Here is a 57,671-nt window from a genome sequence, read left to right on the forward strand (position 1 = left end):
GCCGAACTCAGAAGTGAAACGCCGTAGCGCCGATGGTAGTGTGGGGCTTCCCCATGTGAGAGTAGGGAACTGCCAGGCTTTTATATCAGTTATCAGACGACGTCTGATGATGAAAAATAGCGAAGGGGCTGTCCGAAAGGACAGCCCTTTTTGCTGTGCGTAATTTTTGTTGTATAGGTTTTTTATCGTAACGCGCCAATAATCCCACACCGTTTATATGCATTAATTTGCCTCTCTTCCTGTAGCTAAAGGCCTGAAAATGGCTGAATGAATTAGCTGTAATTATGTACAAACCTATCGTAATACCAGGTTGTGAGCTTGCTCATCCCGCCCCGTCACTATTTCGACTAAAACAGATAAGCCCTGATAAAAAATGTCAGGTGCATGTCGTGTCTCTGTACAACCTGCACGCATTGACGTGGGGTTAAAACCTGCAAACAAGCCAAAAAGCTGTCGGCTGCTCATAAAGGAGTGGATTATGTACAGGCGTTTACTGGTCGCAATGGCTGTCGCTACAGCATTATGTGGCGCAACACAGGCATCGGCGCTAACCGTGGGATTTTCTCAAATCGGTTCCGAGTCGGGATGGCGCTCTGCCGAAACCAAAGTGTCTAAACAGGAAGCAGAAAAACGGGGTATCACCTTAAAAATAGCGGATGCGCAACAGAAACAAGAGAACCAGATCAAAGCGGTAAGATCGTTTATTGCACAAGGCGTTGATGCGATATTTATCGCACCCGTGGTCGCAACGGGCTGGACGCCGGTACTCCAGGAGGCCAAGGAGGCAAAAATACCGGTATTCCTGCTGGACCGTATGATCGATGTTAACGATCCCTCCCTGTATACCGCCGCAGTTGCTTCTGACAGCGTCTACGAAGGTAAGGTGGCTGCCGAATGGCTGCTGAAGGACGTCGCGGGAAAACCCTGTAACGTTGTTGAGCTGCAAGGCACGGTGGGGTCGAGCGTCGCAATAAACCGTAAAAAAGGGTTTGTTGACGGCATCGCTGCGTCTTCAAATGTGAAGATCATCCGCTCGCAGTCAGGCGATTTTACCCGCAGTAAGGGTAAAGAGGTGATGGAAAGCTTCATCAAAGCGGAGCAGAACGGCAAGAATATCTGCGCGGTTTATGCCCATAACGATGATATGGCGATCGGTGCCATTCAGGCCATTAAAGAGGCCGGATTAAAGCCGGGCTCACAAATCAAAGTGGTTTCTATCGACGCGGTTCCCGATATTTTTAAAGCAATGATCGACGGTGAAGCAAATGCCACAGTAGAGCTGACGCCAAATATGGCTGGCCCGGCATTTGATGCATTAATTGCCTTGAAAAAAGAAGGAAAACAGCCGCAGAAATTTATTCAGACTGAATCAAGATTATTATTGCCGGATACGGCACAAGCAGAATACCAGTCCAAAAAAGACCTTGGTTATTAAGCCTGATAACGATGGCGTGCAATGCGCCATCGTTACCTGATGTTTTAAGTGGCATAGGTGAGTCTGATGGACACTGAATTGCTGTTGGACATCCAGGGAATGAGTGTCGAATTTCCTGGTATTAAAGCGTTGGATAGCGTCGATTTCACGCTGCGCAAAGGGGAAATTGTTGCCCTGCTGGGTGAAAACGGTGCCGGAAAATCGACGCTGATAAAAGCGTTGACCGGGGTTTATCGGCGTTCAGCAGGAGAAATTTTTCTCGAAGGTAACGCCATCGATCCGTTGAGCACAGCGCACGCGCAATCCTTAGGTATCGGTACCGTTTACCAGGAGGTCAATCTATTACCCAATCTGTCGGTGGCGGCGAATTTGTTTTTGGGCCGGGAACCCTTGCGCTTCGGCATGGTTGATCAGAAGGAAATGGCGCGGCTTGCCAGAGAAATCGTCGCCTACTACGGATTACGGATAGATGTTACCGATCCTTTGGGCAACTACTCGATCGCTATTCAGCAGATCATTGCTATCGCTCGCGCAGTCGATCTTTCCGCCAAAGTGTTGATCCTCGATGAACCCACTGCCAGCCTGGATGCAAATGAGGTCGACATGCTGTTCGGCATTTTGTCCCATTTGCGTGAGCACGGCGTGGGCATGATTTTTGTCACCCATTTTCTCGATCAGGTTTATCGCCTTAGCGATCGCATCACCGTGTTGCGCAACGGAAAACTGGTGGGCAGTGAAATGACGGCGGCGTTGCCGCGTCTCGATCTGGTGCAGATGATGCTGGGCCACAGTTTTGATGAGTCACTCTTGAAGCGCTCAGCCCATGCGACTGAAACCGGCGAGCCTTTGGTCGAATTCCGTGGGTATGGCCGTCGTAATATGGTCGATCCCTTTGAGTTGTCCGTTGCGCCGGGCGAAATCGTCGGGCTGGCTGGATTGCTGGGTTCGGGCCGTACGGAGACCGCACAGCTGGTCTTTGGCATTAAAACGCCAGACAGCGGTGAGGCCAAGGTTGATGGTCAGCCAGTCTCCATTCGTAGCCCACGCAAGGCGGGCAAGCTGGGGTTTGGTTATTGCCCTGAAGACCGCAAAACCGAAGGCATTGTTGGTTCGGCGACGGTTCGTGAGAACATTATTCTGGCGTTGCAGGCCCAGCGCGGGTGGTTACGTCCGCTGGGGTTGAAAGAGCAAACCCGCATTGCAGAAATGTTCATTGAGCGATTGGGGATACGAACGCCGAGCCCTGAACAGGAAATTCAGTATCTTTCCGGCGGCAATCAGCAAAAGGTGTTGCTCTCGCGCTGGTTGGCGACAGAACCTCGCTTTCTCATTCTTGATGAACCGACGCGCGGCATTGATGTTGGTGCCCATGCGGAAATCATTCGTTTGATAGAAAAACTGTGTGAGCGCGGTATGGCGCTGCTGGTTATCTCCTCTGAGCTGGAAGAGCTGACCGGTTATGCCGACCGCATCATTGTGTTGCGCGACAGAAAGCAGGTGGCACATCTGGCGCATCAGGAGATTTCCGTTGCTGCCGTGATGCAAGCCATTGCATTACAACCAGGAGGTGCGCATGACGGACAGCCATGTTAAACCCGTGCGCCGGGTGCGCTTCGGCGTCAGTAAAGGGCTACCACAGATTGCGGCGTTGGTGGTCATCTTGTTAATCGATAGCCTGGTTGCGCCCAACTTCTTTTCACTTCATGTGCAAGATGGCCGTTTGTTCGGCAGCCTGATCGATATCCTTAATCGCGGCGCACCGGTCGCATTGCTGGCATTGGGCATGACGCTGGTGATTGCCACCGGCGGTATTGACCTCTCGGTGGGGGCGGTGATGGCGATCGCTGGTGCTACGGCGGCGAGCCTTGCGGCGCAAGGGCATGCATTGCCAGTGATTCTACTGACGGCAGTGCTCACCGGCGCTGTGTGCGGGCTGTGGAATGGCTTTTTGGTTGCGGTGCTACAGATCCAGCCGATTGTGGCGACCTTGATGCTGATGGTGGCAGGCCGTGGTGTCGCACAACTGATTACCGAAGGGCAGATTATTACCTTTGCACATCCTGCGTTGGCACATCTGGGCAGCGGCTCGCTGTTCTACCTGCCGATGCCGGTGATTATCGCCTGCGCCATGCTGCTTCTACTTTGGATACTGACACGCAAAACCGCATTGGGCTTATTTATCGAAGCGGTGGGTATCAACATTCGTTCGGCCAGAAACGCTGGCATCAGCACGCGTCTGATCTTGATTTCCGTCTATGTCATCTGCGGCATCTGCGCGGCGGTCGCGGGGGTGATTATTACAGCGGATATCCGCGGTGCGGACGCGAACAATGCCGGTTTGTGGCTTGAACTGGATGCCATTTTGGCGGTGGTGATCGGCGGTGGGTCTTTGCTGGGCGGGCGGTTTAATCTGCTGCTTGCGGTGGTGGGGGCATTGATTATTCAAAGTATGAATACCGGTATTCTGTTAGCAGGATACCGTCCTGAACTCAATCTGGTGCTTAAGGCGTTGGTGGTGTTGGCGGTGCTGATTATGCAGTCTCCGCGTTTCTCGCTGCGCCGCCTGTTGCGGAGGCACGAATAATGCTGAAACGAAATATTCCGCTGTTGATTACGCTCGGCGTTTTTATCGTCGGCTATCTGTTTTGCCTGAGCCAGTTTCCGGGGTTTGCTTCTACGCGCGTATTTTTCAACCTGTTGACGGATAATGCGTTTATCGGGATTGTCGCGGTCGGCATGACCTTTGTGATCCTCTCCGGCGGGATCGATCTCTCCGTCGGCTCGGTGATCGCGTTTACTGGCGTACTGTTAGCCAAGCTGATTGGTACCTATGGCATGCATCCCGGCTATGCCATTGCGCTGGCGTTGGTGATGGGGGCAGCATTCGGTGCGCTGATGGGGTGGATCATCGATACCCTGAAACTGCCTGCGTTTATCATCACGCTGGCCGGTATGTTCTTTGTGCGCGGCATGAGCTTTATTGTCTCTCAGGAGTCGATCCCGATTGAACACCCTGTATACCAACAGCTTGCCGGATTAGCGTGGCGCATGCCCGGCGGTGGGCGCCTGACCTTTTTGGCGTTGATCATGCTGATGACGGTAATTGTCGGGATGGTCTTGGCGCACCGCACCTGTTTTGGTAATCGCGTTTACGCCATTGGCGGCAATATCACTTCAGCGGAGCTGATGGGGGTGCGGGTGAGAAAAACCACCATCCAGATCTACATGCTTTCCAGCACGCTGGCAGTGTTGTCCGGGATTGTGTTCTCACTCTATACCTCAGCGGGTTACGCGCTGGCAGCGAGCGGCGTAGAGCTGGATGCGATTGCGGCAGTGGTGATTGGCGGCACGCTCCTGACCGGCGGTGTGGGCACGGTGCTGGGCACCTTCTTTGGGGTGCTGATCCAAGGGCTGATTCAAACCTACATCACCTTTGATGGCACCCTCAGTTCCTGGTGGACCAAGATCGTTATTGGCATCCTGCTGTTTACCTTTATCGTCTTGCAGAAAGGACTTAGCGCATTTTGGGTCGCCAAACGCGCCTGACGGCGCTACGCGGCTCACAACATATCAGCAATAGGGGTTTTAAGCAGTTGACGGATTAACGCCTGCTGGTCGCTGTTTTGCAGCCAAACGGCATACAGCGGGCGGATCACCGGTGGCGTATGTTGCTGAACGTACAACAGTGGGTAAGTTTTTTCCCAATGGCGCGGCAGAAAGGCACAGCCGCCGGTGGTCAACAATAGCTGGCGCGTCAGGTGCGCTGAGGTAGTGGTCAAGATGGGAAGCTGCTCATTGCTCAATAACCGCCCTTCGTGCTGATGAAAATCCGCGCCCCATTCCAGTTTGATAAAAGGCCTTTCGGCCTGCTCCTCGTCTTGTGTGGCGAACAGCGCCAGAGAGAAGTTTCCTAACAGATGGCTGGTCAACTCTTCCATTTTGGGCTGCTCGGTAGTGATCAGCAGGTCCAACCGCCGTTCGTGTAACTGCTGCACCAGAGATTGACGTTGTGCAATGCGCGCTTCAAGTTGAAGCAGCGGGCGCTGCTGGTACAGCGTTTGCAGCCAGGGCGTCAGGTAGGCTTCCCACAGCGATGCAGTGGCACCAATCGACAGCAACTGGTGCTGCTGCGAGCGTGCGACCTCTTTTTTGGCCAGTTGCCAGGTGCCCATCAGGCTCTCTGCGTAGGGCAACAAGCGCTCGCCCGCCGGTGTCAGGCGAATATTATTGCGGTGGCGAGTGAACAAATTTGCACCAAGTTGATTTTCTAATTGGCGAATACGAAAGCTGACCGCTGACTGGGTCAGATAGAGCGATTCTGCGGCGCGTCCAAAATGCCGCGTTCTGCTGACTTCCAGGAAGGTTTTCAGTAATTCGGTATCCACGCTCATCTCCAAAAAAAATTTGTCGTGATGATTTAAATGTTTTGTTTTACAGAATGTCAAGCCTATCTAATACTCCGCGCCATAAACAGCACGACCATAAAAGAATTAGGAGCGTGTAAGATGGCGGAAAGCTTCTCTACAACGAATCGTTTTTTTGATAATAAATCCTACCCACGCGGCTTCTCTCGTCACGGTGACTTCACCATCAAAGAGGCCCAGATGCTGGAACGCTATGGCTATGCGTTGAATGAGCTTGACCTGGGTAAACGCCAGCCGGTGACCGAGGAAGAGACCCAATTCGTCGCCATGTGCCGCGGTGAGCGTGATGCGTCCACCGACATGGAAAAAACCTGGGCCAAATATGTCGCTCGTATTCGTCGCCCGAAGCGTTTTCACACGCTGTCCGGCGGTAAGCCGCAGATGGATGCGGTGGAAGAATACACCGATAGCGACGATTAAGTTATTCACTTGCGGGGCCAATGGCCCCGTTTTTTATCTCTGCGCTTTACCTTAAATGCTTTACCCTAAATCGCGGTGTAAGCGGCGCAGCAACCTGTCCATGCAGCGATAGCTGATCGCCTCCGCCAAATGGTCGCGCTGGATATCGGGCTGCTGTGCCAGATCGGCGATGGTCCTCGCCACCTTTAAAATGCGGTGCCAGGCACGCACAGACAGCTCCAGCTTGGTCATTAACGCCTCCAGCCAGACGGCATCCTCTTCGTGCAAGCGGCAGTGAATATCCATTTCCGGCGGTGTCAGGCGCGCATTGATTTTTCCCGCTCGTGCCAGTTGCCTCTCTCGTGCCATCAACACGCGCGCTCGAACGTCGGTGCTGCGTTCTCCCTGACGCCCTTGTTTGTGCAGCGTTCCAGGTGGCAGTAACGGGACTTCAATCGACAGATCGAACCGGTCGAGAAACGGCCCGGAGAGTTTACCCAAATAGCGCAGGATCTGCTGCACCGGCAGGCGGTTATGGATACCTTGATAGTGCCCCGATGGGCTGGGGTTCATAGCGGCGACCAACTGCACGCGGGCGGGGTAATTGACTTTGGCCCGCGTGCGGGAAATCACGATTTCACCGGCTTCCAACGGTTCTCGCAGAGCGTCCAGGACACGCCGCTCGAACTCGGGCAACTCATCGAGAAACAGTATACCGTTGTGCGCCAACGAGATCTCTCCCGGTTTTGGCAGTCCGCCCCCGCCCACCAGGGCTGTCATTGATGCACTGTGGTGAGGTGCCCGAAAGGGGCGGGTGTGCCACAAGCCCAGTGTGGTATCCGCAGCGCTGACCAGGCTATTAATGGCCGCCACCTCCAGCGCCTCTTCGTTGCTCAATGGGGGCAATAACCCGGCAAGACGGCTGGCCAGCATGGTTTTTCCGGTGCCGGGCGGCCCTATCAGCAGCAGGTTGTGGCCTCCGGCGGCGGTGACCTCGAGCGCCCGTTTTCCCTGCTCTTGCCCAATGATATCTGCCAGATCCGGGGCGTTGGTGAGGTCGGGCGCGTGAACCTCAACCGCCTGACTGCCGGTCAACGGTTCACCGCTGTGCAAAAAGGCGCATACCGCATTCAGGTGTTCTGCCAGCAGCACCTCACCGTGCCCGATAAGCGCCATTTCCTGCTGATGAGCCAGTGGCAAAATAAGCTGGCGACCCGCCTTGCCCGCGGCGATGGCCGCCGGGATTGCGCCGGTAATCGCGCGTAGCGCCCCGGATAATCCCAATTCACCCAGAAACTCATACTGCGCTAACGCCTTGCCGCAAATCTGCTCTGAGGCTGCCAGAATCGATAGTGCGATGGGCAGATCGTAGCGCCCGCCCTCCTTGGGCAAATCCGCCGGGGCGAGATTGACGGTGATCCGCTTGGCGGGAAAGGTGAACCCGGCATTGAGCAGTGCGCTGCGCACCCGATCCCGTGCTTCCTTAACCGTGGTTTCCGGCAGGCCAACCAGCGTCAGTGCGGGCAAGCCATTGCTGATATGGGCTTCAATCGTCACGCAAGGGGCCTGAATGCCAATCATTGCACGCGTATAGGTAACAGCCAGCGACATAACGCTCCCTCCTGTCAATTGCGGCAGCGTGCGCCATCCTGAGTCCAAGGGGCAGTATAAAAATAACGTTATCGGCGACGGCTCGCACAGAGGCGATTGCCATACAGGGCATTCCATCTGGGTTGGGCGCTGGCTTGCAAGTCTTGCATGACTCAATGGCGTGGTCGGTGAAAGTCTATAGAAAAAGCACAATGTGAATAATTGTTTATATCTATATGATTAAATTGCATTTAACGCCGGTTTCTTCATTGGCCTTCATGGCGCGTTTGAAAAAAAATATTGTCAGTGGCGCTAAGTCTGTGGTAACTCTGTAGGTATTCGTTCGACAATGATTACAGAACAAACCATTTATGAAAGCGTTCTCTCTCGTGATTAGCCTAGTCATTATTAGCGTGGTGGTGATTATAAACCCACCGTGCGGGGCGTCGCTGAGACGAAGAATGGCTTAAAAATCAAGCCGTAATTCAAAAAACCCCCGCACCGTAAGGTCGGGGGTTTTTTGTTGGGCGGTAAAAACTACAGAAGGGAGTGGAGTATGTCTTACAGCATAAAATCCTGTTTCTCCCCGGCAGCGTCGGGGAAATAAACTATGAATGGGGCTCAATGGGTGGTGCAAGCGTTGCGGGCGCAAGGTGTCGATACCGTATTTGGTTATCCGGGCGGCGCGATCATGCCGGTTTACGATGCACTCTACGACGGCGGCGTTGAGCACCTGTTGTGCCGTCATGAACAAGGCGCAGCCATGGCGGCGCTCGGTTATGCCCGCGCGACCGGCAAGGTCGGCGTGTGTATCGCCACCTCTGGCCCCGGTGCCACTAACCTGATCACCGGACTGGCGGATGCGCTGCTGGATTCGGTGCCGGTGGTGGCGATTACCGGTCAGGTGGCTTCACCGTTGATCGGTACCGATGCCTTTCAGGAAATCGATGTGCTGGGCTTGTCGCTGGCCTGTACCAAACACAGCTTCCTGGTGGATTCGCTGGAGTCGCTGCCGGGGATCATGGCGGAAGCCTTCGCCATCGCCAGCAGTGGCCGTCCTGGCCCGGTGCTGGTGGATATCCCCAAAGACATTCAGTTAGCCATCAGTGAGATCGTCCCGCAGTTTACGCCAGTCGATGACAGCCAGCCGGATTTCCCTGCGCAGGCCATCGAACAAGCGCGCGCCATGCTGGCCGCGGCGAAAAAGCCGATGTTGTACGTCGGCGGTGGCGTGGGCATGGCGCAGGCGGTGCCGGCACTGCGCGCGTTTATTGCCGAGACGGGTATTCCCTCCGTCGTTACGCTGAAAGGATTGGGTGCCGTTGATGCCGAGCATCCGCACTACCTCGGCATGCTGGGCATGCACGGTACCAAAGCAGCCAACCTGTCGGTGCAAGAGTGTGACCTGTTGATTGCCGTCGGTGCGCGGTTTGACGATCGCGTGACGGGCAAGCTGAATGCGTTTGCGCCGCATGCAGCGGTGATTCATCTGGATATCGATCCGGCTGAATTGAGTAAATTGCGCCTGGCCAACGTGGCACTGCCGGGGGATTTAAACACGCTGTTGCCCGCATTGGCCCAGCCGCTGGCAATTGATGCCTGGCGTCAAGAGGTGGCGGCGCTGAAAGCCGAATACCCGTGGCGTTACGATCATCCGGGCGAGGCCATCTATGCGCCGGCGCTGTTAAAAATCCTGTCTGAACGCAAACCGGCGGAAACGGTGATTACTACCGATGTCGGCCAGCACCAGATGTGGGCTGCGCAGCACATGCGTTTTTCCCGTCCGGAAAATTTCATCACCTCCAGCGGGTTAGGCACCATGGGCTTTGGTTTGCCCGCAGCGGTAGGCGCACAGGTCGCCCGTCCTGAAGATACCGTGGTGTGTATTTCCGGTGACGGCTCTTTCATGATGAACGTGCAAGAGCTGGGCACCATCAAACGAAAACAGTTGCCGGTAAAAATCGTGCTGCTGGATAACCAACGGTTAGGCATGGTTCGACAGTGGCAGCAGCTGTTCTTCAATGAGCGTTACAGCGAAACCAACCTCTCCGATAACCCCGATTTTCTGACCCTGGCAAGCGCTTTTGGTATCCCAGGGCAACGCATAACCCGAAAAGATCAGATCGATGCCGCGCTGGATGCCCTGTTGAGCAGTGATGGGCCGTATTTGCTGCATGTCTCTATCGATGAACTGGAAAACGTCTGGCCGCTGGTTCCACCGGGTGCCGGGAATGAAACCATGCTGGAACGTACCGAATAATGGCAGGAGAACAGAGAATGACGCATCATCAACTTTCCATACAGGCTCGCTTTCGTCCCGAAATGCTGGAGCGTGTGCTGCGCGTGGTTCGCCACCGCGGCTTCCGGGTGTGTGCCATGAACATGATGACGGCCGCCAACCCCGACCATATCAATATCGAATTGACCGTTGCCAGCCAACGGCCGGTGGATTTATTGTCAACACAGTTAAGCAAGCTGCTGGATATCGCTTGTGTTGAAATACAACCCCACACATCACAACAAATACGTGCCTGAAGGCATCAGAAAGGATAAACAGAATGACGAGCAAAGCTGATTACATTTGGTTCAATGGTGAGATGGTGCCGTGGGCGGAAGCCAAAGTACACGTGATGTCCCATGCGCTGCACTACGGTACGTCGGTGTTTGAAGGGGTGCGCTGTTACGATTCCCATAAAGGCCCGGTGGTATTCCGTCACCGTGAGCATATGCGCCGCCTGCACGACTCCGCTAAAATCTATCGTATGCCGGTGCAGTACAGCGTGGATGACCTGATGGAAGCCTGCCGTGCAACGCTACGTAAAAATGATCTGAAAAGCGCCTATATCCGTCCGCTGGTGTTCGTTGGCGACGTTGGCATGGGCGTGAATCCGCCGGAAGGTTACGTCACGGATGTCATCATTGCGGCATTTCCCTGGGGCGCATATCTCGGCGAAGACGCACTGGATCAGGGGATTGATGCCATGGTGTCCTCCTGGAACCGTGTGGCAGCCAACACCATTCCAACGGCCGCAAAAGCGGGCGGTAACTACCTCTCCTCTCTGCTGGTGGGCAGCGAAGCGCGCCGCCACGGCTATCAGGAAGGGATCGCGCTGGACGTCAACGGCTATGTGTCTGAAGGTGCAGGTGAAAACCTGTTTGAAGTGAAAGATGGCGTGTTGTTTACCCCGCCGTTCACCTCATCAGCGCTGCCGGGTATCACTCGCGACGCCATCATCAAACTGGCGCAGAGCCTGGGACTGGAAGTGCGTGAGCAGGTGCTGTCACGTGAATCGCTCTATCTGGCGGATGAAGTCTTTATGTCCGGCACTGCCGCGGAAATCACTCCGGTGCGCAGCGTGGACGGTATTCAGGTCGGCATTGGCCGTTGTGGCCCGGTCACCAAACAACTACAAAAAGCGTTCTTCGGCCTGTTTACCGGCGAAACCGAAGACAAATGGGGCTGGTTAGATCAGGTTAACCCGTAATCGTCACAAGAAAGATTAATACACCCCTTTCCCTTGCTTCACGAACCCAAGACGCCAGTCGCCGCCGAACGGGAGCAGGAAAGGGGAGGAAACACACACTGGAGTAACAGAGTATGCCTAAGTACCGTTCAGCCACAACCACGCATGGCCGTAACATGGCAGGTGCGCGCGCCCTGTGGCGTGCCACCGGAATGACCGATGCCGATTTCGGCAAGCCGATCATTGCCGTGGTCAACTCGTTCACACAATTCGTTCCGGGCCACGTGCATCTGCGCGACCTGGGCAAGCTGGTGGCGGAGCAAATCGAAGCCGCTGGCGGCGTGGCCAAAGAGTTCAACACCATTGCGGTGGATGATGGCATCGCGATGGGGCACGGTGGCATGCTCTACTCCCTGCCGTCACGTGAGCTGATTGCCGATTCGGTCGAATACATGGTCAATGCCCACTGCGCCGATGCGATGGTGTGTATCTCCAACTGCGACAAGATCACCCCCGGAATGCTGATGGCCTCGCTGCGCCTGAATATCCCGGTGATCTTTGTTTCCGGCGGCCCGATGGAAGCCGGGAAAACCAAACTCTCTAACCAACTGATCAAACTGGACCTGGTGGATGCCATGATCCAGGGCGCTAACCCGAACGTCAGCGATGCGGACAGCGACCAGATCGAACGTTCCGCTTGCCCGACCTGCGGCTCTTGTTCCGGCATGTTTACCGCTAACTCGATGAACTGCCTGACGGAAGCGCTGGGCCTGTCACAGCCGGGCAATGGCTCGCTGCTGGCGACCCACGCCGATCGTAAGCAACTGTTTTTGAATGCGGGTACGCGCATCGTTGAACTGACCAAACGCTACTACGAGCAGGATGATGCCAGTGCGCTGCCGCGTAATATCGCGACCAAGGCCGCGTTTGAAAACGCCATGACGCTGGATATCGCCATGGGCGGCTCCACCAACACCGTGCTGCACTTGCTGGCCTCCGCGCAGGAAGCGGAAGTGGATTTCACCATGGACGACATCGATCGTCTGTCGCGCCGGGTGCCGCAGCTGTGCAAAGTGGCACCGAGCACGCAGAAATACCATATGGAAGACGTACACCGTGCGGGTGGGGTGATCGGTATTCTGGGCGAACTGGATCGCGCCGGATTGCTGAACCGCGATGTGTGTAACGTGTTGGGTAAAAGCCTGACGGAAACGCTGAATGCCTATGACGTGATGCTGACCGATGATGAAGCGGTGAAAAGTATGTTCTCCGCAGGGCCAGCGGGCATTCGCACCACGCAGGCGTTCTCACAGGATTGTCGCTGGGAGTCGCTGGATACCGATCGTGAACAAGGTTGTATCCGTGCGCGGGAGCATGCCTACAGTCAGGAAGGTGGTCTGGCAGTACTGTACGGCAACATCGCGGAAAAAGGCTGTATCGTCAAAACCGCCGGTGTGGATGATGGCAGTCTGGTGTTCCGTGGCCCGGCGAAAGTGTATGAATCTCAGGATGATGCAGTAGAAGCCATTCTGGGCGGTAAGGTGGTAGCGGGAGATGTGGTGGTTATCCGTTACGAAGGGCCGAAAGGCGGGCCGGGCATGCAAGAGATGCTCTACCCGACCAGCTTCCTGAAATCGATGGGATTGGGTAAAGCCTGTGCGTTGATCACCGACGGTCGTTTCTCCGGCGGCACCTCCGGGCTTTCCATCGGCCATGCTTCGCCTGAAGCGGCCAGTGGCGGCACCATCGGGCTGGTGGAAGACGGCGATACCATTGCCATTGATATTCCTAGCCGTACCATTGCGCTGGTGGTGGCGGAAGATGAACTGGCACGCCGCCACGATGCGCAACTGGCGCGCGGCGATGCGGCCTTTACGCCGAAAAACCGTCAGCGTCAGGTGTCGTTCGCACTGCGTGCTTACGCCAGTCTGGCAACCAGCGCGGACCAAGGCGCGGTACGCGACAAGAGCAAGCTGGGAGGCTAAGTTCAATGGCGGTATCACTCCCTCTCCCCGACGCCCCGTGCGGCGCGGAGTATTTGCGTGCGGTGTTGCGCGCGCCGGTGTATGAAGTGGCACAGGTGACGCCGCTTCAGCCGATGGAAAAACTCTCGGCGCGTCTCGGCAACACCATTGTGGTGAAGCGAGAAGACCGTCAGCCAGTGCACAGTTTTAAACTGCGCGGTGCCTATGCCATGTTGGCGACCCTGACCGAGGCGCAAAAAGCGCACGGTGTGGTAACGGCTTCCGCCGGTAACCACGCACAGGGCGTAGCGCTGTCAGCCTGCAAGCTTGGCATCAAGGCGCTGATCGTCATGCCGGTCGCCACCGCGGATATCAAAGTTGATGCGGTGCGCGGTTTTGGCGGTGAAGTGTTGCTACACGGTGCCAATTTTGATGAGGCCAAGGCCCGAGCGATTGTGCTGTCGCAAGAGCAGCATATGACCTTCATTCCGCCGTTCGATCATCCGGCCGTGATTGCCGGGCAGGGCACGCTGGCGATGGAGCTGTTGCAGCAGGATGCGCATCTCGATCGCGTGTTTGTACCGGTTGGTGGCGGTGGTCTGGCGGCGGGCGTGGCGGTGTTGATCAAACAATTGATGCCGCAGATCAAAGTGATCGGCGTTGAGGCGGAAGATTCAGCCTGCCTGCGTGCGGCATTGGATGCCGGGCATCCGGTGGATTTGCCGCGCGTTGGACTGTTCGCTGAAGGCGTGGCGGTCAAGCGTATTGGCAATGAAACCTTCCGCCTGTGCCGGGAATATCTGGATGATGTCATCACCGTGGACAGCGATGCGATTTGTGCCGCGCTGAAGGATATCTTTGAAGATGTGCGGGCGATTGCCGAACCGTCTGGCGCACTGGCGCTGGCGGGGATGAAGAAGTATATCCAGCAGCACGGCATTCAGGGTGAACGGCTAGCGCATATTCTGTCGGGTGCCAACGTGAACTTCCACGGTCTGCGCTATGTCTCTGAACGCTGTGAACTGGGTGAACAGCGTGAGGCATTGCTGGCGGTAACCATCCCTGAGCGCAAGGGCAGCTTCTTGACCTTTTGCCAACTGCTGGGTGGTCGCTCGGTGACCGAGTTTAACTACCGTTACGCCGATGACAAAGACGCCTGCATTTTCGTGGGGGTGCGTCTGACGCGTGGACATGCGGAGCGGGATGAGATTATCGCAGAACTCTCCGCAGGTGGTTATCAGGTGGTCGATCTCTCCGATGATGAAATGGCGAAGCTCCATGTGCGTTACATGGTTGGCGGACGTCCTTCCAAGCCGTTGCAGGAACAGCTTTACAGCTTCGAGTTTCCGGAATCTCCCGGTGCGCTGCTGAAGTTCCTGCACACGCTCGGCACGCACTGGAACATCTCGCTGTTTCACTATCGCAGCCACGGGACCGATTTCGGTCGCGTACTGGCGGCGTTCGAAGTGACCGAGCGCGATCCGGAGTTTGAGCAACGTTTGCAGGCGCTGGGTTACGAGTGCCACGACGAAACCCAAAATCCGGCGTTTCGTTTCTTCCTGGCCGGTAACACGGCGTGATGTCAGTGTGCCCGACGGTGGAATTTCACCGCCGGGCGCGCTATCGTGGTTGCCATTCAAGGGATTAGCAATGGCAGACCATCATGACGACGTTCACCGGTTTCTCGCAGCAGAGCCTCACCTTTCTTCAGCAAGTTCGGCAGGAAAACAGCAAAGAGTGGTTTGACGACAACCGCGCAATATACGATGAGACGCTGGTTGCCCCGTTCCGCGCGTTGGTCGAGGATGTGGGCCTGACGATGCTACCGATCGACGATCAGTTTGAAATTCGTCCTGCTATTGGTAAAACCCTGTCGCGTATCCATCGCGATACCCGTTTTTCTCACGATAAATCCCGCTACCGCAGTCAGATGTGGCTGACGTTCAAACGTCCGCGCAAAGACTGGACGGATGCGCCGGTGTACTTTTTCGAAATTGGCCCCGATTTCTGGCGTTACGGGTTGGGGTACTACAGCGCCACGCGCGATACCATGGAACTGTTTCGCCAGACGCTGCGCGACAGCCCGCAGGCGTTTTTGGCGATGGCTGCGTGTCTGGAACCCACGTTTACCCTGGAAGGTGAAAGTTACAAGCGCCCGCTGGTCAAAGATCAGCCTGCGGAATTGGCGACCTGGTACAACCGCAAATCCTTCGCTGCCATGACCACGCGGCAAGATATGGATGCATTGTTTTCAGCGGATTTGGTCACTACGCTGACACAGGGTTTTCGCCAACTGGAGCCGCTGTATCGCTATCTGATGGGCATTGAGAGTATGAAGCGGCTGACGCCTGAACAACAGGAAGGAAGCTGGTCGAGCTTCCCGCCGTCAGCGCGTTTTGAACGTTAAAGCTTTTGCCGCGTCATCACCATGTTGAACAGATAGCTTTCGCCCTGCGTATCGAACGTTGAGATGCGAATTTCGTCGTCGCTCACGCAGGTAAACAGGATCTTGGTGGTGCCGCCAAAGCTGCTTTCCCGGCGGCCAATCGCCTGCGTATCGCTCATCTGGCGGGCGGTGAACTCACCGTCATCCAGCCGGTTGGCGTAGCGGAACGCGACGGAAATGTTGCCGCTGATTTTCCCTTTCTCCTGCGTCATATCCAAACCGACCGCATTATAGGGCGCTTTCTGGTCGTACATTTCCTGAAAATAACTGCCGAGGTTGTCGTACTCTTCCTTGGTGAGATCCTGCAAATAATCCTCGTAGCTGAACGCCCCGTGGAAACACCCGGTGGTTTTGATCGGGGTAATGGGCGTCGGTAACGCGTGCTGGGCCACCTGATTGAGGTAGCGCAGTCGGTTGAGCTGCTGCTGATAGCGCTGGCGCAGACAATCCTCATCCTGGCATTGGTTACGGGTGGTGAGCCAGCTACGTTGAAACAGGTTCAGTGCCTGTTCAAAGGGCTGACTCTGCGTATAGGTGGTCAGCGCCGATCGTGCGGTCTTCCACTCCTGCGCCAGTTCATCATCCAACTGGCCGAGCAGTGGGCTCTGGCAAATCTGCTTTTCCTGCGCGCTGGTGGCATTGGCGCAGTCGAACGAGACAGCCTGTGCATGAGGCACAAACGCGCAAGCCGCCAATGCCGCCACGGCAGAGAACACAGAGAGCTTCATAGGGGATCCTGTTTCATTCCTTGAGCAATTAGTGTTTGTTATACAGCCATCTGCGTTCCTTCGCCAGTGCAGTACGCCAACGCAGATGGCCGTGACCGTTTAACGCTATCTCCTCCTGTTGCCTAAGGTGTTGCCAAATAGCGTCCCATCCAGAATCGAAAACTGATATTCGTGACGGTGGACTGACGTTAAGCTATTCACTAATCGTATCGGGTGTTGGCCCGAGTGATTCTGTCTCATCAGGTATGTCTGGTGGCATTTCCTGCGATAGTGATACATCTCGCGGTTCACCTTCACCGGAAATCAGGAACCGGTTCGTGACGGCAAGGCTGGAGCCATAGATCGTCCTAAGGGTGAATCCCTTTCATTTTTACAGCGTAACGTTAAATGCAAACTAAGAAAAATTAATGCAATTGCATAAATGCGATTGAGACGAGTTTGCATTTGAAATACTCTTTTTTGGTGCATTATTAGCCAGGAATATGTTGGCTTCTTTATGTCGCACAAAGATACTATTGCAGTAAAGGATGGAAACGTGTCTGAAAATAAAAGGAAATTTTACCTCGTTGGGCAATTCTTTTTCGGTTATGTCACGGTACTGGGTGTTGCATCATCACTCGTGATGGCAGCGCAAACGCTGGCCGCTGAAACGGTGACTGGCAACGCTGATGTGATGGTGGTCATTGCACAGGGCGAGCAAAATACCACGCTCCCCACGGGTGGAATGATTGCGAAACAGAGTGCCGCCGGTACGAAAACACAAACGCCGTTGGTAACGACGCCACAGTCGATCACCGTGGTTACGCGTGCGCAAATGGATAAGCAACGGGTGATGTCCGTCTCCGATGCGTTTAATTACTCTGCCAGTGTGCTGCCAAATTACCGGGGTTCCTCCAACCGGAGTGATGAAACCATTGTGCGCGGTTTTCGCTATGCGCCTAAATTTCTGGATGGGCTGAGTTTTGGTTTGATCGGGCAAGGTGCCGGCATTGGAAAGATTGACCCCTGGTTGTTAGAACGCGTTGAGCTGATTCGTGGCCCGGCCTCTGTCATGTATGGTCAGGTCGATCCTGGCGGCACGGTCATTATGACCAGCAAACGCCCCACGGCAGAAAACATCCGCCACCTACAAGTTAGCGCAGGCAATAAACGCTTGGGTGAAGCGGCGTTTGATTTCGGCGGTGTGCTGAACGAGGACAGCGCGCTGTTGTATCGCTTGAACGTCATCGCCAGCACCCGGCAGCAATTTGTCAACGATGCCCGGCAACAGCGCATGGCGATTGCCCCCGCGCTGACGTGGCTGCCCAATGCAGACACCAGCCTGACCGTACTGACCAGTTACCAATACGACCCTGAAGCGGGTTTTCGTAACTTCTTGCCCGCCTACGGCACGGTGTTTGCTACCAACGCTGGCTATATTCCTTACACGCTGAATGTCAGCGATCCCAATTACTATCACTCAACGCGTGAGCAGGTGGCGCTCGGTTATATTTTCGAGCACTCCTTTAACAAGGCGATCTCAGTGCAACAGAATCTGCGTTATTCACAGTTGCATGATAACTATAAATATTTGGTGTATAGCACCGGTGGCAGCGCCACGGATACTACGCTAATGCGTAACCAGCAACGCGAAAACATTGATGCTGACGAATTAGGGATCGACAACCAATTAAAAGCGAGCTTCGCGACTCACACGGTGAACCATACTCTGCTGGCCGGTTTGGATTACAAATGGCAGAAGCGCAATGCCAACTTCTGGCGCAAGACCGGCGATAAGTACAATTTTGACTGGGCTCATCCGCGCTATGGTGGGGCTTATCTGGAAAATGACAGCGACTTGCCCCTCGCGCGCAGCGCGTTTAAAAAGCTCGATCAGGTTGGACTCTATGTGCAGGATCAGGCGGTGTGGCAGCAGTGGAACCTGCTGCTCTCCGGGCGACATGACTGGACGGAAATACGCACCTACGAGCGCACACTCAATAATGCCAAAAGGCAGTCGAATGATGACGATTTCACCGGCCGTGCGGCGCTGCTGTATGCGTTTGAGAATGGTTTCTCGCCTTATATCAGTTACAGCACCTCGTTTGAGCCCAACCTGGACAGCGGCATTCCGGGTTCACCACCCTTTAAGCCGACAACCGGCGAGCAGACTGAAGTGGGGATGAAGTTTCAGCCGGTGGGCAGCGACACCTTGTTAACGCTATCGCTGTTCGATATTACGCAGAAAAATATCACGTCGTGGAACAGCAAACTCAAGTTCAACGAGCAAATTGGCAAAGTCGAGTCACGTGGCGCTGAAGCGGAGCTAGGTACCCAAATAACGCCAGCGCTGAGCCTGATGTCGGCGTACAGTTACACGGAGGCGGAAACCAAGGAGAGCACCAATGCGAGTACGCCAGCAGGGAACAGGCCAGCGGCGACGCCACGCCATATGGCCTCCGCCTGGGGTACCTACTTGGTTCACAACGGCCCGTTGGCCGGGCTGGCGCTGGGAACCGGCGTGCGCTACATCGGCAGCAGCTATGGCGATAACAAGGAGAGTTTCAGCGTGCCGCACTACATCCTGTATGACGCGATGGTGAGCTATGATTTGGGCGTAGCCTCGTCACAGTGGAAAGGGGCGGTGTTGCAGATCAATGTCAACAACCTGACCGATAAGCATTATGTGGCGTCTTGCAGTAATAACGAAGCCTGCTTCTACGGCGTTGGACGCTCGATTATCGCCACCGTCAGCTACCGCTGGTAAACCCTCAAACGTTGTCCTGCAAGGTATGCCAAAACGCGGCAATCAAGGGCTCATTGAGTCGCTTTTTCTGCACGCATACGCCGAGTTCAAACGGTTCCATCGCTTGCTCCAGCAATACCGAAACGCGGTTGCGCACTGGCTCCGGGCTGTTTTCCAGCACCACGTCCGGGATCAGCGCGATGCCGCAGCCGAGTGCCACCATCGACACCATTGCCTCGTGCCCGGACACCGTGGCGTAAATCAGCGGATTGACGATGTGGTGACGGCGGAACCAGACATCAATGCGTTTTCGCACCGGGCCGTGCTCGGGCAAAATAAACGGAATCTGTGCCCAGTCTGGATTGGGTTGCCGTACCATCGCTTGCACCGGTGATGCCAGCGCCGGGGCAATCAGTACCAGCGGGATCTTGCCGATAGGCATAAAATCAATGGTGGTGGGCAACGTTTCCGGGTGGCCCGCGATGCCGAGATCGGCTTCATTGGACTGCACTTTTTCCACCGCATCTGCGGCATCGCCGGTCGTCAGCTTGATTTCGACCAGCGGATGCTGGGCGCGGAAACGGTCGAGGATTGGCGGCAAATGACTGTAGGCGGCGGTCACGGAACAGAAAATGCGTAGCTCGCCGCTCAATGAGGGCCCACGTTGCCCAATGGCGTGGCGCAGCTGCTCGTAGTGCAGCAGCGTCTGCTGAGCAAACTGCTTCAATTGCTCACCGGCATCGGTCAGTTGCACCGTGCGGTTGTCGCGCAAAAACAGGGTTTGCCCGACATCCTCCTCCAGTCGTTGGATTTGGCGTGACAAGGTTGACGGACTCAGGTGCATGGCTTTGGCGGTGCGCCCGAAATGGCGGCTGTCACACAGGTGCAGAAACAGTTTTAAATCTCGTAAATCCATGTGCGCGCGGCCTCATTTTCATCTTGCAGTTATTGCAATGTCATGTTGTTAATATATCAATTTAAGCAATACTTTTCCTGTCATATCATGAGGGCATTAAGGCTTCCCTGACAGGAAACCTCTTCTGAACACTCGCAATTAACAGATTAAACGGAGTTGTGCATGGCTAACTATTTCAACACTTTGAACCTGCGTCAGCAGTTGGCGCAATTGGGTGTATGTCGTTTCATGGGACGTGAAGAATTCGCAGACGAAGCGAACTACCTGAAAGGCAAAAAAGTGGTGATCGTCGGTTGCGGCGCGCAAGGGCTGAACCAGGGTTTGAATATGCGTGATTCCGGGCTGGATATCGCCTATGCGCTGCGTGCAGAAGCGATCGCGGAAAAACGTGCGTCATGGCGTAAAGCGACAGAAAACGGCTTCAAAGTCGGCACCTATGAAGACCTGATCCCGCAGGCAGATCTGGTGGTGAACCTGACGCCGGACAAGCAGCACTCCGCTGTGGTTCAGGCCGTTCAACCGCTGATGAAGCAGGGTGCATCGCTGGGTTACTCTCACGGCTTCAACATCGTTGAAGTGGGGGAGCAGATCCGTAAAGACATCACCGTGGTGATGGTGGCGCCGAAATGTCCGGGCACCGAAGTGCGTGAAGAGTACAAACGCGGCTTTGGCGTTCCGACGCTGATCGCGGTTCACCCGGAAAACGATCCGAAAGGTGAAGGCATGGCGATTGCCAAGGCCTGGGCAGCAGCTACCGGCGGTCACCGCGCGGGGGTTCTGCAATCGTCTTTCGTTGCTGAAGTAAAATCTGACCTGATGGGCGAGCAGACCATCCTGTGCGGTATGTTGCAGGCTGGTTCCTTGCTGAGCTTTGACAAACTGGTTGCTGAAGGCACCGATCCCGCCTACGCGGAAAAACTGATTCAGTTCGGCTGGGAAACCATCACCGAAGCGCTGAAGCAGGGCGGCATCACGCTGATGATGGATCGCCTGTCTAACCCGGCGAAACTGCGTGCTTACGCGCTGTCTGAGCAGTTGAAAACCATCATGGCACCGCTGTTCCAGAAACACATGGATGACATCATCTCCGGCGCGTTCTCCGGCGGCATGATGGAAGATTGGGCCAACGACGACATTAAACTGCTGACCTGGCGTGAAGAAACCGGTAATTCCGCGTTTGAAAATGCTCCGCAGTTCGACGGTAAAATCGCAGAGCAAGAGTACTTCGACAACGGCGTACTGATGATCGCTATGGTTAAAGCCGGTGTAGAACTGGCGTTTGAAACCATGGTAAGCGCGGGCATCATCGAAGAATCCGCTTACTACGAATCGCTGCACGAACTGCCGCTGATCGCGAACACCATTGCACGTAAGCGTCTGTATGAAATGAACGTGGTTATCTCTGATACCGCAGAATACGGTAACTACCTGTTCGCTAATGCCGCCGTACCGTTGCTGAAAGAGACATTCATGGCTTCACTGCAAGCGGGTGACATCGGCAAACCGGTGGCGGCCAGCAGCGTTGACAATGCGCAGCTGCGTGACGTTAATGACGCGATCCGCAACCACCCGATCGAAGCGGTTGGTCAGAAACTGCGTGGCTACATGAAAGACATGAAACGCATTGCGGTTGCAGGCTAAAACCAACGTATTACTCAGTCAATGAAAAAAGGCGCAACCCAGGGTTGCGCCTTTTTTATGCGTGAAGCTACGTCGTTCCTTAGCGGCTCTGGAACTGGGCTTCTGCCAGTTGGAAGCGATCGGTGACGGCTTTGGATGGCGCACGTCCCATCAGACTCACGATAAAGATCGCCAGGCTGGCAAAGAGGAAGCCGGGGATAATTTCATACAGATTAAACCAGGCATACTGTTTCCAGATAATCACCGTGGCAGCCCCTATCAGCATACCGACCAGCGCGCCGTTACGCGTCATGCGCGGCCACAGCAGGGAAATCAGGATCACCGGACCAAACGCCGCACCAAAACCGGCCCAGGCGTAGCTGACCAGTCCTAACACGCGGTTTTCCGGGTTGGCGGCCAACACAATCGAAATAATGGCAATCAGCAACACCATCATACGGCCTACCCAAACCAGTTCACGCTGTGTGGCTCCTGGGCGGAAGAACGGGCGGTACAAGTCTTCGGTAATGGCACTGGAACAGACCAGCAACTGGCAGCTCAGGGTGCTCATCACGGCGGCGAGGATAGCGGAAAGCAAGATACCGGCGATCCACGGATTGAACAGCAGCATGGAAAGCTCGATAAACACCCGCTCGGCGTTGTGCGTCACGTTGCCCGCCTGTTCCGGATGATTGCTAAAGTAGGCGATACCGAAGAAGCCCACGCTCACGGCACCTGCGAGGCACAGGATCATCCAGGTCATGCTGATACGGCGTGCGCTGCGAATAGTGTGGTGGGAATCCGCTGCCATAAAGCGCGCCAGAATGTGCGGCTGTCCAAAATAGCCCAGACCCCAGCCCAGCAGCGAGATAATGGCAATAATATCCAGCCCTTTAAACATATTCAGATTGGCCGGGTTTTTCGCCGCGATAACCAGCAGAGAGGTATCGATGCCATCCAGCGCCAGAATCACCATCACCGGCGTCAGGATCAGGGCGAAAATCATCAGCGTGGCCTGTACCGTATCCGTCCAACTGACCGCCAGATAGCCACCGATAAAGGTATAGGCGATGGTGGCTGCCGCGCCGGCCCACAATGAGGTGGTGTAACTCATGCCAAAGGTGCTTTCGAACAAACGGGCACCGGCAACGATGCCAGAAGCGCAGTAGATGGTAAAAAACACCAGAATAATCAAGGCCGCAATGACCCTCAGGATTTTTCTGGTGTCTTCGAAACGGTGGGTGAAATAATCCGGCAAGGTCAGTGCGTTGTGGTTCACTTCAGTGTGAACGCGCAGACGACCTGCAACCCAGCGCCAGTTGAGGTAAGCGCCGATAGTCAGCCCGATAGCGATCCAGCTTTCAGAAATGCCGGAAATAAATATTGCGCCCGGCAATCCCATCAGCAGCCAGCCGCTCATGTCAGAAGCCCCCGCTGAAAGTGCCGTGACCACGCTGCCCATCCGTCGTCCACCCAGGATATAGTCGCCAAGGGTGGTGGTTGAGCGATAAGCGGCCAAGCCGATCAAGACCATTCCGAAGATATACACCAGAAAGGTCACCAGCATGGGTGTACTCATTGTCATTAGAATCTCCAAGTTAAAGCGCCCTGTCTGTCCCCATCATGCTAGGGCATAAAGGCAAATCATATTGTTGGTCTAGCCTGACGGGAACGACGTCAGGTAAAGCGCAGTCTGCACGATTGCGCATCCCTCGTGCAGCCTGTTTTTTCTTATAATGCAAAGCGTTAACGATTTGTTATATTTCCCAGCCACGCCGATGTTATACACTTGTTAACTGCATTGCATCTTATGGCAACTCGCAAAAACCAGGTTGCATAATCCGATAACGGCGGCCAAGCTTCGAAGGCATACCTTCAACAAATCAACGTTATCCGATCCCTCACTATCGATGATTATCTTGGCTTCACTGGAGTGAAACGATGGGATTCTCCACTATAGCGGTAAAGCTTGACGATGCGACCCGCAATCGTATCGAACGTACAGCGCAGCGCCTTGATCGCACATCGCATTGGTTGATTGAGCACGCCATTTTTTGTTACCTCGACACCGTTGAACGCGATGGCAAGGCACCTGACATCACGTCTGAGCAGAGTAAGGCATTCCAGCGCGCGCCGGAGATTATGCCGCAATCTCGTCAGGAAGGAAGCTATCAACCGTTTTTAGATTTCACGCAAACGCTGTTACCCCGTTCACCGCTGCGTGATGCCATCACCGCAGCATACCGCCGTTCCGAGGGCGAGATGGTGCCGTTACTGCTCGAACGGGTGGAGCCGATGGCTCCGATGGCCCCGGCGGTGCAGGCGCTGGCCTATCGACTGGCGCAGACGCTGCGGCGTGAACAGCAAACCCACGGGCGAGCGGGGCGGGTGCAAAGTTTGCTACAAGCCTTCTCCCTGTCATCCTCAGAGGGGATTGCGTTGATGTGTCTGGCGGAAGCGTTGCTGCGCATTCCCGATGCCTCAACGCGCAATGCGCTGATCCGTGACAAGATCAGCAGCGGAGACTGGCATTCCCACGTGGGGAAAGGGCAATCACTGTTCGTCAATGCGGCGACCTGGGGGCTGTTGCTGACCGGAAAGCTGGTGGCGACGCACAGTGAAACGCGTTTGGCGCACACCCTGAAGCAACTGATCAACAAAGGGGGCGAGCCGGTCATTCGCCTGGGAATGGACCGCGTGATGCGCCTGATGGGGGAGCAGTTCGTTACCGGCGAAACCATCGATGAGGCACTGTCCAACGCGGAGCACCTGGAGCAGCAGGGATTTCGCTATTCCTATGACATGTTGGGCGAAGCAGCCCTTACCGCGCAGGACGCTGAGGCCTACCTCAACGCCTATCAGCAGGCGATTCATGCGATCGGCAGGGCGTCGCAGGGACGCGGGGTGTATCAGGGGCCGGGCATCTCTATCAAGCTGTCGGCGCTGCACCCGCGTTACAGCCGCGCGCAGTATGACCGCGTTATGGAAGTGCTCTATCCCCGTTTGCTGGCGCTGACGTTGCAGGCGATGCAGTACGATATCGGCATTAATATTGATGCTGAAGAAGCGGAGCGGTTGGAGATCTCCCTCGATCTGCTGGAGCGGTTGTGCCATGAGCCGGCGCTGGCGGGGTGGAAAGGGATCGGTTTTGTGGTGCAGGCCTACCAGAAACGCTGCCCGTTTGTGATTGATTTCCTTATTGATCTGGCACAGCGTACCCAACGACGCCTGATGGTGCGGTTGGTGAAAGGGGCCTACTGGGACAGTGAAATCAAACGCACGCAAATGGACGGTTTGGAGGATTATCCCGTCTATACCCGCAAAGTCTATACCGATGTCGCTTATCTGGCCTGTGCCCGCCAACTGCTGGCGGCACCGGATGCCATTTACCCGCAGTTCGCCACCCACAATGCCCAAACCCTGAGCGCCGTGTATACGCTGGCGGGTGACGGTTATTACCCGGGGCAATATGAATTTCAATGCCTGCACGGTATGGGCGAGGCGCTTTATTCGCAGGTCGTCGGTCCCGAAGAACAAGGCAAGCTGGCGCGCCCCTGCCGGATTTATGCCCCGGTCGGCACCCATGAAACCTTGCTGGCTTATCTGGTGCGACGTTTATTGGAAAACGGTGCCAACACCTCGTTTGTCAACCGCATTGCGGATGCCGAGGTCCCGCTGGAGCAACTGGTTGCCAGCCCAATAGCTGAAGTACAGGCGCTGGCTTACAAAGAGGGGGCTCCCGGCTGCCCGCATCCGCGAATTCCTTTGCCCGCTAAGCTCTACGGCGCAGAGCGTTGCAATGCGCAAGGCGTAGACCTGACCGATGAACGCCGCCTGGAAATGCTCGCGGCGGCCTTAAGCGCCGACGCCGCGCAGGTACGGCATGCGGCACCGATGATGGTCGATGCGACATCGCCGCTGGCAGCTCGGCCAGTGCTCAATCCGGCCCAACAGCACGATATCGTGGGGTACGTACGTGATGCCAGCGACGAAGATGTACGCATTGCGCTGGGCCGTGCGGTGCAAGCGGCAGAACGGTTCTCGACGGCATCGCTCCCGCAGCGGGTTGCCAGCCTGCAACGCGCCGCCAGCCTGCTGGAAGCGGCCTATCCACAGTTCATCGGGCTGCTGGTGCGGGAAGCGGGAAAAACCGTGCCAAATGCTATTGCCGAAATACGCGAAGCGGTGGATTTTTTGCGCTATTACGCGCAGCAGTCTGCTGCGGTGTCGTCGGAACAGGCTTGCCCATTGGGCGTAGTGGTTTGCATTAGTCCGTGGAACTTCCCGCTGGCGATTTTTACCGGGCAGGTTGCTGCCGCGCTGGCGGCGGGGAATGCGGTACTGGCAAAACCGGCGGAGCAAACGCCGCTGGTTGCCGCGTTGGCGGTGCAACTGCTGCATCAGGCTGGCATTGCGCCTGATGTGCTGCAACTGCTGCCCGGCGCTGGAGAACGTGTCGGCGCGGCGCTGGTGCGCGATGTGCGCATCAATGGTGTGCTGTTTACCGGCTCCACGGTGGTTGCCAAAAGCTTGCAGCGCACGCTGGCAGACCGGCTGGATGCGCACGGGCGACCTGCGGTGCTGATCGCTGAAACCGGTGGGATGAATGCCATGATTGTCGACTCGTCCGCGCTGACCGAGCAGGTGGTCAGCGATGTCATGGCCTCCGCCTTTGACAGCGCAGGGCAGCGTTGCTCAGCACTGCGCCTGCTCTGTCTTCAGGATGACATCGCGGAGGCGACCCTGATCATGCTGCGTGGCGCCATGGCGCAGTTCCGCGTAGGCAATCCCGACAGGCTGGCAACGGACTGCGGCCCGGTGATTGATGATGAGGCGCGCGAACGGATCGAGCAACATATTCACCTGATGCAAGCGGAAGGGCATTCGGTGTTTCAGGCGGCTTTCGGTGCGCAGGCGTGCGTGGCCTCATGGCGACAGGGTACCTTTGTGTTGCCAACGCTGATTGAGTTGGACCACGTGACCCGCTTGCAACAAGAGATCTTTGGTCCGGTGCTGCACGTGGTGCGTTATGCCCGCGAAGGGCTGGATACCTTGATTGAGGAGATCAACGCCCTGGGTTATGGACTCACGCTGGGCATCCATTCGCGGATTGATGAAACCATTTCGCGTATCACGCAGCGGACGCATGTGGGTAACCAATACGTCAACCGCAATATGGTGGGGGCCGTGGTGGGGGTTCAGCCGTTCGGGGGCGAAGGGCTATCCGGTACTGGACCGAAAGCGGGTGGGCCGCTCTATCTGCCGCGCTTGCAGAGAACGCCGCCCGGCCTCTCCAGTGCGGCGAGCAGCGCGTTGGGCGTGAATGCCACATTGGCGACGACGCCCGAACGCGCGGGGTTTGCGCTACTGGTTGATTGGGCGCAACAACAAGGGCGGCAGACTCTGTTCGCGGCGGCGCAGTGCTACCGCGCCTGGGGGGCCGTCAGCGGAGTGATACGCCCGCTGCCGGGCCCCACCGGCGAACGCAATACCTATATGCTGACGCCGCGCGAGAACGTGCTGTGTTTGGCGCAGGAGAGTGACGATATTCTGCGCCAGTTGGCGGCGCTGCTGGCCGTGGGCAGTAACGCGTTATGGCCTGACAGCGCAGCGTTACGTGAACTTGCCCGCAGCTTGCCGCAGGAAGTACAGCGCCGCATTCGCTTTACGCCGGAATGGCAACAGGACGGTGAGCAGATTGGCGCGGTTATCTGCCACGGCGATAGCGACATGCTGCGTCAGGTTGGCCAGCAGCTCGCGCAATGGGAGGGAGCGATTGTTCCTTTGCTCGGGTGTGAGCCCGGCAGTGACACCCTGCCGCTGGAGCGTTTATGGCATGAACGTGTGCTCAGCGTGAATACGGCGGCAGCGGGAGGAAATGCCAGCCTGCTGATGATGGCGGAGTCATAACAGGGTACGCGCCGCGCAGTGTGCGCGGCGCAACAATACAGCACGCTCTGTTGCCAAAACGCTTAGTTACGGTACAGCACCTTGATGATGTGGTAGCCGAACTGGGTTTTTACCGGTCCAAAGGGTTTCAGCAGATCGCAGGAAAATACCGCCTTGTCGAAAGGAGGGACCATATCGCCTTGACGAAACTCGCCCAGATTGCCGCCATCCCGTTTGGACGGGCAGGTGGAGTGCTTTTTAGCTAACTGCTGAAAGTCTGCCCCTTGGGCCAATTGGTCCAGTAGATCATTCGCCTGTTGTTCCGTATCGACCAGAATATGCAGTGCAGATGCCGTTTTCGCCATGGGAATACCTATCATGTGATTGAGAAGCGTGAATTGAACTGGCCTCACGCCGACGCCGATGGCTGGCAATGTAGCACGATGCCTGCCTGATGTGGATCGGTAAAGGCGAATCCGGCCATCAAGATCCGCGTGGCTTTCTGCTACAATCGGCTTCCGTTTTTATTGCGAGCTGAACGTCATGCGCCTGAATCCCAGTCAACAACATGCTGTCGAATCTGTCACTGGTCCTTGTCTGGTGCTGGCTGGCGCAGGATCAGGTAAAACGCGCGTTATCACCAACAAGATTGCTCACCTGATCCGCCAGTGCGGCTATCAGGCGCGCCATATCGCGGCAGTGACCTTTACCAACAAGGCGGCGCGCGAAATGAAAGCGCGCGTGGCGCAAACCTTGGGGCGCAAGGAGACGCGCGGGCTGCTTATCGCCACCTTCCACACCTTGGGGCTGGAGGTGATCAAACGGGAATACGCGGCGTTGGGCATGAAGGCGAACTTCTCGCTGTTTGACGATCAGGATCAGGCTGCACTGCTCAATGAACTGACGGAAACCTGGCTGGAAGGGGATAAAACCCAGCTACAGCAATTGACCTCCACCATTTCCAACTGGAAAAACGATCTGATGGACCCGCTTCAGGCGGCGGCATCGGCGCAGTCGGAGCGCGATAAGCTGTTTGCGCACTGCTATGGCCTGTATCACGACCATTTGCGTGCCTGTAACGTGCTGGATTTCGACGATCTGATCCTGTTGCCGACGTTGCTGTTCAAGCGCAACGAAGAGGTCCGTGAGCGCTGGCAAAACCGCTTGCGCTACCTGCTGGTGGATGAGTATCAGGACACCAACACCAGCCAGTATGAGCTGATTAAACTGCTGGTCGGTGCGCGTGCGCGCTTTACCGTGGTCGGCGATGACGATCAATCTATCTACTCCTGGCGCGGTGCCCGCCCGCAAAACCTGGTGCTGCTCTCACAGGATTTCCCCCAGCTTGAAGTGATCAAGCTGGAGCAAAATTACCGCTCCTCGGGCCGTATTCTCAAAGCGGCCAATATCCTGATCGCCAATAACCCACACGTATTTGAAAAAAAGCTCTTTTCAGAATTGGGTTACGGCAGTGAACTGAAGGTGATCACCGCCAACAACGAAGACCACGAGGCGGAACGGGTGGTGGGCGAACTGATTGCTCATCACTTTATCAACAAGACGCAGTACAGCGACTATGCCATCCTCTATCGTGGCAACCATCAGTCGCGGCTGTTTGAAAAGATGCTGATGCAAAACCGCATCCCCTATCGCATCTCCGGCGGGACTTCCTTCTTTTCTCGTCCGGAAATCAAGGACCTGTTGGCCTATCTGCGGGTGTTGACCAACGCGGATGACGACAGCGCCTTTCTGCGCATCGTCAACACCCCTAAGCGAGAAATCGGCCCTGCTACGCTACAGAAACTGGGAGAGTGGGCCAATGTGCGCAACAAAAGCCTGTTCACCGCCAGTTTTGATTTAGGGTTGGAGGCGCACCTGTCTGGCCGTGGGCTCTCCTCGCTGCAACGCTTCACTCACTGGATGCGGGAAATTGCCCAGCAGGCTGAGCGGGAAACGGTGGCGGCGGTGCGCGATTTGATTCACGGGCTGGATTATGAAAGCTGGCTGTATGAAACCTCAACCAGCCCGAAAGCGGCGGAAATGCGGATGAAAAATGTCAATCAGCTGTTTAGCTGGATGACGGAAATGCTGGCAGGCTCGGATCTCGATGAACCGATGACGCTGACGCAGGTGGTCACGCGTTTCACCCTACGCGACATGATGGAGCGCGGTGAAAGTGAAGAAGATGTGGATCAGGTGCAACTGATGACGTTGCACGCCTCCAAAGGGCTGGAGTTCCCCTATGTGTATCTGGTGGGGATGGAAGAGGGGTTACTGCCGCACCAGAGCAGCATTGATGAAGATAATGTCGATGAAGAGCGTCGTCTGGCCTATGTCGGCATCACGCGGGCGCAACGTGAGCTGGTTTTTACCCTGTGCAAAGAGCGTCGCCAGTACGGCGAACTGATGCGGCCAGAGCCCAGCCGTTTCTTGCTGGAACTGCCGCAGGACGATCTGCAATGGGAAACGGCACGCAAAGTGGTCAGCGCACAAGAGCGGATGCAAAAGGGGCAAAACCATTTGGCGAACCTGCGCGCACAGTTGGCGCAGGCGCGCGACAAGGAGTAGCGCCGCGGTTACTGCGCGGCTTCCTCAATCACCAGCGGCCAGTGGGCATAGCCTTGCCAACGGCTCTCTTGCTCCAACGCTTCTGCACGCAGGGGATGTGCGGCCAGCCAGCCAGCGGGTAGCTGGATATGCAGGGTATCGCCGCTTGCGCGCAAGATGCTGTCAGGCAAGGTGTCATCACGGCGGCGGCTGGCGAAAATAATCGCCAGTCGCAACAAACGGCATAAGCGCTGCGCAGGCAGCGCGGGCACGGCGTTTTGCTGATTCAATGACTGAAGATCGAGCGCACCACTCTGATTTAACACCAGAATAGCCAGCAGTTTTTTCTGTGCCGGAGTAAAACCGGGAAGATCGCTGTTGCGAATAAGATAGGCGGCGTGTTGCGGAGCATTGCGAAAATCAATGGCCAGACCGATTTCATGCAGAAAACCGGCGCTGTGCAGCAACTCGCGACATCGATGATCCAACGGCCAATCCTGCGCCAACTGGTGCAAAAAATTGTCGGTCAACGCGCTGACGCGCTGGCCCTGTTCGCCGTCCAACAAATAGCGACGTTGCAGATTGAGCAGCGTGCGCTGGCGAATATCTTGCTCTACGGGCAGGTGCAGCATCCCGTATACCAGGCCTTCACGCAGTGCGCCACCGGCCAGCGTCATACTCTGAATGTCAAGTTCCTGGAAAATGGCTAACAGAATGGACAGCCCGCTGGGGAACACCAGCGCCCGCTCCAGCGTCAGGCCGTCAATTTCCAGCTCTTCCAGCTTATGGCAGGCAATGGCATGTTGTTTTAGGGCACGCAGCTTGTCGAGCGTGATGTGCTCGTCCATGCCAGCCGCCACCATAATCTCCTGCAACGCTTGTACGGTGCCGGATGCGCCCACGCACACTTGCCAACCCTGTGCACGCAGTTGGGCTGCCACGGGGCGTATCATGTCACCCGCCGCCTGCTCCGCGCGGGCAAAATTTTCTGCCGTCAGGGTGCGATCGCTGAAATAACGTTCCAGCCAGGTCACGCATCCCATTGGCAAACTGAGTAACTGCGTGGCCTGCGCCGCGGTTCCGGTCGCCAGCTCGGTACTGCCGCCGCCGATATCCACCACCAGACGTTTTTCCGGGCCACCGGTGGTATGGGCCACGCCCTGATAAATCAGGCGCGCCTCCTCTTCACCGCTAATGACTTGAATCGGCAAGCCCAGAATCTGCTGCGCCTGTGCCAGAAACTCATCGGCGTTGGTGGCAAGCCGCAGGGTCGCCGTGGCGACAACGCGGGTTTGTGTCTGAGGGATATCCTGCAAGCGTTCGGAGAACAGGCGTAAGCACTGCCAGCCGCGCTGCATGGCTTCCTGTGACAAGCGGTTATCGCGATCCAGTCCTGCCGCCAAACGCACTTTACGTTTAATGCGCGCCAGCGTCTGAATGCTGCCAGCGCTCTCACGCACCACCAACATATGGAAGCTGTTCGAGCCCAGATCGATCGCCGCATACAGCGAGGAAGCATTTAGCATGGATGCTTAACTCGGTCTTTTACGGTTGCTGCGCGGTGCGCCGCTACGACGTGGCGGGCCACTGCGACGCGGGCCACTGCTGGTACGCGTGCGGGGCAAGCGCTTCGGCGCAGGCAGATCGGTCATCAGCGCATCGCTATCGTATTTGCTAACCGGGATTGAATGGCCCGTGTATTGCTCAATGGCCGGCAGGTTCAGCGCATACTCTTCACAGGCCAGGCTGATGGAAAAACCGCTGGCGCCCGCACGTCCGGTACGACCAATGCGGTGCACGTAGTCTTCGCAATCGTCCGGCAAGTCATAGTTGAATACGTGGGTGACGGCAGGAATGTGCAGACCGCGCGCCGCAACGTCGGTGGCGACCAGAATGTCCAGGTTGCCCTGCGTGAAGTCATCCAGAATGCGCAGGCGTTTTTTCTGCGCCACGTCGCCGGTCAGCAGACCCACGCGATGTCCGTCCGCAGCCAGATGGCCCCAGATATCTTCGCAGCGGTGCTTGGTGTTGGCGAAAATGATGCAGCGATCCGGCCACTCTTCTTCCAGCAGCGTTTGCAGCAGGCGCATCTTCTCTTCGTTTGACGGATAGAACAGCTCTTCCTTGATGCGGTGCCCGGTTTTCTGCTCCGGCTCCACTTCAACGTACTCGGCGTTGTTCATCTGTTCGAACGCCAACTCGCGCACCCGGTATGACAGTGTGGCGGAGAACAGCATGTTCAGACGCTGCGTCACAGGCGGCATGCGGCGGAACAGCCAGCGAATATCTTTGATAAAGCCCAGATCGTACATTCTGTCGGCTTCATCCAGCACCACAACCTGAATGGCACCAAGGTTAATATGATTCTGCTTGGCGTAGTCGATCAAACGGCCCGTGGTACCGATCAGGATATCAACACCCTGCTCCAGCACTTTAAGCTGCTTATCGTAGCCGTCTCCGCCGTAAGCCAGACCCAGTTTCATGCCCGTCGATTCGGCCAGCGCCTGTGCATCCGCGTGGATTTGCACCGCCAACTCGCGAGTGGGAGCCATGATCAGCGCGCGCGGCTGGTTGGTTTGACGCTCTGCCGAAGCAGGGTGCGACAAAAGATAGTGGAAAGTAGACGCCAGAAATGCCAGCGTCTTGCCCGTTCCGGTTTGCGCCTGACCCGCGACGTCCCGGCCATCAAGGGCGAGAGGTAGTGCGAGTGCCTGGATGGGCGTGCAGTTATAAAACCCTTTGCTTTCAAGGGCTTTGATTACCTGCGGGTGCAGCGCGAAGTCGGAAAACTTCTGTTCGGTCAAGTGTGTTTTGCTCATAGTGTGGTAGAATATCAGCTAACTATTGCTTTACGAAAGCGTATACAGTGAAATAAAGTCAAGCTTTGTTGGTTAATGCTACACCAACTCGCTAAAGATAATCCTGCGGAGTAAAAAATGAGCGATAAAATTATTCACCTGACAGACGACAGCTTCGAAACGGACGTGTTGCAGGCCGAAGGGGCAACACTGGTTGATTTTTGGGCCGAATGGTGTGGTCCCTGCAAAATGATCGCTCCCATTCTCGATGAAATCGCTGATGAATTCGAAGGTCGCATCACCGTTGCCAAGCTGAATATTGATGAAAATCCGGCGACTGCGCCGAAATACGGCATTCGCGGCATCCCGACCCTGCTGCTGTTCAAGAACGGCGAAGTGGCGGCAACCAAAGTCGGCGCGTTGTCCAAAGGCCAGTTGAAAGAGTTTTTGAACACCAATCTGTAATGCCTGATAGGTTTATCAACGCTATTTCATCGCACAAAGCGGTCAGTGAGGATTTCTCGTATTGACCGCTTGCCGCACGTCATGAAGCGTGCTAGATTCATCATTACTGCATATCGTACTTGCCTATGTTTAAGCCTCGCAGGCTTAAGCCTGAAAGTTTGAATCTATAGCATTACTCGCTGTCTATACCTTAACGCTGCCCGTTCGTGACAACAAATCGCACAAACACGGCATAAGAATCCGTAGCGTGGTCAGGCAATCTAAAGCATTACATTAATTGGTTTCAGGTGTCTTCGATCTCTTGCCGTCGTTTTGTATCGGGCTTGCGTGGTCAACGTGTAACACGTTCACGTATCAAGCCAAACGGAATGGTGTGATTGAGGGCGGTATATGATAGTGGCACGGTGACCCTTGCCATCCCATTCACGTTAATTGTTCGAGATTTACCCCGAGTTTAAGAACCCACCACTATGAATCTTACCGAATTAAAGAATACGCCAGTTTCTGAGTTAATTACTCTTGGCGAAAACATGGGGCTGGAAAACCAGGCTCGTATGCGCAAGCAGGATATTATTTTCGCCATTTTGAAGCAGCATGCAAAAAGTGGCGAAGATATTTTCGGCGATGGCGTGCTGGAAATCTTGCAGGATGGTTTCGGTTTCCTCCGCTCCGCAGACAGCTCCTACCTCGCCGGCCCTGATGATATCTACGTTTCTCCCAGCCAAATCCGCCGTTTTAATCTTCGTACTGGTGACACCATTTCAGGCAAGATTCGTCCTCCCAAAGAAGGGGAACGCTATTTTGCCTTGCTGAAAGTCAACGAAGTTAACTACGACAAACCTGAAAACGCCCGCAACAAGATCCTGTTCGAAAACCTCACCCCGCTGCACGCCAACTCACGTTTGCGCATGGAACGCGGTAATGGTTCAACAGAAGATCTGACAGCACGCGTATTGGATTTGGCATCGCCGATTGGCCGTGGTCAACGTGGTTTGATCGTGGCACCGCCGAAAGCCGGTAAAACCATGCTGCTGCAAAATATTGCGCAGAGCATTGCGTATAACCACCCTGACTGCGTGCTGATGGTGCTGCTTATCGACGAACGTCCGGAAGAAGTGACCGAGATGCAACGTTTGGTGAAAGGGGAAGTGGTGGCGTCTACCTTTGATGAGCCTGCTTCTCGTCACGTTCAGGTTGCCGAAATGGTGATTGAAAAGGCCAAGCGCCTGGTCGAGCACAAAAAAGACGTTATCATCCTGCTAGACTCCATCACCCGTCTGGCGCGCGCCTACAACACCGTGGTACCGGCGTCTGGCAAAGTGCTGACCGGTGGTGTGGACGCCAACGCCCTGCACCGCCCGAAACGCTTCTTTGGTGCTGCGCGTAACGTGGAAGAGGGCGGTAGCCTGACCATTATCGCCACTGCGCTGGTAGATACCGGCTCGAAGATGGACGAAGTGATTTACGAAGAGTTTAAAGGTACAGGTAACATGGAACTGCATCTGGCGCGTAAAATCGCTGAGAAGCGTGTGTTCCCGGCTATCGACTACAACCGTTCCGGTACCCGTAAAGAAGAGCTGCTCACCACCTCCGAAGAACTGCAAAAAATGTGGATCCTGCGCAAAATCATTCACCCAATGGGCGAGATCGATGCGATGGAGTTCCTGATCAACAAGTTGGCAATGACCAAAACCAACGATGAATTCTTCGACATGATGAAGCGTTCATAAGCCGGCAGTGTTCTCGGGGAAAACGCCACGCGGGTCGTGGCGTTTTTTTTTTAGGAACTTACCGACCTTTACACTACAGGGTGTTTTTCCAGAGTATTCTAGGATGTCCCGGCGTCATGCTTTCCGTTATGGTACGCACTGATTTGAAGGCGTCATCATAACCTCTTCGCTCGCGCTTGCCCTGTGCATGCCCGCGCGATACCGTCGGCCGCATAATGATGTTGTGGTGAACGGCCCTGTTATGGCGAACCCTGCTTCGCCGTGGCAGCCTGCGGCGGCTTGTAGCCATAAACGGTAAACTTACTCGCTATGCGTCTAGAGTTATTATTTATTTTCTTGTTTTCTTTGGCTTTTCTATTCCTGGCCCGTCGCGTGGCGAGGCCGCTCGGTCTTGTCGATCGTCCCAATCAGCGTAAACGTCACCAGGGGCTGATCCCGTTGGTGGGGGGCATTTCCGTCTATGCTGGCCTGTGCTTTACCTTCCTGATAACCGACTACTACATTCCCCATTTCCGCTTTTACCTGCTGTGTGCCGGAATTCTGGTGTTTGTCGGGGCGTTGGACGATCGCTTTGATATCAGTGTCAAAATTCGTGCGCTGGTTCAGGCGCTGGTTGCCATTGCCATGATGGTGTTCGCGCATCTCTCATTGCGCAACCTGGGGGAGCTGTTTGGCCCGTGGGATATGGTGCTGGGGCCGTTGAGCTATCTGGTGACGCTGTTTGCCGTCTGGGCGGCGATTAACGCGTTTAACATGGTCGATGGCATCGACGGGCTGCTCGGTGGGCTTTCCGTGGTGTCGTTCGGCGCGATGGGTATCCTGCTCTACGGTTACGGTCACCACAATCTGGCGCTGTGGTGCTTTGCCATGATTGCCGCCACGCTGCCGTACATCTTGCTCAATCTCGGTTTCTTTGGCCGCCGCTATAAAGTGTTTATGGGCGATGCAGGCAGCACCATGATAGGGTTCACCGCCATCTGGATCCTGATGCAATCCACCCAAGGCAAATACCATCCGATTAACCCGGTAACCGCACTGTGGCTGATCGCCATTCCGCTGATGGACATGGTGGCCATCATGTACCGTCGCTTGCGCCGAGGGATGAGCCCTTTCGCGCCGGATCGCCAGCATATCCATCACTTACTGATGCGCGCCGGATTTACCCCGCATCAGGCTTTTGTGCTGATCACCGCAGCAGCGGTGCTGTTGGCGGGCATCGGCATGGCCGGAGAGTATTTCTCTTTCATTCCCGAATGGGCCATGTTGGTGCTGTTTTTACTGGCCTTTGGGCTTTATGACTACTGCCTGAAACGGGCATGGCGCGTGGCGCGCTTTCTGAAACGCATCAAGCGTCGAACGCGCCGTAGCGACGATCGTCGACACTCAACTTGAAACCACATCACTTTGGGGAAGTAATGAAACACGAAAACCCTGCTAACGGAGCCTCTGGCGAAGCCCATCACCGCGTTGATACTGCGGGTGCCGGTATCGAGAATGAACTGGATATTCGCGGCCTGTGCGGTGCGTTGTGGCGAGGCAAATTCTGGATTGCTGGCGTGGCGCTGGCTTTCGCACTGATGGCGTTAGGGTATTCCTATCTTGCACGCCAGGAGTGGAGCGCCACGGCAATAACCGATCGGCCCGGCGTCACGCGGTTGGGCGGTTATTATCCGCAACAGCAGTTTTTGCGCAATCTGGATGCCAAAGCCTTCGCGTCGCTGCCGCCCGAGCCGCTGTCGGTGTCAGCCAAGGTTTACGACGAGTTTGTCATGCAGGTTGCCGCGTATGATACCCGGCGCGATTTCTGGCTACAGAGCGACTACTATAAATCGCATCAGGAAGGTGATGCCAAAGCGGACGCGGCCTTGCTGGACGAGCTGATTGCCGATATCCAGTTTACCCCGCGTGACGACGGCAAAAAGACCTTTGACAGCGTGCGCCTGACGGTGGACAACGCGGCCGCCGCCAATCGGCTGTTGCGTCAATATATCGAGTTTGCCAGTCAGCGCGCAGCGCAACACCTTAACGGTGAGCTAACCGGCGCCTGGGCGGCACGTAAGGTCTTTTTGCAGTCGCAGATCCAACGTCAGGAAGCGGTCGCGCAGGCCATTTTCGATCGCGACCTGAATAGCGTGAAGATGGCGTTGAAGATTGCGCAACAGCAGGGGATCAGCCGCAGCCAGACCGATACCCCCGCACAAGAATTGCCGCCCTCAGAGCTTTTCCTGTTGGGGCGGCCGATGTTGCAGGCGCAATTGGAGTCCTTGCAGGCCAGTGGTCCGCGCTACGACATCGATTATGACCAAAACCGCGCCATGTTGGCGACATTGAGCGTTGAGCCACTGCTCGACGCGGCATTGCAGACCTACCGTTATCTGCGCACGCCGGAGGAGCCGGTGAAGCGAGACAGTCCGCGTCGCCTGTTCTTGATGGTGATGTGGGGCGCTATCGGTGCACTGACCGGGGCGGGTATTGCACTGGTTCGCTGTAAACCTCAGCGACGGGTGGATTGACCGTTTACGCCGCCTGAAAGGGCAGCCCCTAACCTGATGAAAGAGATTCATTGTGAAAGTGTTGACTATTTTCGGCACCCGCCCAGAAGCCATTAAAATGGCCCCTCTGGTTTATGCCCTGGCTCAAGATGAAGCCTTTGAATCGAAAATATGCGTAACAGCCCAGCACCGGGAGATGCTGGATCAGGTGCTGCGTTTATTTGCTATTACGCCGGATTATGATTTGAACATTATGCAGCCGGGCCAAGGGTTGAGTGAGGTCACGTGTCGCATTCTGGAAGGATTGGAGCCCGTATTAACGGCCTTCAAACCTGACCTGGTGTTGGTGCATGGTGATACCACCACCACGATGGCCGCCAGCCTGGCGGCGCTGTATCAGCGTATTCCCGTCGCGCATGTGGAGGCCGGGTTGCGCACCGGCAATCTCTACTCGCCCTGGCCTGAAGAGGCCAACCGTAAGCTGACCGGCCATTTGGCAACCTACCACTTTGCGCCAACCGAGCGGGCGCGTGATAACCTGCTGCGTGAAAATCTTGGCGACCGGCAGATCCTGGTGACAGGAAATACGGTTATCGATGCGCTGTTCTGGGTGCGCGATCGAATTCTTGGCGATGAAACATTGCGCCACGCCTTGGATACCCACTACGGTTTTCTGGATGCGAATAAAAAACTGATTCTGGTCACCGGGCATCGTCGTGAAAACTTTGGCGACGGTTTCGAGCGTATTTGTACGGCGCTGGCGAGCATTGCCCGTCGCCACCCGGAAGCGCAGATTCTCTATCCGGTGCACCTGAACCCCAATGTGCGTGAGCCGGTAAACCGTATTTTGAGCGGTATTGATAACGTGTTTCTGATCGCGCCGCAGGAGTACTTGCCGTTTGTTTACCTGATGAACCGGTCGTACTTAATTTTGACCGATTCTGGCGGCATTCAGGAAGAAGCGCCCTCGCTGGGCGTGCCTGTGTTGGTGATGCGTGAAACGACAGAGCGGCCCGAAGCCGTGGATGCGGGAACGGTGCGGCTGGTTGGCACCGAAGTGGCGACGATTCTGGACGCAGTGTCGCAACTGTTGACCGACAATGCGGCATATCAGGCCATGAGCAGGGCGCATAACCCGTTCGGTGACGGCACTGCCTGTCAGCGTATTATTGCCGCACTGAAGAACACTTTGATCACACGACAATGAGCAACGCCATGACAATGAACACCATGACAACTAACGCAATGACAATTAATAAAATAGTGGTGGTTGGGTTGGGCTATATCGGTCTGCCGACCGCGGCCGCGTTTGCCTCACGGAAAAAGCGGGTGATTGGTGTGGACGTCAACCGGCATGCGGTGGAAACCATTAATCGCGGTGAGATTCATATTGTCGAACCCGATCTGGGAGCCATGGTGAAGGCCGCCGTGGACAACGGCTATTTGACGGCAACCCACAAACCCGAGGCGGCGGACGCCTTCCTGATCGCCGTGCCGACGCCGTTTAAAGAGGGTCATGAACCGGATTTGAGCTATGTACAGGCAGCGGCTGCGTCGATTGCACCGGTGCTGCAACCTGGCTCGCTGGTGGTGCTTGAGTCCACCTGTCCGGTTGGCGCAACGGAGCAGATGGCGGCGTGGTTGGCCGAAGCGCGGCCCGATCTGACCTTCCCGCAGCACGCGGGGGACGATGCCGATATCCATATCGCTTACTGTCCGGAGCGCGTGTTGCCCGGTCAGGTGGTGGTGGAGTTGGTGAAAAATGACCGGGTGATTGGCGGCATGACGCCAGCCTGTGCCGCGCACGCCAGCGCGTTGTACAAGATCTTTCTCGAAGGCGAGTGCGTGGAGACCGATGCGCGCACGGCCGAGATGTGTAAACTGACGGAAAACAGCTTCCGTGACGTGAATATCGCCTTTGCCAACGAACTGTCGCTGATTTGTGCCGAACAGGGTATCAACGTATGGGAGCTGATTCGTCTGGCGAATCGTCACCCGCGTGTGAATATCCTTCAGCCTGGCCCCGGCGTTGGCGGTCATTGCATCGCGGTAGACCCGTGGTTTATCGTGGCGCAAAACCCGCAGCAGGCACGTTTGATACACACGGCGCGATTGGTGAACGACGGCAAGCCGCTGTGGGTGGTCGATCGCGTCAAAATGGCGGTAGCGGATTGTCTGGTACAGAGCGGCAAACGCGCCAGCGACGTGACCATCGCCTGTTTTGGGCTGGCCTTTAAGCCAGATATTGACGATTTGCGCGAAAGCCCGGCGGTCGGGATTACCGAGATGATTGCGCAGTGGCACAGTGGCACGACGCTGGCCGTGGAGCCCAATGTGGCGGCGTTGCCGCCCCGTTTGACCGGGTTGGTCACGTTGGCGGAATTGCCGACGGCGCTGCGTGAGGCGGATGTGGTCGTGATGCTGGTCGATCACCGCGCATTCCGCGCGATAGAACCTGAAAAGATAAAACAACAGTGGATTGTAGACACGAAAGGAGTATGGCGTTGAAACGTATTTTGGTGACAGGCGGTGCAGGGTTTATTGGCTCAGCGCTGGTGCGCTATCTGGTAACGGAAACGCAGGACAGCGTGGTGGTGGTCGATAAGTTGACCTATGCCGGTAATCTGGCGTCATTGGCCCCGGTGGCGACCAGCGATCGTTTCGCGTTCGAGCAGGTTGATATCTGCGATCGTCCCGCGTTGGATCGGGTTTTTGCCGCTTATCAGCCGGATTTGGTGATGCATCTGGCGGCAGAAAGTCACGTTGACCGCTCGATTGATGGTCCGGCGGCGTTTATTGAAACCAATATCGTCGGCACCTATCAGATGCTGGAAGCGGCGCGTCACTATTGGAACGCACTGGATGACGAGAAAAAAGCCGCCTTCCGTTTCCACCATATTTCTACCGATGAAGTGTTTGGCGATCTGCACGGCACGGACGGTCTGTTTACCGAAACCACGCCGTATGCACCCAGCAGCCCGTATTCCGCATCCAAAGCCTCCAGCGACCATCTGGTACGCGCCTGGATGCGCACCTATGGGCTGCCGACCATCATCACCAATTGCTCCAATAACTACGGTCCTTACCACTTCCCGGAAAAATTGATTCCGCTGATGATCCTCAACGCGTTATCCGCTAAGCCGCTGCCGGTGTATGGCAACGGTGCGCAGATCCGCGACTGGCTGTTTGTTGAAGATCATGCGCGTGCGCTTTACCGCGTGGTGACGGCGGGTGAGGTCGGGGATACTTACAATATCGGTGGCCATAACGAGCGTAAAAACCTCGATGTGGTGCATACCCTGTGCGATCTGCTGGAAGAACTGGCGCCGCAAAAACCGGCGGGTGTCACCCATTATCGCGATCTGATTACCTATGTGACTGACCGACCCGGCCATGACATGCGCTACGCCATCGATGCCAGCAAAATGGCGCAGGAGCTGGATTGGAAACCGCAGGAGACGTTCGAAAGCGGTATGCGTAAAACGGTATTGTGGTATCTGAATAACGAAGCCTGGTGGCGCAGCGTGCAGGATGGCTCCTATACCGGAGAACGGTTGGGGCTGGACGCGTAATCGACGTGTTTGCCGCGCTCCTGTGTCAGTAACAGTAGCGTGCAAGCCATGACAGGAGAGGCGATGACAGCCACGATCTGTGCCCATGTGTTGCCGTTAGCGTGGGAAAGCGATTTTTTCGCCCTCCCCAGCGCGCGCCTGTCGTTCAGTGATGATGCGCCAGCGCTAACGCCCGCGGCGTTGAACGCCTATGCGGTGGTGCAGGCCAACGTTTCTGCCAGCGATCTGGCGACTGTCGATGCGCTCTCTGCCGCAGGTTTCCAACTGGCAGAGAGCGAAGTGGATTTTTGCCTGCCCATCGATTCTGGCGAGGTGGCGCTTCCGGCCTGGCGCGTGGCGGATACTGCGGATATTGCGCCGTTGCGTGAGGCTGCTGCGCGCGTTTTTTCGCACAGCCGGTTTCGCGCACCCTGGTATCGCATGACGGACAGCGGTCGTTTTTATGCGCAATGGGTGGAAAACGCGGTGCGTGGCACCTTTGACGATGTTTGCCTGATCGCACTTAACGCGCAGGGTGCGCCACTCGGTTGGGTGACGCTGCGCCAGACGCAGGAGGATCGGGCGCGCATCGGCCTTCTGGCCGCGTGGCCGGGTGCATCCGGCGGTGTGGGCATGCCGCTTATGGCGCTGGCAAGGCACTGGTGCCAACAGCGGCACGTGGCACATCTGTGGGTGGCCACGCAGTTGGGTAATACGCGCGCGCTGCGCCTTTATCAACGCTGCGGCGCGCAGATTCATGATACGGCGCATTGGTTTTACAGGAGACCGCATGATTCCCTTTAACGCTCCCCCGATTGTGGGTACTGAACTGGACTATATGCAGGCCGCCATGAGCAGCGGTAAGCTGTGTGGTGACGGCGGTTTTACGCGCCGCTGCCAGCAATGGTTGGAACACTATTCTGGCAGCAAAAAGGTATTGTTAACCCCCTCCTGTACCGCATCGCTGGAGATGGCGGCCATCCTGCTGGATATTCAGCCGGGGGATGAAGTCATCATGCCCAGCTACACCTTCGTTTCTACCGCCAATGCCTTTGTGCTGCGTGGGGCAACCATCGTGTATGTCGATGTGCGCCCGGATACGCTGAACATCGATGAAAGCAAGATTGAAGCGGCGATTACTGACAAGACCCGTGCCATCGTGCCGGTGCACTATGCCGGTGTGGCGTGCGAGATGGACGCCATTATGGCGCTGGCGGAAAAATACGATCTGTGGGTGGTGGAGGATGCTGCGCAAGGGGTGATGGCGCGCTACAAAGGGCGTCCGTTGGGGGCGATTGGTCACATTGGCTGCTTTAGTTTTCACGAAACCAAAAACTATACGTCCGGCGGTGAAGGCGGTGCCACACTGATTAACGATCCGGCGTTGGTCGAGCGGGCAGAGATCATCCGTGAAAAAGGCACCAACCGTAGCCAGTTCTTTCGCGGTCAGGCCGATAAATATACCTGGCGCGATATCGGCTCCAGCTACCTGATGGCGGATATTCAGGCTGCCTACCTGTGGGGGCAACTGGAAGCAGCCGGTCGCATCAACGAACGCCGTTTACGCCTGTGGCACAACTATTATGACGCCTTCCGCCCGCTGGCGGAGGCCGGGCGCGTTACGCGGCCCACGTTGCCGGTACACTGCCAGCACAATGCGCATCTGTTTTACCTCAAGCTGCGCGATATTGACGATCGCGCTGCGTTTATTCACGACATGAAGGAGGCGGAAATTCTGACGGTGTTTCACTATATTCCGCTGCATACGTCTCCTGCGGGACTGCGCTTCGGGCGGTTTTCCGGGGAAGACCGTTATACCACGCGGGAAAGCGAGCGGCTGGTCCGGTTGCCGCTGTTTTACAATCTGTCTGATATCAATCAGCGCACGGTGATCAACACCATCCTGAGTTTCTTTTCCTGATATGTCATTGGCAAGAGCGTCCTTATGGACGGCGGGTTCGACGCTGGTCAAAATCGCCATTGGCCTGGTGGTGATCAAATTGCTGGCGGTGTACTTCGGTCCGAGCGGCGTGGGGCTGGCGGGGAATTACCGCCAACTGATCACCGTGTTGGGCGTGCTGTCAGGCGCGGGAATATTTAATGGCGTGATCATGCTGGTGGCGCGCCATCAGCCTGAGCCTGAGCCGTTGCGACAGGTGTTGGGGACGTCAGCGACGCTGATTGCGCTCTTTTCATCGGCGTTAGCGCTCCTCTTTGTGTTGGCGGCCGGGCCGATAGCCACGGCGCTGTTTGGCGACGATCGCTATCGTGACGTGATCCGCCTGCTGGCGCTGTTGCAAATGGGCATTGCCTGCGCCAACTTCTTTTTGGCTATCCTGAAAGGGTATCGGGACGCACAGGGCAATGCGCTGGCGATTGTCAGCGGCAGCCTGATTGGGCTGGTGGCGTTTGTTGCCTGCTTTTTGCTGGGAGGGTACGCCGGTGCGTTGGTCGGGTTGGCGCTGGTCCCGGCGTTGATTACGCTGCCCGCCGGTGTGTTGCTGTGGCGGCGCACCCCCTTGCGTTGGCAGCATCTGCGTCCGCTATGGGACCGTGCGTTTGCCACGCAGTTAGGCAAATTTACCCTGATGGCGGTGATGACGGCGGTGACGGTGCCCGTCGCCTATATCATGATGCGTAACCTGCTTGCGGCGCATGCCGGGTGGGAGGCGGTCGGCTTGTGGCAGGGGGTGAGCACGATATCCGATGCCTACCTGCAATTTATCACGGCGGCGTTTTCGGTCTATTTGCTACCGACGCTGGCGCGATTGCAGGAAAAACCGGCGATTGCGCGAGAAGTAGGCCGCGCGTTGCGGTTTGTTTTCCCGGCGGTGGCTGCCGCCAGTCTCGCGATTTGGTTACTGCGCGATGTGGCAATCTGGCTGCTGTTTTCCCCGCAGTTTGTGCCGATGCGCGATCTCTTTGCCTGGCAACTGGTGGGTGATGTGATGAAAGTGGGGGCCTATGTCTTTGGTTATCTGGTGATTGCCAAAGCGGCGCTGCGCTTTTATCTGCTGGCGGAACTGAGCCAGTTTCTGTTGCTGAGTGGTTTCTCCCAGTGGTTGATTACGCGCCACGGCGCATTGGGGGCCACGCAAGCCTATATGTGGACCTATGTGGTTTACTTTTTCCTGTGCTGTTGTGTTTTTCTTATTTATCGTAGGCGACCATGACGACACTGATTCACGTGCTGGGATCGGATATCCCGCATCATAACCAGACGCTGCTGCGCTTCTTCCACGACGTGCTGGCAACGCAGCTGCCTGCGCCCGTGGTCACGCATTTTATGGTGGTATCCGGTGATGAACGCTTGCAGCAGGCTTTTCCGGGGCTGACCTTAACCTGCTATGCCGATAAACGCGCGCTGGCGCAGGCGGTGGTGACGCGGGCGCGGGCCGATCGGCAGACGCGGTTCTTTTTCCACGGACAGTTCAATCCGTGGATTTGGCTGGCGCTGTTGGGGCGACGTATCAAACCGGCCCAGGCCTATTGGCATGTGTGGGGTGCGGATCTGTATGAAGAGGCCACACAGTGGAAGCATCGCGTGTTTTACCTGCTGCGTCGCATGGCGCAGGGACGGATAGGGCATGTCTTTGCCACGCGTGGCGATCTGGATTTCTATCGGCAGCGGCATGCTGACGTGCCTGCCTCGCTGCTTTACTTCCCCACCAAAATGAATCCGGCGCTGACGGAAGAAACCGTGACCAAACCGCTGGCCGGGCCGATGACGGTGCTGGTGGGCAATTCCGGCGATAGCAGCAATCGGCACATCGAAGCGCTGCGGGCCATTCATCAGCAACTGGGGTCGCAGGTGCGGGTGATTGTCCCCATGGGATATCCGGCGAACAACCAAGACTACATCAATCAGGTGGCGCAGGAAGGTGAAACGCTGTTTGGCCCGAAACAGTTTCAGTTGCTGCGTGAACAGTTGGCGTTCGACGATTACCTGAACCTATTGCGCAGTTGCGATCTTGGCGTATTTATCTTCCCGCGTCAGCAAGGCATTGGTACGCTTTGCCTGCTGATTCAGTGCGGGGTGCCCTTTGTGATCAGTCGACAGAACCCCTTCTGGCAGGATCTGGCCGAACAGCATTTACCGGTGCTGTTTTACGGCGATACCTTGACGGAAGCGGTGGTGCGTGAAGCGCAACGCCAGCTCGCGAGCGTGGATCAACGTCGCATCGCGTTCTTCCAGCCTAACTATCAGCAAGGCTGGCACGATGCCTTGACGTTGGCGGCGGAGACGAAACGATGACACAGGGTGAATTCGGCGGCTTGGTCGTGGTGTATCTGTTTGCCGTCTGCTTTATTCTTTTTTTGACCTGGAAGGAGTTTCGTCGCGTACGCTTTAACTTTAACGTACTGTTCTCCATCCTGTTTCTGCTGACGTTTTATTTCGGTTTTCCTTTTACCTGCCTGCTGGCGTTCAAATTCAATGTGGCGGTGGTGCCTGCGACCTATCTGCTTCAGGCGCTGCTGTCGGCCACCGCGTTTTACGCCATCTATTACGTGACCTATAAAACCCGACTGAGGGAGCAGCGCAGGCCGCCCGGTGAGTCATGGCTCGTGATGAATCGCGTTGAAACGCACCTGACGTGGCTATTGCTGGCGCTGGTGGCCGTGGTAACAGTGGCTATCTTCTTTATCAACAACGGTTTTTTGCTGTTTAAACTGCGCTCCTACAGCCAGATTTTTTCCAGCGAAGTATCCGGTGTCGCCTTAAAGCGCTTCTTCTATTTCTTCATCCCCGCGATGCTGGTGGTCTATTTCCTGCACCAGACGCGCCGTGCCTGGCTGCTGTTTCTGGTGGGCACCGTCGGGTTCGGAATACTGACCTACCTGATTGTCGGCGGTACGCGAGCCAATATCATTATCGCTTTTGCCCTGTTCTTGTTTATTGGCATCCAGCGCGGTTGGATCACGCTGTGGATGCTGGCGGCGGCGGGTGCGGTGAGCGTTACCGCCATGTTCTGGCTGGCGTTAAAGCGCTACAGTCTGGACGTGAGCGGTGCGGAGGCGTTTTACACCTTCCTGTATCTGACGCGCGACACCTTCTCTCCGTGGGAAAATCTGGCACTGCTGTGGCAACACTACGATGACATCGAATTTCAAGGGCTAGCCCCCATCGTGCGTGATTTTTACGTGTTTATTCCGTCCTGGCTGTGGCCCGCGCGCCCTAATCTGGTGCTCAACAGCGCTAACTATTTCACCTGGGAAGTGCTCAATAACCACTCCGGGTTGGCGATTTCGCCGACGCTGCTGGGATCGCTGGTGGTGATGGGTGGCGTGCTGTTTATTCCGCTCGGCGCCATTGTAGTGGGCCTGATCGTCAAGTGGTTTGATGCCCTGTATGAATCGGGCCGTCGCAGCCAGAATCGCTACAGCGCGGCGGTGCTGCAAAGTTTCTGCTTTGGTGCCATCTTTAACCTGATGGTGCTGGTACGAGAAGGCGGCGATGCTTTCGTGTCACGCGTGGTGTTTTTTATCCTGGTGTTTGGGTTGTGCGTGCTGGTGGCGAAGTTGCTGTACTGGCTGTTTGAACGTGCGGGCCTGATTCGCCAGCGTTGGGCGCGTTCGCCATCCGTAGCGGCCACCTTGGCCCCACACACTCCGGATACGCCATAAGGAACCCTCATGGAAAACCCCGCTTCTGTCCCGCTTTATCGCATTCGCAATATCCCACTGCACGGGTTTGCGGATCAAGCCGCCTGTCTGGCCTACCTTTTTGCCGAGGGAGAGGTAAAAACCGGTACGTTAGTGGCAATCAATGCCGAGAAAGTGTTGGCGGCCGAGCAGGATAAACCGCTGTGGGATCTGATTGCCGAGGCCGAATACAAGTATGCCGACGGCATCAGTATTGTGCGCGCCATCAGGCGTAAATATCCGCAGGCGGAGGTAACGCGTGTCGCCGGGGCCGATCTGTGGGAGGCGCTGATGCAAAAAGCCGGTGCTGAAGGCACCCCGGTTTTTTTGCTGGGCGGAAAACCGGCGATACTGCGCCAGACCGAAGAGAAACTGCGGGCGCAGTGGCAGGTGAATATCGTTGGCAGCCAGGATGGTTATTTCCCGTCGGAACAGCGCGATGCGGTGTTTGAGCGGGTGCGCGCCAGCGGGGCGCGTATCGTTACGGTTGCCATGGGATCCCCTCGCCAGGAGATACTGATGCGTGACTGCCGTCGTTACCATCCGCAGGCGCTGTATATGGGCGTGGGAGGCACTTACGACGTTTTCACTGGACACGTGAAACGCGCGCCTCTGGCGTGGCAGCGCTTAGGGCTTGAATGGCTTTACCGGCTGTTGAGCCAACCCAGCCGCATTACGCGTCAGATTAAGCTATTAAAATTCCTCGCCTACTACTTTAGCGGACGCCTGTAACGGCGTTACGCTCTGCCTAGCCATCGCTATTTGTTATGACAATCGGCTCTTAAAACAAAATTGTTATTCCCATTTGATTTTAAATGACTATTTGCTAATCAGGAAAAAATGCAGAAGGATATGCTGCCGAAAATGCACTAACCCGCTCGAAAGCGGGATGGGCACACTACAACCCGGTATGAAACCGGGAGGAAAACACAACATTTAAGACTGAGGATCTATGGCTAACGAGGAAGAATCACAAGGCAAGCTTCACCGCGGGCTTGAGGCGCGACATATTGAGCTGATCGCGCTTGGCGGAACGATTGGCGTTGGGTTGTTTATGGGCGCGGCGAGCGCATTGAAGTGGGCCGGGCCGTCTGTGCTGCTGGCGTATATCGTCGCCGGGATATTCGTTTTCTTTATCATGCGCTCAATGGGCGAAATGCTCTATATGGAACCGGTCACCGGCTCCTTTGCCGTGTATGCGCATAAATACATGAGCCCGTTCTTTGGTTATCTCACCGCGTGGGGCTACTGGTTTATGTGGATGGCGGTCGGGATTTCCGAAATCACCGCTATCGGCGTTTACGTGCAGTACTGGTTCCCGGAGCTGCCGCAGTGGATCCCCGCTATCGTGTGCGTGGCGCTGGTAGCGCTGGCCAACCTGGCCGCAGTGCGTCTGTACGGAGAAATCGAGTTCTGGTTTGCCATGATTAAAATCACCACCATTATCGTGATGATTGTCGTCGGCGTTGGCATTATCTTTTTTGGTATTGGTAACCATGGTCAGGCGACCGGCTTTGCCAATTTGACTGAGCACGGCGGCTTCCTGGCCGGTGGTTGGAAAGGGCTGTTGTTTGCGCTGTGTCTGGTGGTGGCCTCTTATCAGGGCGTTGAGCTGGTCGGGATCACCGCCGGTGAAGCCAAGAACCCTAAAATTACCCTGCGTCGCGCGATTAACAACATCCTGTGGCGTATTCTGATTTTCTACGTGGGTGCCATTTTTATCATCGTCACCATTTTCCCGTGGAATGAAATTGGCACCGCCGGCAGCCCGTTTGTGCTGACCTTTGCCAAAATCGGGATTACCGCCGCAGCCGGTATCATCAACTTTGTGGTGCTGACCGCTGCGCTTTCAGGCTGTAACAGCGGGATGTACAGCTGTGGGCGTATGCTTTATTCACTGGCAAACAACCGTCAGCTACCGGCCTGGATAGGTAAAGTCACGGTCAGCGGCGTGCCTGCGGCAGGTGTTGCTGTCTCTATTGTTTGTCTGCTGCTAGGCTCGGCGCTAAACTACATTATCCCCAACCCGGAAAAAGTGTTCGTCTATGTCTACAGCGCCAGCGTGCTGCCGGGCATGGTGCCATGGTTTGTGGTGCTGATAAGCCAAATACGCTTTCGTCAGCAGCATCAGGCGCAATTGGCGGGTCATCCGTTCAAATCCGTGCTGTTTCCGTGGGTGAACTACCTGACCATGGCCTTTTTGCTGTGTGTACTGGTGGGAATGTATATCAATGAAGACACGCGGATGTCATTATTGGTCGGCGTCGCGTTTCTCGCCGCCGTTAGCGTGATTTATGCCGTGCTGGAAGGGCGTAAAAAACAGGCATTAACGGCACCTGAAGCCTGATTAATGGGTGGGGAGAGTCACTGGCTGTGTGTTTTCGATACGAAATGCGCAAAGCATAAGCAAACGCATCATTTCGATAAAAAAAGCACTAGACAGGCAGAGATTAAATCCGTACTATCCCCACCCGCAACGGCGCTATGCGCCCGTAGCTCAGCTGGATAGAGCGCTGCCCTCCGGAGGCAGAGGTCTCAGGTTCGAATCCTGTCGGGCGCACCATTCATTGTGTGCAAGAGCTGCGGTGGTACAATTCACCGTAAGGGAAGTACCGGTTTTATCGTTAGTTGTAAGCAGTACATTGGTGGCTATAGCTCAGTTGGTAGAGCCCTGGATTGTGATTCCAGTTGTCGTGGGTTCGAGTCCCATTAGCCACCCCAGATTCAGATGTTCGTGAATGTATGCGAAGGTGGCGGAATTGGTAGACGCGCTAGCTTCAGGTGTTAGTGTCCTTCGGACGTGAGGGTTCAAGTCCCTCTCTTCGCACCAACGAACGTCATCAACATTCAGTGTGTTTACACTGATAACGTTGAAAAAAGTATTTCGGCGAGTAGCGCAGCTTGGTAGCGCAACTGGTTTGGGACCAGTGGGTCGGAGGTTCGAATCCTCTCTCGCCGACCACTTTCTGTGAAAAGCGGCTGTTCCTCAGGAACAGCCGCTTTTTGCTTTCTGGCATCTGTCTTTCTGGCATCCGTATAGCCTGTTCGTTGGAACAACGCCCCCGTTGTGCGAGGGCGAAAACCGCTTATTCCGCTTTACCGCCTTCCAGCACCTTATCACTGCCGAAATACTTCTCCGCCAACGCTTTTAACTGGCCGCTCTGGCGCAGTTGTTGCAGCTTCTGATTGAATTCCGCCAATAACTTGTCGCCTTCCGCCGTTTTGGCAAACGGGAACGTGACCTGCTCATTGGAGATGGGTTCACCCACCAGTTTCAGCGGCAGGTGGCGTTTATTAATCTCTGCTAACAGGATGGGGCGGGAATTGACGTAGCCTTGAACGCGGTTGTTGATCACATCATTCATCGCACCGTCGCGGGTTTCATAGGTGCGGATGGTGACGTCATTGTTGGGAAAGGCATTGCGCAGGTTGGTTACGTGGGTCGAGCCTAAAACGCCGGATACGGTTTTGCCCTTGAGATCGTCCAGCGATTGAATATCTTTGTTCTCAACGCTGGTGACGATTTGCGACGCATAGGTGAGGTAAGCGTCAGTGAAGTTGTACTTTTTCTGGCGCTCGGTGGTTTTCACGAAATTATTGGCGACGGTATCCAGTTTCCCCGCTTCCAACTGGCCCATCAGGCCGCTGAAATCGGCAGTAGTCCAGGTAATCTGGTAGCCCAGTTCGTGGGCGATGGTTTCTGCCACTTCCACGTCATAACCTACCAGCGTACCGTTCTCTTTGTAAGAACCCGGGAAGCTTTGGCCCGTAGTGCCCACCCGCAGCACCTTACTCTGCGTTTCCGCGCTCTTGTTATTATCGCAGCCAGCCAGCGTCACGGCGGCAATCAGGGTCAGCAGCGCGGCACTGACGTGGCGGGTCAATTGGATTTTCATCATGGGGTTCCTGTTTCAACGTTCCTGGTTTAAAACGAAATCGGGTTAAAAATTTGCAACGCGCTCATCAGCCCTGAGGGTAATGGCAGGCTAACAACAGTGGGATGCACATTGAGGGGAAGTGAGGGAGCGTTGTTTATTTGAAAAACTATATCATTCAAAACAAACAGGAATTTATATCATCACGTTATATCTTATCACCATTTGCTCGGTTACAACCTGCTGGCAGGCTTTTACTATTACAAGTTATAGCCTGTGCGCAAGAGTTGGCACAGCGTAGAAAATCAAGGGATTACCGTGTTTGCCATCAAATCTCCCGGTGTTTATCACCACCAGTCTGGCCTGCTTTCACGTGTCGGTGAACTGATCGCGCCGTTTTCGCGCCACATTGCCGTATTAACCAGTCCACGCGCCTGGGCCGCGGTGGAACGTGCACTCTCCACCAGTTTGACGCAGTCCGACGTCCAGTTTGAGGTGTACCTGCTGGAAGGGGAATGCACGCGTGAGGCGATTGCACATCATCAGCATGAGATAGCTCAGCGCGGTATGCATGTCGTCCTCGGTGTTGGCGGTGGACGCGTGATGGATTGCGCCAAAGCGGTCGCTGACGGGCTGGAGAACGGACAGGCGATCACCCTGCCGACCATTGCCGCTACCTGTGCGGCCTGGTCCCCGATCAGCATCCTGTATGATGAACAGGGTGGGCATCAGGGAACGCAGGTATTGCAACACATGCCGGTGATGGTGCTGGTGGATAGCGACGTGATTGCCCGCAGCGATGTGCGCTATCTGAAAGCCGGGATCGTCGATGCGCTGGCTAAATGGTATGAATTTCAGCCCTATCTGGCGAAGAACGGAGATAATTTGGCGCTGAGCCTCAAGGTTCAGGTGGCGACGCTCGCCCGCGATGCCTTTGTACAATGGGGCGAGCAGGCACTGAGAGACAATGCCGAACAGCGGGTGACTGTGGCGCTGCAAAAGGTGATCGATGCCAATATCGCGCTGGCCGGACTGGCAAACAGCATGCGCGATGATTCACCCTCGCCGGGCGTGGCTCATGCAATTCATAATCGTATGACGCACGTTCCTGAACTGCATGACTGGTTGCACGGTGAAAAAGTGGGCTACGGCCTGCGGGTGCAGTCGCTAGTGGCGCGCGGCGACGGTTCGGTCGATCCCGATTTGCTGGCACAGTTGCAGCGCTATGATGCCCCTGCACGCTTGCCGGTGGCGGAAGCGCGCTATGCCGAACTGGCTGACACGCTGTCCCGCAGCTTTAAATTTCCTGCTGCCAGCGCCGCGCTGCTGCCGTTTTCGCTAGCGCCAGAGGTGATTCAACGGGCCGTATTAACCACGCAATACAGCAAGTAATGCGGTTTTGCAGAGTGTGATGGATATCAATATAGCGTTATGTCTGGATGTGTGGTAAAGGATCTCTCTTCCTATCTTCTGAATATAAGATAGATCCAGAAGATATATAGGGGCCGATTTGTCGCATGCTATATTCCCAAGATTAGAACGACGACAAAAATCCCGCCTGACACATCCAACGAACGAGTAAGCTATGGCATCACATCTCATTGATTTTCTCCTCATCGGGAACAACTTTGGCACGCCCGAAATGCGTGCTGTCTGGTCAGAACATAACCGCCTGACGAAGCAGGTTGACGTTGAAATTGCGTTGGCGCTGGCCGAAGGCGAACTGGGTGTTATCCCGGCCGACGCGGCACAAACCATTGCCGCGAAAGCGGATGCAAGCGCACTGAATGTGGAAGAGATCGCGCAGGACGCGGTCCGTATGAAGCACTCCCTGATGCCCACCATCACCGCGATTCAAAAGCAGTGTGGCGACGCGGGCGAATACATTCACTATGGCGTGACCACGCAAGATATCGTGGATACCGCCACGGTGCTGCAATTACAACAGGCCTTTGCCATTGTTGAGCGCGACACGCAATTGATGGCAGTTGAGTTGAAGCGGCTGGCGAAGAAGTATCAGCATACGCCGATGACGGGGCGCACCCACGGCATGCAGGCGTTACCGACCACGTTTGGCTTTAAACTGGCGGTGTGGCTGGATGAGTTTGTTCGCCATCTGGAGCGTCTGAAAGAGATCAAAGCCCGCGTATTGGTGGGTAACGTGAACGGCGCGATTGGCACCTATGCCTCGTTTGGCGAACTGGGACCGCAGATTGAGCGCCTGACGCTGGATAAATTGGGGCTGGGCACGCCGAATATTGGCTGGCAGTCTGCGCGCGATCGCTTCTCCGAATATGCTTCCGTGGTGGTGCTGATCAGCGGCACGCTTGGCAAGATCGGCAACGAACTGTATAACCTGATGCGCACGGAAATCAACGAAGTTGAAGAGCCGTTCTCGGCAGGCAAAATTGGCTCCACCACCATGCCGCACAAACGTAACCCGGCGGCATTGGAAGGGCTAGCCAGCCTGACCGCACCCATTTTCAAAAGCGCATCGCTGATTCATGAATCCATGAAAGTGGAGCACGAGCGTGACGCCATGAGCTGGCGCGCCGAATGGATCGCACTGCCGGAAGTGAACATTTACCTCTCTGCACAGTTGCAGAATGCGCTGGGTATCCTGCGCGGTATGTCGGTCAATGAAAAGCAGATGCTGGCGAACCTGGAACTGCAAAACGGCCTGTTGCTCTCTGAGAAAGTAATGTTTGAAATCGGCAAACGCATGGGCAAACAAACCGCGCACCATCTGGTGTACGAGTGCTCCATGAAGGCGTTTGAACAGGATCGTCACTTTAAAGACGTACTGCTGGAAGATCCGGTGCTGTCGGCGCAGGTTACCGCACAGGAACTTGACGCGTGGCTGAACCCGGTCAACTATTTGGGCAGCGCACCGCAAAAAGTGGATGAAGTGATTCGTTATGCCGACAACTCTGGCCTGCTGCCAGCGTAAGTGAGCGTCAAACATGAGTATGGTTTTTCGCCAGCTCACGCTGGAAGATGACGAAGCGTTTCTGGCGTTGGCGTTGGCGGCCTATGAACCGATTCGCCAACTGGGCATTCACTTTGCTGCGGCTGAGGCGGATATCGCTATGGTACGTCGCCATATCACGCGTCACGGTGTCTATGCGCTGGAAAAAGACGGCGTGATGGTGTCGTCTTTTAGCATCCGTTACCCTTGGGGACCGGAGCCGGGCCCGTATGGTTTGCCGCACTTGGGGTGGTTCGCCACCCACCCGGACTACAAAGGGCAGGGGTTTGGCCGCCAGATGATGCAGTGGCTGGAAGAAACGGTGCTGATTGGGCAACTGAAAGCACCTGCGGTTTCTTTAGGCACGGCACAGAGCCATCCTTGGCTTATCGACATGTATAAGCATTACGGTTTTAACGAAGTCGGGCAGGCGAATCTGGGTAAAGGCCACCTGACGATTTATATGGAAAAAGTGTTGGACCAGGATGGTTATCACCAGTGGAAGAAGAAAAATTCCCAATGAGAGGCATGAACATGATAATGAAAAAACTGACTTTGTCTGCGTTAGCGCTTACCACTGCCTTTCTGATGGCTGGCTGTGATTCTCAGGACAAAAAAGCAGCGGCAGGCGGAGAAGCCAGCACGGTGCTGCGCGTAGGTTCTACCGGACAAAGCTACCCGAGCGGCTTTAAGCAAGATAACAAGCTGGTGGGTTTTGACGTTGAAGTCACTGAAACCATCGCCAAAGATCTGAATTACAAAATCGAGTGGGTCACCGCCGATTTCAGCGGCCTGATGGGGCAGTTGGAAGCGAAAAAACTCGATACCGTGGCCAACGTTGTGGCGATTACCCCGGCGCGCAAAGAAAAGTATAACTTTGCCGATGTTTACAGCTACTACGGCAGCCAGATTGTTACGCACAAAGACAACGCCGATATCAACACGCTGGATGACCTGAAAGGCAAAACCGTAGCGGGCGTATTGGGCTCTAACCACGTCAATAACCTGAAGAAAGCCTTTTCTGACGGCAGCGTGACCATCCGCACCTATGAAACCCGCGATGGCGCAATGAATGATGCGTTGTCCAAGCGCGTGGAAGGCTACGTGAACTCCCGCCCGATCCTGTTGGCCGAAATCAACAAGCGTAACCTGCCGTTCAAACTGGTTGGCGATCCGCTGGTGATTGAGGAAGTCAGTTTCCCGTTCCACAAAGATGAAAAAGGCGACAAGCTGCGTGAGCAGTTCAATGCCGAGCTGGCGAAAATGCGCGCTGATGGCCGTCTGAAAGAGATTTCCGTGAAATATTTCGGTGAGGATATTACCGCCGCACCGCAAGCTCACTAACAGACGCGCTTTTTGTCATCTCTTTTCCACCGGTGCTTGCGCCGGTGGAAGCATTAATGGTACTGCTCATGAATATCGATTTTGCTTACCTGTTGAAGGTGTTTCCTCAGGTTTTGCTCTATTTACCGACCACGCTGCTGTTAGCCGTGGTATCCATGATTTTCGCCATGATACTGGGTCTGGTGCTAGCGCTGCTGCGGGAAAGCAAGATCACGGTATTGGTGAAGGTCATTGAGTTTTATATCTCGCTGTTTCGAGGCATTCCGTCGCTGGTTCAGCTGTTTATTATCTACTTCGGTTTGCCGCAGCTGTTCCCGGCGCTGAGCGATTTGACCGCGATGTCGGCGGCGATTATCGGTTTCAGCCTGAAAACCTCGGCGTACATGGCGGAGATTTTCCGCGCCGCGCTGGCCTCGGTCGATTGGGGACAAACGGAAGCTGGGCTGTCGATCGGCATGAATCGTTCGCAGATTTATCGCCGTATCGTGCTGCCGCAGGCGATGCTCAATGCGCTGCCTGCAACAGGTAACACCTTTATTTCACTGATCAAAGACACCTCGGTTGCCTTTGCGCTGGGCGTATCTGAGCTGTTTGCTGAAGGTAAGATGATCGCCGCAGAATCGCTGCGTTTCTTTGAAACCTTCCTGGTGGTAGGGCTGATTTATTGGCTGGTCATCATCGTTTATTCCAGACTGCAAAACTGGCTGGAAAAGAAACTGAACCACTCATTACAGCGCTAAGGAGACGCCGCCATGATCAGTGTAAAAAACCTCTCAAAACGCTTTGGCGACAAAGTGGTGCTGGACAATATCAGTCTTGATATCGCACAGGGCGAAGTGGTGGCGATTATCGGGCCATCCGGATCGGGTAAATCTACCCTGCTGCGCTGCCTCAACCTGTTGGAAAAGCCGGAGTCCGGCACGATTGAAATTGGCGAGCGCGTGCTGGATACCCGTCGTTACAGCACCAAGGAAGCCTACGCGCTGCGTCAGCAAACCGCGATGGTGTTCCAGAACTACAACCTGTTCAAAAACAAAACCGCGCTGGAAAACATCACCGAAGCGCTGATTGTTGTGAAAAAAATGCCGAAGAAACAGGCGCAGGAGATCGGGCTTAGGCTTATCGAGCAGGTCGGCCTGCTGCCGGAAGCCCACCAGTATCCGGTGACGCTGTCCGGCGGGCAGCAGCAGCGCGTCGGTATCGCGCGGGCGCTGGCCGTGGATCCGAAAGCCATTCTGTTTGATGAACCCACCTCGGCGCTGGATCCGGAACGCGTGCACGAAGTGCTGCAAGTGATTCAAAATCTGGCGAAAAACAGCACCACGATGGTGATCGTGACCCATGAGATGCAGTTTGCCAAAGAAGTTGCTGACCGGGTGATTTTCATGGCCGACGGGCATATCGTCGAGCAGGGCCCCGCCGAGCAGGTGATCAGTTTCTCCGATAACCCGCAGACGCAGCGTTTCTTACGCCAGATGACCAAGATGCCGGAGCATACGGAATACGACATCTGACGATGTGGTGATATACGCTATTTAAAATGACAACACCCTGCTTAACGCTGGCTCATCCCGCGGCGTTAAGCACGGACAGTGTGGAGAATATACATCGTGAAAACAGCACCTCAGCATGCGCCATTAGCGCAATTTATTCAGGCGTTCCGGCACGATCTGCACCAGAACCCTGAATTATCCAACCAGGAATTTGAAACCACCAAAAAAATCCGCGCCGCGCTGGAGAAGGAAGGCATCCGCATTCTGGACCTGCCGTTGAAAACCGGTCTGGTCGCCGAAGTCGGCGGCGTGCAGGATGGCCCGTTGGTTATCGTACGTTCAGATATCGACGCGCTGCCAATTGAAGAAGAGTCCGGCGTGGCATTCACCTCCCAGCGTCAGGGCGTGATGCACGCTTGCGGGCACGATTTTCACTCCTCCGCTGCGCTGGGTGCCGCCATTTTGCTTAAAGGCATCGAGTCCGAGTTAAAAGGCACGGTGCGCATTCTGTTCCAGGCGGCAGAAGAAACCGGGCTGGGCGCGCCAGAAGTGATCGCGACCGGTGCGCTGGATAATGCCACAGCCATCTTTGGCATTCACAACGACCCAACGCTGCCCGTTGGCGTGGTGGGAGGCAAAGACGGTGCGTTGACGGCGGGCGTGGACCGTTTTGAAATCAAGATTGCCGCCAAAGGCTGCCATGCGGCCAAACCCCATGAAGGAAACGATCCGATTATCATTCTCGGCCAGTTGATTAGCGCGGTGCAGACCATTATCAGTCGCACGGTGCCTGCGGATGATACCGCCGTGGTGTCAATCACTCAGGTACACAGCGGCAGCACCTGGAACGTGATCCCGGATACCGCCTACGTGGAAGGCACGGTACGCACCTTTAGCCAGGCAGCGCGCGATGTGATCGAACAGCGCTTCCGCCAGATTGTGGCAGGCATTGCCAGCACCTTTGGCGCTGAGCTGGAGTTTATCTGGCACGCCGGGCCACCGTCCGTGGTCAATACGCCGGAATGGGTGGACTTTGCCCTGCGCGTCGCCGATGAAGAAGGCTTTGAAGCGCGTCGCGTGGATGCCAGCCCGATTGGCGAGGATTTTGCCTTCTATCAGCAAAAACTGCCGGGTACCTTCATGATGGTCGGTTCGGGCGGGCCTT

Annotated in this window: 46 protein-coding genes and 4 tRNA genes (1 of these 50 running past the window's edge); 41 read left to right on the top strand and 9 right to left on the bottom strand. The window is 55.8% G+C overall.

Features of this window, described 5'->3' with window-relative positions:
* The first annotated feature begins 478 nt into the window (after window positions 1-478).
* From ytfQ to yjfF, 4 genes are all read left to right on the top strand, one after another.
* Window positions 479-1,435 (top strand): galactofuranose ABC transporter, galactofuranose-binding protein YtfQ, encoded by a 957-nt coding sequence (gene ytfQ / locus J5067_RS19610; RefSeq protein WP_264645720.1) that lies wholly within the window; start codon window positions 479-481, stop codon window positions 1,433-1,435.
* 66 nt (window positions 1,436-1,501) lie between these two features.
* Window positions 1,502-3,028 (top strand): galactofuranose ABC transporter, ATP-binding protein YtfR, encoded by a 1,527-nt coding sequence (gene ytfR, locus J5067_RS19615; RefSeq protein ID WP_264645527.1) that lies wholly within the window; start codon window positions 1,502-1,504, stop codon window positions 3,026-3,028.
* A complete protein-coding gene (ytfT, locus tag J5067_RS19620; protein ID WP_264645528.1) occupies window positions 3,009-4,019 on the top strand; it encodes a galactofuranose ABC transporter, ATP-binding protein YtfT in 1,011 nt (336 codons plus the stop codon). The genes ytfR and ytfT overlap by 20 nt, the downstream gene beginning before the upstream one ends.
* Window positions 4,019-4,981 carry a galactofuranose ABC transporter, permease protein YjfF gene (yjfF, locus tag J5067_RS19625; RefSeq protein ID WP_264645529.1) on the top strand — a complete coding sequence of 321 codons (963 nt, stop codon included), beginning with the start codon at window positions 4,019-4,021 and terminating at the stop codon, window positions 4,979-4,981. Before ytfT ends, yjfF begins: the two co-directional genes overlap by 1 nt.
* A gap of 14 nt (window positions 4,982-4,995) precedes the next feature.
* Here the strand turns inward: yjfF and hdfR are convergent, their stop codons facing one another.
* Entirely contained in the window at window positions 4,996-5,820 is an 825-nt protein-coding gene (hdfR, locus tag J5067_RS19630) for an HTH-type transcriptional regulator HdfR (RefSeq protein ID WP_264645530.1), read from the bottom strand.
* Window positions 5,821-5,940: 120 nt separating this feature from the next.
* On the opposite strand from hdfR, the gene J5067_RS19635 reads away from it, so the two are divergent.
* Window positions 5,941-6,279, top strand: a complete 339-nt coding sequence (locus J5067_RS19635) for a DUF413 domain-containing protein (protein ID WP_264645531.1) — start codon at window positions 5,941-5,943, stop codon at window positions 6,277-6,279.
* A 60-nt stretch (window positions 6,280-6,339) separates the two neighbouring features.
* Here the strand turns inward: J5067_RS19635 and J5067_RS19640 are convergent, their stop codons facing one another.
* Window positions 6,340-7,869, bottom strand: a complete 1,530-nt coding sequence (locus tag J5067_RS19640) for a YifB family Mg chelatase-like AAA ATPase (RefSeq protein ID WP_264651826.1) — start codon at window positions 7,867-7,869, stop codon at window positions 6,340-6,342.
* A gap of 350 nt (window positions 7,870-8,219) precedes the next feature.
* Here J5067_RS19640 and J5067_RS19645 point away from each other — a divergent pair, with 350 nt between their 5' ends.
* The 7 genes from J5067_RS19645 (at window position 8,220) to J5067_RS19675 (ending at window position 15,683) form a co-directional block, all read left to right on the top strand.
* Window positions 8,220-8,318, top strand: coding sequence for an IlvGEDA operon leader peptide (locus tag J5067_RS19645; RefSeq protein WP_195314403.1), 99 nt, complete (start codon window positions 8,220-8,222; stop codon window positions 8,316-8,318).
* A gap of 140 nt (window positions 8,319-8,458) precedes the next feature.
* The gene (gene ilvG / locus J5067_RS19650) at window positions 8,459-10,108 is read left to right on the top strand and encodes an acetolactate synthase 2 catalytic subunit (RefSeq protein WP_264651827.1); all 1,650 of its coding nucleotides are present in this window, start codon (window positions 8,459-8,461) and stop codon (window positions 10,106-10,108) included.
* 17 nt (window positions 10,109-10,125) lie between these two features.
* Window positions 10,126-10,383, top strand: a complete 258-nt coding sequence (gene ilvM / locus J5067_RS19655) for an acetolactate synthase 2 small subunit (RefSeq protein ID WP_195314405.1) — start codon at window positions 10,126-10,128, stop codon at window positions 10,381-10,383.
* Window positions 10,384-10,406: 23 nt separating this feature from the next.
* Entirely contained in the window at window positions 10,407-11,333 is a 927-nt protein-coding gene (locus J5067_RS19660; RefSeq protein WP_195314406.1) for a branched-chain amino acid transaminase, read from the top strand.
* A gap of 113 nt (window positions 11,334-11,446) precedes the next feature.
* On the top strand, window positions 11,447-13,297 hold the full coding sequence (ilvD, locus tag J5067_RS19665) for a dihydroxy-acid dehydratase (protein WP_264651828.1): 1,851 nt from the start codon (window positions 11,447-11,449) through the stop codon (window positions 13,295-13,297).
* Between the two features lie 5 nt (window positions 13,298-13,302).
* Window positions 13,303-14,856 (top strand): threonine ammonia-lyase, biosynthetic, encoded by a 1,554-nt coding sequence (ilvA, locus tag J5067_RS19670; RefSeq protein ID WP_264651829.1) that lies wholly within the window; start codon window positions 13,303-13,305, stop codon window positions 14,854-14,856.
* A gap of 80 nt (window positions 14,857-14,936) precedes the next feature.
* Window positions 14,937-15,683: a DUF2461 domain-containing protein gene (locus tag J5067_RS19675; protein ID WP_264651919.1), complete on the top strand. Its 747-nt coding sequence runs from the start codon at window positions 14,937-14,939 to the stop codon at window positions 15,681-15,683.
* Here the strand turns inward: J5067_RS19675 and J5067_RS19680 are convergent.
* The gene (locus J5067_RS19680) at window positions 15,680-16,450 is read right to left on the bottom strand and encodes a lysozyme inhibitor LprI family protein (protein ID WP_264645536.1); all 771 of its coding nucleotides are present in this window, start codon (window positions 16,448-16,450) and stop codon (window positions 15,680-15,682) included. The genes J5067_RS19675 and J5067_RS19680 overlap by 4 nt on opposite strands.
* 622 nt (window positions 16,451-17,072) lie before the next feature.
* Here J5067_RS19680 and J5067_RS19685 point away from each other — a divergent pair.
* The gene (locus tag J5067_RS19685; protein ID WP_264651920.1) at window positions 17,073-19,196 is read left to right on the top strand and encodes a TonB-dependent siderophore receptor; all 2,124 of its coding nucleotides are present in this window, start codon (window positions 17,073-17,075) and stop codon (window positions 19,194-19,196) included.
* A gap of 4 nt (window positions 19,197-19,200) precedes the next feature.
* Here J5067_RS19685 and ilvY read toward each other — a convergent pair whose 3' ends face one another.
* A complete protein-coding gene (ilvY, locus tag J5067_RS19690) occupies window positions 19,201-20,091 on the bottom strand; it encodes an HTH-type transcriptional activator IlvY (protein WP_264645537.1) in 891 nt (296 codons plus the stop codon).
* Window positions 20,092-20,253: 162 nt separating this feature from the next.
* Between ilvY and ilvC the strand changes: the two genes are divergently transcribed.
* Window positions 20,254-21,732 (top strand): ketol-acid reductoisomerase, encoded by a 1,479-nt coding sequence (gene ilvC, locus J5067_RS19695; RefSeq protein WP_264645538.1) that lies wholly within the window; start codon window positions 20,254-20,256, stop codon window positions 21,730-21,732.
* A 79-nt stretch (window positions 21,733-21,811) separates the two neighbouring features.
* Here the strand turns inward: ilvC and putP are convergent, their stop codons facing one another.
* Window positions 21,812-23,296 carry a sodium/proline symporter PutP gene (gene putP / locus J5067_RS19700; RefSeq protein WP_264645539.1) on the bottom strand — a complete coding sequence of 495 codons (1,485 nt, stop codon included), beginning with the start codon at window positions 23,294-23,296 and terminating at the stop codon, window positions 21,812-21,814.
* 356 nt (window positions 23,297-23,652) lie between these two features.
* Here putP and putA point away from each other — a divergent pair, with 356 nt between their 5' ends.
* Window positions 23,653-27,621, top strand: a complete 3,969-nt coding sequence (gene putA, locus J5067_RS19705; RefSeq protein WP_264651830.1) for a trifunctional transcriptional regulator/proline dehydrogenase/L-glutamate gamma-semialdehyde dehydrogenase — start codon at window positions 23,653-23,655, stop codon at window positions 27,619-27,621.
* A 62-nt stretch (window positions 27,622-27,683) separates the two neighbouring features.
* On the opposite strand, the gene ppiC is transcribed toward putA, so the two are convergent.
* On the bottom strand, window positions 27,684-27,965 hold the full coding sequence (gene ppiC, locus J5067_RS19710) for a peptidylprolyl isomerase PpiC (protein WP_264645541.1): 282 nt from the start codon (window positions 27,963-27,965) through the stop codon (window positions 27,684-27,686).
* A gap of 178 nt (window positions 27,966-28,143) precedes the next feature.
* On the opposite strand from ppiC, the gene rep reads away from it, so the two are divergent.
* Window positions 28,144-30,168: a DNA helicase Rep gene (gene rep, locus J5067_RS19715; RefSeq protein WP_264651831.1), complete on the top strand. Its 2,025-nt coding sequence runs from the start codon at window positions 28,144-28,146 to the stop codon at window positions 30,166-30,168.
* 8 nt (window positions 30,169-30,176) lie between these two features.
* Here the strand turns inward: rep and gppA are convergent, their stop codons facing one another.
* The gene (gppA, locus tag J5067_RS19720; RefSeq protein ID WP_264651832.1) at window positions 30,177-31,673 is read right to left on the bottom strand and encodes a guanosine-5'-triphosphate,3'-diphosphate diphosphatase; all 1,497 of its coding nucleotides are present in this window, start codon (window positions 31,671-31,673) and stop codon (window positions 30,177-30,179) included.
* A gap of 6 nt (window positions 31,674-31,679) precedes the next feature.
* The gene (gene rhlB / locus J5067_RS19725; RefSeq protein WP_264645544.1) at window positions 31,680-32,966 is read right to left on the bottom strand and encodes an ATP-dependent RNA helicase RhlB; all 1,287 of its coding nucleotides are present in this window, start codon (window positions 32,964-32,966) and stop codon (window positions 31,680-31,682) included.
* A gap of 117 nt (window positions 32,967-33,083) precedes the next feature.
* On the opposite strand from rhlB, the gene trxA reads away from it, so the two are divergent.
* The 18 genes from trxA (at window position 33,084) to J5067_RS19815 (ending at window position 49,788) form a co-directional block, all read left to right on the top strand.
* The gene (gene trxA, locus J5067_RS19730; RefSeq protein WP_196908155.1) at window positions 33,084-33,410 is read left to right on the top strand and encodes a thioredoxin TrxA; all 327 of its coding nucleotides are present in this window, start codon (window positions 33,084-33,086) and stop codon (window positions 33,408-33,410) included.
* 470 nt (window positions 33,411-33,880) lie between these two features.
* Complete coding sequence (gene rho / locus J5067_RS19735; protein WP_010283881.1) at window positions 33,881-35,140, top strand: transcription termination factor Rho; 1,260 nt, start codon at window positions 33,881-33,883, stop codon at window positions 35,138-35,140.
* Window positions 35,141-35,449: 309 nt separating this feature from the next.
* Entirely contained in the window at window positions 35,450-36,532 is a 1,083-nt protein-coding gene (wecA, locus tag J5067_RS19740) for a UDP-N-acetylglucosamine--undecaprenyl-phosphate N-acetylglucosaminephosphotransferase (RefSeq protein ID WP_264645545.1), read from the top strand.
* A gap of 23 nt (window positions 36,533-36,555) precedes the next feature.
* Window positions 36,556-37,653, top strand: coding sequence for an ECA polysaccharide chain length modulation protein (gene wzzE / locus J5067_RS19745; RefSeq protein ID WP_264651833.1), 1,098 nt, complete (start codon window positions 36,556-36,558; stop codon window positions 37,651-37,653).
* A 52-nt stretch (window positions 37,654-37,705) separates the two neighbouring features.
* Window positions 37,706-38,839, top strand: a complete 1,134-nt coding sequence (gene wecB, locus J5067_RS19750) for a non-hydrolyzing UDP-N-acetylglucosamine 2-epimerase (RefSeq protein ID WP_264651834.1) — start codon at window positions 37,706-37,708, stop codon at window positions 38,837-38,839.
* A 38-nt stretch (window positions 38,840-38,877) separates the two neighbouring features.
* Window positions 38,878-40,140: a UDP-N-acetyl-D-mannosamine dehydrogenase gene (wecC, locus tag J5067_RS19755; protein ID WP_264651835.1), complete on the top strand. Its 1,263-nt coding sequence runs from the start codon at window positions 38,878-38,880 to the stop codon at window positions 40,138-40,140.
* A complete protein-coding gene (gene rffG / locus J5067_RS19760; protein WP_264651836.1) occupies window positions 40,131-41,204 on the top strand; it encodes a dTDP-glucose 4,6-dehydratase in 1,074 nt (357 codons plus the stop codon). Before wecC ends, rffG begins: the two co-directional genes overlap by 10 nt.
* Before the next feature lie 63 nt (window positions 41,205-41,267).
* Window positions 41,268-41,987, top strand: coding sequence for a dTDP-4-amino-4,6-dideoxy-D-galactose acyltransferase (gene rffC, locus J5067_RS19765; RefSeq protein ID WP_264628328.1), 720 nt, complete (start codon window positions 41,268-41,270; stop codon window positions 41,985-41,987).
* Window positions 41,974-43,104 (top strand): dTDP-4-amino-4,6-dideoxygalactose transaminase, encoded by a 1,131-nt coding sequence (gene rffA / locus J5067_RS19770; RefSeq protein WP_264651837.1) that lies wholly within the window; start codon window positions 41,974-41,976, stop codon window positions 43,102-43,104. The genes rffC and rffA overlap by 14 nt, the downstream gene beginning before the upstream one ends.
* 1 nt (window position 43,105) lies before the next feature.
* On the top strand, window positions 43,106-44,356 hold the full coding sequence (wzxE, locus tag J5067_RS19775) for a lipid III flippase WzxE (RefSeq protein ID WP_264651838.1): 1,251 nt from the start codon (window positions 43,106-43,108) through the stop codon (window positions 44,354-44,356).
* Entirely contained in the window at window positions 44,353-45,438 is a 1,086-nt protein-coding gene (locus tag J5067_RS19780) for a TDP-N-acetylfucosamine:lipid II N-acetylfucosaminyltransferase (protein WP_264645553.1), read from the top strand. The genes wzxE and J5067_RS19780 overlap by 4 nt, the downstream gene beginning before the upstream one ends.
* On the top strand, window positions 45,435-46,808 hold the full coding sequence (gene wzyE, locus J5067_RS19785; protein ID WP_264651839.1) for an ECA oligosaccharide polymerase: 1,374 nt from the start codon (window positions 45,435-45,437) through the stop codon (window positions 46,806-46,808). The genes J5067_RS19780 and wzyE overlap by 4 nt, the downstream gene beginning before the upstream one ends.
* Window positions 46,809-46,817: 9 nt before the next feature.
* Window positions 46,818-47,558, top strand: a complete 741-nt coding sequence (gene wecG, locus J5067_RS19790) for a lipopolysaccharide N-acetylmannosaminouronosyltransferase (RefSeq protein ID WP_264651840.1) — start codon at window positions 46,818-46,820, stop codon at window positions 47,556-47,558.
* Window positions 47,559-47,778: 220 nt separating this feature from the next.
* A complete protein-coding gene (locus J5067_RS19795; protein WP_264645556.1) occupies window positions 47,779-49,173 on the top strand; it encodes an amino acid permease in 1,395 nt (464 codons plus the stop codon).
* A 139-nt stretch (window positions 49,174-49,312) separates the two neighbouring features.
* A tRNA-Arg gene (locus J5067_RS19800) sits at window positions 49,313-49,389 on the top strand.
* A gap of 82 nt (window positions 49,390-49,471) precedes the next feature.
* A tRNA-His gene (locus tag J5067_RS19805) sits at window positions 49,472-49,547 on the top strand.
* A gap of 23 nt (window positions 49,548-49,570) precedes the next feature.
* Window positions 49,571-49,656 (top strand) — tRNA-Leu (locus J5067_RS19810).
* 55 nt (window positions 49,657-49,711) lie between these two features.
* Window positions 49,712-49,788 (top strand) — tRNA-Pro (locus J5067_RS19815).
* Between the two features lie 124 nt (window positions 49,789-49,912).
* On the opposite strand, the gene J5067_RS19820 is transcribed toward J5067_RS19815, so the two are convergent.
* Window positions 49,913-50,722: an amino acid ABC transporter substrate-binding protein gene (locus J5067_RS19820; RefSeq protein ID WP_264645723.1), complete on the bottom strand. Its 810-nt coding sequence runs from the start codon at window positions 50,720-50,722 to the stop codon at window positions 49,913-49,915.
* 297 nt (window positions 50,723-51,019) lie between these two features.
* Here J5067_RS19820 and J5067_RS19825 point away from each other — a divergent pair, with 297 nt between their 5' ends.
* The 7 genes from J5067_RS19825 to J5067_RS19855 form a co-directional block, all read left to right on the top strand.
* Complete coding sequence (locus J5067_RS19825) at window positions 51,020-52,093, top strand: iron-containing alcohol dehydrogenase family protein (RefSeq protein WP_264651921.1); 1,074 nt, start codon at window positions 51,020-51,022, stop codon at window positions 52,091-52,093.
* A gap of 193 nt (window positions 52,094-52,286) precedes the next feature.
* Window positions 52,287-53,651, top strand: coding sequence for an adenylosuccinate lyase (purB, locus tag J5067_RS19830; protein WP_264645557.1), 1,365 nt, complete (start codon window positions 52,287-52,289; stop codon window positions 53,649-53,651).
* A 13-nt stretch (window positions 53,652-53,664) separates the two neighbouring features.
* On the top strand, window positions 53,665-54,192 hold the full coding sequence (locus tag J5067_RS19835; RefSeq protein WP_264651841.1) for a GNAT family N-acetyltransferase: 528 nt from the start codon (window positions 53,665-53,667) through the stop codon (window positions 54,190-54,192).
* An 11-nt stretch (window positions 54,193-54,203) separates the two neighbouring features.
* Window positions 54,204-55,013: an amino acid ABC transporter substrate-binding protein gene (locus J5067_RS19840; protein WP_264645559.1), complete on the top strand. Its 810-nt coding sequence runs from the start codon at window positions 54,204-54,206 to the stop codon at window positions 55,011-55,013.
* 68 nt (window positions 55,014-55,081) lie between these two features.
* Complete coding sequence (locus J5067_RS19845) at window positions 55,082-55,753, top strand: amino acid ABC transporter permease (protein WP_222161225.1); 672 nt, start codon at window positions 55,082-55,084, stop codon at window positions 55,751-55,753.
* A 12-nt stretch (window positions 55,754-55,765) separates the two neighbouring features.
* Entirely contained in the window at window positions 55,766-56,527 is a 762-nt protein-coding gene (locus tag J5067_RS19850) for an amino acid ABC transporter ATP-binding protein (RefSeq protein WP_264651842.1), read from the top strand.
* Window positions 56,528-56,623: 96 nt separating this feature from the next.
* Window positions 56,624-57,671, top strand: partial view of a M20 peptidase aminoacylase family protein gene (locus tag J5067_RS19855; RefSeq protein WP_264651843.1) — the 5' portion only. The gene runs 110 nt beyond the window's last position; only the first 1,048 of its 1,158 coding nucleotides appear in the window; the start codon lies at window positions 56,624-56,626; its stop codon lies beyond the right edge, outside the window.

Source organism: Candidatus Symbiopectobacterium sp. NZEC151, from assembly GCF_025962655.1.
In the GTDB taxonomy this organism is placed as follows: Bacteria; Pseudomonadota; Gammaproteobacteria; order Enterobacterales; family Enterobacteriaceae; genus Symbiopectobacterium.

Excerpts from the sequence above, each read along its gene's own strand:
- ytfQ (WP_264645720.1), top strand. The coding sequence starts at position 479 with ATGTACAGGCGTTTACTGGTCGCAATGGCTGTCGCTACAGCATTATGT.
- ytfR (WP_264645527.1), top strand. The coding sequence starts at position 1,502 with ATGGACACTGAATTGCTGTTGGACATCCAGGGAATGAGTGTCGAATTT.
- ytfT (WP_264645528.1), top strand. The coding sequence starts at position 3,009 with ATGACGGACAGCCATGTTAAACCCGTGCGCCGGGTGCGCTTCGGCGTC.
- yjfF (WP_264645529.1), top strand. The coding sequence starts at position 4,019 with ATGCTGAAACGAAATATTCCGCTGTTGATTACGCTCGGCGTTTTTATC.
- J5067_RS19635 (WP_264645531.1), top strand. The coding sequence starts at position 5,941 with ATGGCGGAAAGCTTCTCTACAACGAATCGTTTTTTTGATAATAAATCC.
- J5067_RS19640 (WP_264651826.1), bottom strand. The coding sequence starts at position 7,869 with ATGTCGCTGGCTGTTACCTATACGCGTGCAATGATTGGCATTCAGGCC.
- J5067_RS19645 (WP_195314403.1), top strand. The coding sequence starts at position 8,220 with ATGAAAGCGTTCTCTCTCGTGATTAGCCTAGTCATTATTAGCGTGGTG.
- ilvG (WP_264651827.1), top strand. The coding sequence starts at position 8,459 with ATGAATGGGGCTCAATGGGTGGTGCAAGCGTTGCGGGCGCAAGGTGTC.
- ilvM (WP_195314405.1), top strand. The coding sequence starts at position 10,126 with ATGACGCATCATCAACTTTCCATACAGGCTCGCTTTCGTCCCGAAATG.
- J5067_RS19660 (WP_195314406.1), top strand. The coding sequence starts at position 10,407 with ATGACGAGCAAAGCTGATTACATTTGGTTCAATGGTGAGATGGTGCCG.
- ilvD (WP_264651828.1), top strand. The coding sequence starts at position 11,447 with ATGCCTAAGTACCGTTCAGCCACAACCACGCATGGCCGTAACATGGCA.
- ilvA (WP_264651829.1), top strand. The coding sequence starts at position 13,303 with ATGGCGGTATCACTCCCTCTCCCCGACGCCCCGTGCGGCGCGGAGTAT.
- J5067_RS19680 (WP_264645536.1), bottom strand. The coding sequence starts at position 16,450 with ATGAAGCTCTCTGTGTTCTCTGCCGTGGCGGCATTGGCGGCTTGCGCG.
- J5067_RS19685 (WP_264651920.1), top strand. The coding sequence starts at position 17,073 with ATGGCAGCGCAAACGCTGGCCGCTGAAACGGTGACTGGCAACGCTGAT.
- ilvY (WP_264645537.1), bottom strand. The coding sequence starts at position 20,091 with ATGGATTTACGAGATTTAAAACTGTTTCTGCACCTGTGTGACAGCCGC.
- ilvC (WP_264645538.1), top strand. The coding sequence starts at position 20,254 with ATGGCTAACTATTTCAACACTTTGAACCTGCGTCAGCAGTTGGCGCAA.
- putP (WP_264645539.1), bottom strand. The coding sequence starts at position 23,296 with ATGACAATGAGTACACCCATGCTGGTGACCTTTCTGGTGTATATCTTC.
- putA (WP_264651830.1), top strand. The coding sequence starts at position 23,653 with ATGGGATTCTCCACTATAGCGGTAAAGCTTGACGATGCGACCCGCAAT.
- ppiC (WP_264645541.1), bottom strand. The coding sequence starts at position 27,965 with ATGGCGAAAACGGCATCTGCACTGCATATTCTGGTCGATACGGAACAA.
- rep (WP_264651831.1), top strand. The coding sequence starts at position 28,144 with ATGCGCCTGAATCCCAGTCAACAACATGCTGTCGAATCTGTCACTGGT.
- gppA (WP_264651832.1), bottom strand. The coding sequence starts at position 31,673 with ATGCTAAATGCTTCCTCGCTGTATGCGGCGATCGATCTGGGCTCGAAC.
- rhlB (WP_264645544.1), bottom strand. The coding sequence starts at position 32,966 with ATGAGCAAAACACACTTGACCGAACAGAAGTTTTCCGACTTCGCGCTG.
- trxA (WP_196908155.1), top strand. The coding sequence starts at position 33,084 with ATGAGCGATAAAATTATTCACCTGACAGACGACAGCTTCGAAACGGAC.
- rho (WP_010283881.1), top strand. The coding sequence starts at position 33,881 with ATGAATCTTACCGAATTAAAGAATACGCCAGTTTCTGAGTTAATTACT.
- wecA (WP_264645545.1), top strand. The coding sequence starts at position 35,450 with ATGCGTCTAGAGTTATTATTTATTTTCTTGTTTTCTTTGGCTTTTCTA.
- wzzE (WP_264651833.1), top strand. The coding sequence starts at position 36,556 with ATGAAACACGAAAACCCTGCTAACGGAGCCTCTGGCGAAGCCCATCAC.
- wecC (WP_264651835.1), top strand. The coding sequence starts at position 38,878 with ATGACAATTAATAAAATAGTGGTGGTTGGGTTGGGCTATATCGGTCTG.
- rffG (WP_264651836.1), top strand. The coding sequence starts at position 40,131 with ATGGCGTTGAAACGTATTTTGGTGACAGGCGGTGCAGGGTTTATTGGC.
- rffC (WP_264628328.1), top strand. The coding sequence starts at position 41,268 with ATGACAGCCACGATCTGTGCCCATGTGTTGCCGTTAGCGTGGGAAAGC.
- rffA (WP_264651837.1), top strand. The coding sequence starts at position 41,974 with ATGATTCCCTTTAACGCTCCCCCGATTGTGGGTACTGAACTGGACTAT.
- wzxE (WP_264651838.1), top strand. The coding sequence starts at position 43,106 with ATGTCATTGGCAAGAGCGTCCTTATGGACGGCGGGTTCGACGCTGGTC.
- J5067_RS19780 (WP_264645553.1), top strand. The coding sequence starts at position 44,353 with ATGACGACACTGATTCACGTGCTGGGATCGGATATCCCGCATCATAAC.
- wzyE (WP_264651839.1), top strand. The coding sequence starts at position 45,435 with ATGACACAGGGTGAATTCGGCGGCTTGGTCGTGGTGTATCTGTTTGCC.
- wecG (WP_264651840.1), top strand. The coding sequence starts at position 46,818 with ATGGAAAACCCCGCTTCTGTCCCGCTTTATCGCATTCGCAATATCCCA.
- J5067_RS19795 (WP_264645556.1), top strand. The coding sequence starts at position 47,779 with ATGGCTAACGAGGAAGAATCACAAGGCAAGCTTCACCGCGGGCTTGAG.
- J5067_RS19820 (WP_264645723.1), bottom strand. The coding sequence starts at position 50,722 with ATGAAAATCCAATTGACCCGCCACGTCAGTGCCGCGCTGCTGACCCTG.
- purB (WP_264645557.1), top strand. The coding sequence starts at position 52,287 with ATGGCATCACATCTCATTGATTTTCTCCTCATCGGGAACAACTTTGGC.
- J5067_RS19835 (WP_264651841.1), top strand. The coding sequence starts at position 53,665 with ATGAGTATGGTTTTTCGCCAGCTCACGCTGGAAGATGACGAAGCGTTT.
- J5067_RS19840 (WP_264645559.1), top strand. The coding sequence starts at position 54,204 with ATGATAATGAAAAAACTGACTTTGTCTGCGTTAGCGCTTACCACTGCC.
- J5067_RS19845 (WP_222161225.1), top strand. The coding sequence starts at position 55,082 with ATGAATATCGATTTTGCTTACCTGTTGAAGGTGTTTCCTCAGGTTTTG.
- J5067_RS19850 (WP_264651842.1), top strand. The coding sequence starts at position 55,766 with ATGATCAGTGTAAAAAACCTCTCAAAACGCTTTGGCGACAAAGTGGTG.